This window comes from Geobacter sp. (assembly GCF_030834625.1).
GTDB lineage: Bacteria > Desulfobacterota > Desulfuromonadia > Geobacterales > Geobacteraceae > Geobacter.
In genome coordinates, this window is the sequence record NZ_JAUQXO010000036.1 from 1 (window position 1) to 56,539 (window position 56,539).

A 56,539-nucleotide genomic window follows, 5' to 3' on the forward strand; every position below is an offset into this window, starting at 1 on the left:
TGACGCCTCGGATCGCCTCAAGAGCAACTTTCGTCTTGTACTGACTGGTGAAGCTTTTGCGCTTCCGTTCACTCATTGCCTGCTCCTTTTTATCGCAGGCACCATCTTAAACTATTGTCCTGAAATTGGGGTCCACTATACCCCTGGGACCTGACAAGATTCAGCAGGCGGGCGTCCTGCAGCTTTTCCAGGTATTCATACAGGCGAGGGCGGGAAATGTCCGCTGCTTCGGCCAGTCATTTCAAGTCCGGACAGTTTATTTGCTCGTGACAATGGTGTTTTTGATCTTGACAAATATGGCAAGCTATGGCAAAAAGCTACTTCCATTTAAGATCGTTACCTGGTTGGTCACAGACTGGGTTCGATGGGTCACCAAATGCACATAAAACCTTTGACTTAATTAGTTTAGTTGCGAGAATCAATCAAATTATGCTGTGTAGAGCGCGTCTTTACAATGGATTTCACAGACTTCTATTCCGTAGATCAGAGGTTTGAATCCTTTCAGGCGTGCCAAACCCAATTTATGGTGGCTATGGTGAAGGGGTCCAACACACATGACTGTGACTCATGCATTCGTGGGTTCAAATCCCACTAGCCACCCCAATTAAAGTAAAGCCCCGTGATAAACGGGGCTTCTTCGTATGTGGGTTGTACATACAGCTGCGAGAGTGGCGGAACTGGCAGACGCACTGGACTTAGGATCCAGCGGGCAACCGTAGGGGTTCGACTCCCCTCTCTCGCACCATCCCCAGTTCACAACAGAGGATGCCCCCCCGAAGATGTTCAATTCAATGTGCCTTTCAATCAGGTAAGTCTCTGACATTCAATAATCCAGGGAAAAGAGAGGGTAAATGATGACGAGTACTGTTGAATCGCTCAGCAGCGTGAAGAAGAAGATTTCTTTCGAAATTCCAGCCGAACGTGTCTCTACAGAAATCGACAAGGTTTTCGGGCAGATTCAGAAGCGTGCTGCCATCAAGGGTTTCAGGAAGGGAAAGGTTCCTCGTACCCTCGTTGAGCAGAATTATGGATCAATGATGGAAGGTGACGTCCTCAAAAACCTTTTCGACGAAACCTATTTCAAGGCTCTTGCCGACCATAAGATATTTCCGGTTTCTCATCCTCTCATCGAGAGTGATGAGGTGAAGCGTGGCGCGCCATTGAAATATTCAGCAACGGTCGAAGTTCTTCCTGAAATTGAGGTCAAGGATTACGCAGGTCTCCACGTGAAGAAGGAGAAGTTTGTCTCTGACGATGCTCCTGTGGAGGCTCGACTCAACGAGATGCGAGAAGGAATGGCAGTGCTTAAGCCGCTTGAAGAGGGTAAGAGTGCTGAGAACGGACATTTCGTCGTGATTGACTTCGTGGGATCCGTGGATGGCATACCGTTTGAGGGTGGATCTGCCGAAAGCTATCAACTTGAACTTGGTTCTGGCCGTTTCATCCCGGGCTTTGAGAATCAGCTTGTCGGCGTGAAGGCCGGGGAGCAAACGACTGTCGCGGTAACGTTCCCCAAAGAGTACGGGAACGAGGATCTGGCGGGGAAGCAGGCCAGCTTTGCTGTTACGGTCAGGGAAATCAAGGTCAAGGAACTTCCTGAGCTTAACGACGAGTTCGCCATGCAGTTCGGCGAGTTCGAGACCTTTGACCAGCTGAAAGCCAAACTTGTTGAGTTGCACGAGAAGCAGGAAATCGACAGAATCAAGGCAGACCTTCAGGACCGTCTCGTTAAGGCGCTTCTTGAGAAGAACGAAATTGAAGTCCCGTCTACTCTTGTGGAGCGGCAACTTCAAATGATGCTGTCGAATATGAAGAACCGGCTTGCTCAACAGCGCCTCTCCTTGGAGATGATGGGGATGGATGATGAGAAGTTCAAGGTTCAGTACCATGACTCTGCCGAAAATCAGGTAAAGGGGTCGCTCCTTTTGGAGGCTGTGGCCAAGAAGGAAGGGGTCAAGGTTGAGGAAGCCGACATCGAGGCCAAGCTCCGTGCCATGGCCGAGGAGGCTGGACAGGATTTTGAACGGGTAAAAAGCTTCTACGAGCAGAACCATAATGCCAAGGAAAATCTTGTGGCACATCTGAACGAGGATAAGGTCTTGGGGTATCTTCTAGATAAGGCTGTCGTTACGGAAGTGGCCAAGGACGAACTCTAACATCCGGCTTCAGGAGGGAATATGCTCGTACCAATTGTGGTCGAACAAACCGGTAGGGGGGAGCGCTCGTATGACATCTACTCGCGCCTTCTCAAGGACCGGATCATTTTTCTTGGTGGTCCCATTGACGATCACGTGGCCAACTTGGTGATTGCCCAGCTTCTCTTCTTGGAGGCCGAGGACCCTGACAAGGATATTCACCTCTACATCAACTCTCCGGGCGGTGTTGTGACGGCCGGTATGGCAATCTACGATACCATGCAGTACATAAAGGCTCCGGTCTCTACTATTTGCGTCGGGCAGGCTGCGTCAATGGGTGCTCTCCTTCTTTCAGGTGGAGAGAAAGGGAAGCGTTTCAGCCTGACCCACTCTCGAATCATGATTCACCAGCCACTCGGGGGATTCCAGGGTCAGGCGACCGATATTCATATCCATGCCCAGGAAATCCTGAAGATGAAAAAAAGGCTTAACGAGATAATCGCCGAAAATTCTGGACAGGCACTCGACAAGGTGGAAGCGGACACCGAACGTGATTATTTTATGTCTGGTGAAGAAGCGAAGATCTATGGTATTGTTGATGATATTATAGAGAGAAAACCCACCAGCGGAGGTTCTCGGTGAGTAGAAGAAACGACAGCAGCGAAAACCTGACCTGTTCTTTCTGCGGCAAGAGCCAGGACGAGGTAAAGAAACTCATCGCGGGGCCGACCGTGTACATCTGTGATGAATGCATCGAGCTCTGCAATGACATCATCGCTGAAGAGAGCAAACTTGAGGAGGCCATGGGGCCGGACGTGAAAAAACTCCCCAAGCCCCGTGAAATCAAGGATGTTCTGGACGAGTATGTCATTGGTCAAGATCGGGCAAAGAAGATCCTTGCCGTTGCTGTCTACAATCACTACAAGCGCATCGAGTCCATGGGTAAACCCAGCGACGTGGAGATGCATAAGAGCAATATTCTCCTCCTGGGTCCTACCGGATCGGGGAAGACTCTTCTCGCCCAGACTCTGGCACGTATTCTCAGGGTTCCGTTTGCCATGGCTGACGCCACCAATCTTACGGAGGCGGGGTATGTGGGAGAGGATGTTGAGAACATCATCCTCAATTTGCTTCAGGCCGCCGATTACGATGTGGAGCGAGCCCAGAAGGGAATCATCTATATCGACGAGATCGATAAGATCGCCCGCAAGTCCGATTCTCCCTCCATTACCCGTGATGTCTCGGGTGAAGGGGTTCAGCAGGCACTGCTCAAAATAATCGAAGGTACCGTCGCCAGCGTTCCTCCCAAGGGGGGACGCAAACATCCGCAGCAAGAGTTTCTTAAAGTCGACACCTCAAACATTTTGTTCATCTGCGGTGGAGCCTTTGCTGGCCTTGACAACATCATACAGCAGCGCATTGGTGTTAAGACCCTTGGTTTCGGTGCCGACGTAAAGAGCAAGGTCGAGAAGAAAGCGGGAGAACTCCTCACTGAGGTTACTCCCGAAGATCTTCTCAAATTTGGCTTCATCCCCGAGTTCATCGGCCGACTGCCAGTACTCGCCACGCTTCATGAATTGGACGAGGCTGCCATGGTCCAGATTCTTAAAGAGCCAAAGAGTGCTCTTGTCAAACAGTACCAAAAGCTTTTCGAGATGGAGCACGTCAAGCTTAAATTCACCGATGGCTCCCTCGTTGCCATAGCGCGTGAGGCACTAAAGCGCAAAACTGGCGCACGGGGACTCCGGTCTATCCTCGAAAACGCGATGCTTGACATCATGTACGAGATTCCCTCGCAGACCATGGTTAAGGAAGTAGTCATAAGCGACGATGTTATCTACAATCGGGAAAAGCCGATCATAGTTTACGAAAGTGTGGCGGAATCCGCCTGACCAGGGGACCAGATGTTTGACGATCAGAACAGCCAAGCAATTAAAAGAGGGGATCTGGAAAGATTCCCTCTTTTACCTTTAAGAGACATTGTCGTGTTTCCGCATATGGTTGTGCCGCTTTTTGTCGGCAGGGAGAAGTCAATCTCTGCCCTTGAAGCAGCCATGAACGGTAACCGCTTGATATTTCTCGCCGCCCAGAAGAATGCTAAGACAGAGGAGCCGACAAAAGAGGATATCTATACCATTGGTACGGTTTCCCAGGTTATTCAACTCCTCAAGCTCCCCGATGGAACCGTGAAAGTGTTGGTCGAGGGAAAGAGGCGGGGCGTTATTGCATCCTACATTCCTGTCAATGACTATTTTGTCGTCGATGTACAGTCCGTTCCGGAACAATTTGAGACGACTTCTGAGATGGAGGCCCTGGTTCGCAGTGCCCGTTCGACCTTTGAGGGCTACGTGAAGCTGACCAAAGGGATCCCGCAAGAAACCGCCAGTGCGATTCTCGGCATCACTGACCCGGGCAAGCTTGCCGATACCCTTGCTCCCCATCTTAACCTCAAGCTGAGTGATCGGCAGGAACTTCTGGCACTGGCTGACTCCGGTAGTCGTCTGGAGAGACTCCTAGCGTTCATGGAGTCAGAGGTTGAAATTCTGCAGCTTGAGAGCAAGATCCGCAGCCGGGTCAAGAAGCAGATGGAGAAGAACCAGAAGGAGTACTACCTCAATGAACAGATGAGGGCGATCCAGAAGGAGCTTGGGGGTAAGGACGATTACAAGCAGGAGATAGCAGAACTTGAGGAGAAGGCTTCAAAAGGAAAGCTCTCCAAAGAAGCAAAGCACAAGGCGCTGGCTGAACTCAAGAAACTCAAGTTGATGTCTCCGGCCTCTGCCGAGGCGGCGGTTGTGAGAAATTACGTCGACTGGCTCGTTGCGCTGCCGTGGGGCAAGCTGACGAGGGAAAAGCACGACGTTGAAACTGCAGAAACGACTCTCGACGCAGATCACTATGGTCTCGACAAAGTCAAAGAGCGCATCCTCGAATTCCTGTCTGTGCAGACGCTCGTCAAGAAAATTAAAGGCCCGATTCTGTGCCTCGTTGGTCCGCCGGGTGTAGGAAAAACTTCACTTGCCCGTTCCATCGCCGCGGCAACGGGACGAAACTTCGTGAAGATGTCTCTCGGAGGGATGCGTGATGAAGCGGAAATTCGCGGACACCGCCGCACATACGTGGGGGCCATGCCGGGCAAGATAATCCAGAACCTGAAGAAGGCGGGGAGTAATAACCCGGTTTTCCTGCTGGATGAACTCGATAAGATGAGTTCCGATTTCCGTGGTGATCCGGCTTCTGCCATGCTCGAAGTGCTTGATCCCGAGCAAAATGCCCATTTCAGCGACCACTTTCTTGATGTGGAATATGATCTCTCCCGCGTCATGTTTGTTGCCACTGCTAACTCTATCCACGGGATTCCTCGCCCCCTTCTCGACAGGCTTGAGGTGATCAAGCTCGAGGGGTACACTGAGCAGGAAAAACTTGCAATTGCTGAACGCTACCTGGTGAAGAAGCAAATGGAAGCCAACGGGCTCGCTCCGGATAAGGTCAGTATTTCTCCCAAAGCCATCATGGACATCATCAGATTCTACTCGCGCGAGTCTGGGGTGCGAAACCTTGAACGCGAGATCGCATCGGTATGCCGTAAAGCTGCACATCGGGTCGTGAAGGGTGAAAAAAAGAAGATCACGGTTCAAACCAAGAACCTCAAGGATTTTCTCGGTCCCCCGCGGTTTAAGATCGGAACAGCTGAGGAAAAGGATTGCGTTGGTGCCGTCACAGGTCTTGCTTGGACCGAGGTTGGGGGTGATCTTCTTACTATTGAGGTGGCAATTGTTCCTGGTAAGGGGAAGCTTACTATTACCGGAAAACTCGGGGAGGTAATGCAGGAGTCGGCTCAGGCAGCGATGACCTATGTGAGATCACGGGCCCAAATTCTGGGTCTAGAACGTGATTTCTATCAGGCCATCGACATTCACATACATGTTCCGGAGGGAGCTATTCCCAAGGATGGCCCGTCCGCCGGAATCACAATTGCAACGGCAATTACTTCGGCCTTGACTGGAAGAGGGGTACGACGGGATATTGCCATGACCGGTGAAGTTACCTTGAGAGGTAATGTGCTCCCCATCGGCGGCCTCAAGGAAAAGCTCCTTGCCGCCCGTCGAGGGGGCATAAAGGAAGTCTTGATCCCCCGAGATAATCAGAAGGACCTTCATGATATCCCACGGGAGGTATATGAGGGGATGACCATACATGCTGTCTCCCATATGGATGAGGTTCTTTCGCGAGCTCTACTTGAAGTAATATTGCCTTTGGTGACGGCATCGGGAGTATGCATAGCAGAGGGAACGGCCAAGGATTCTGTTACCGCCCACTAACTGATAAAAATATGGTTGACAGTCTGTGTTAAGGTCTGGTATAAATAAAATTCGTTTTATGAGGGGTTTGCTGACGTGTAAATCTTTATTTTGATTAGTTATTTTACTGTTTATCTTTTTTGGGGTCGTAGTTAAGTTGGTTATAACGCCGGCCTGTCACGCCGGAGGCCGCGGGTTCGAGCCCCGTCGACCCCGCCAATTTAGAAGGGCGAATAGCTCAGCTGGGAGAGCGCCAGCCTTACAAGCTGGATGTCGGGGGTTCGATCCCCTCTTCGCCCACCACATAACGACGTTTGGAAAACTCCGTGCGACGTTAACGATGTAAACAGTTGAATAAAGTTTGGGGTCGTAGTTAAGTTGGTTATAACGCCGGCCTGTCACGCCGGAGGCCGCGGGTTCGAGCCCCGTCGACCCCGCCAGCTACGAAAAAAGGCCATGCATTGCATGGCCTTTTTTCGTTGTGTCTTTTTGTCTCCAGGCATGATGGGGGTCGGTACGTTTTTCCCTTCTGCTTGACCAGATGGAGCCTAACAGTCTAAAAAGAATTGGTACTGTCTCCTTTACCAGGGGTGAAAATGAAGGTATTTGTCGTCGTTCCCACCTACAACGAAAGTGATAATATTGTAACTCTTATAGAGAGGGTCCTTGACCAGCGGGATGACATTAATGTTCTGGTGGTGGATGACCATTCTCCTGACGGGACGGGTGAGATCGTGGCGCGGATGGCAGACGAGAACCATCGCGTTCACGTTCTGCATCGGTCCGGCAAGATGGGGCTTGGGTCCGCCTATTGCGCCGGCTTCAGGATGGCTTTGCAGGAGGGTGCCGACTTCATTGTTCAGATGGATGCTGACTTTTCACACGATCCGGCAACTATCCCGACTTTCATTGGCGCCATGGACACCTATGATGTTGTCATCGGTTCGCGGTATCTGAACGGGATTAGCGTCGTTAACTGGCCACTCAGACGGCTTATGCTCAGCTACTTCGCGAATGTTTATACCCGGATCGTAACGGGGCTCACAATACAGGACTGCACCAGTGGCTTCAAGTGCTTCCGACGCCGTGTGATAGAGTCCATTGACCTTGATTCGATACGTTCCGATGGATATTCTTTTCAGATCGAAATGAACTATCGGTGCGTTGAACGGGGGTTCCTCGTCGGAGAAATTCCCATTATTTTCATCGACCGCCATGCGGGAAGTTCTAAAATGTCGAAGAAGATTGTCCGCGAAGCCGTGCTGATGGTCTGGAAGCTCAAGGCAGGCTCAATGGTCAAAAGGTTGACACGCAGGGGAGGCTCCCATGCTTTATGAGGGATGGACTTTCGTCTGTCAGGCGGGATTGTGGGGCTGGATAGCTTCAACCACCGTTTTCATCGTAAAAGCATTCCCGACACGTGGTGCCATGAACGGAGAAACAGCGGGATGGTGGGGCGTGGCGGTAGTCGCCTTTTTCGCCCTCTGGATTATGGGAATGGTGATGGCATGAGGCCTGTTGCTCGTGTTGTATTGTGTCGGATCATTCTTTTCCTTCTTGTTGTTCTCTGTTCTGCCGGGTGTGCCGGCCTCGGTGTTGACCCCCTCCCTCTGCGAGACCCTGCCGTTGATCGTGCCTGGCCTCCTGCGCCCAGTTCGCCGCGGGTTCGTTTTCTCCGTGAAATAACGGGACCCCAGCAGATAGTGCCAAATCAGGGAAAGTTTAGGCAACTTTGGGAGATCGTTACTGGCGAAGAGCAGCTGGCGATACCGTTCTTGACGCCCTATGGCATTGCCAGTGACGGCGCAGGATTGCTGTGTGTGGCGGATACGTCGGCAAGAACGGTTCAGTGCTATGATCTGACTAAACGAGAAGTTCACTATATTCTGCAGGCAGGAGACGAACCGCTAGCGAGCCCCGTGGGGGTTGCTCTGGATGTGGCCAGCAATGTCCTGGTGTCCGATTCGGTCAACGCAAAGGTTTACATCTTCTCACCACAGGGTGAGTTTCTCCGCGAATTGGGCAGTGGGGCGGTCAGGTTCCAGCGGCCCGCAGGGATTGCCGTTGCTGTCAATGGTGACGTGTATGTAGTCGATGTTTTGGCACATAAATTGAAAGTTTTTGAAAAGACTGGACGCTACATAGGCGAGTTTCCCCGGGAGGGAAGTGGTGAGCCGCTGTATCTGCCGTCCAACGTGGCAGTCGATAGGGCTGGGCATGTTTATGTCACCGACTCCATGAACTTTACGGTGAAAAAGTATGACCGTGACGGTAATTACCTCAGAAGTTTCGGTGAAATCGGCGACGCTCCCGGTTCTTTCGCTAGACCACGGGGGGTGGCGGTAGACAGCGATCTCCATGTGTATGTCGTTGATGCTACCTTCGACAATTTTCAGATTTTTGACCAGGAAGGGAAACTTCTCCTTTTCGTTGGTAAGCCCGGCAAGGGGCCGGGCGAGTTCTATCTGCCGAGCGGAATTTTCATCGACAGAAACGACCGGATCTTCGTCTCCGATACGTATAACAAGCGTATCCAGGTATTCGAATATCTGAGACAGGGCACACCATGATAGTTGGAGCAGGAAACGTGCTGTCAGTCTTTATTGTGTTGATTGTGATTTTTTTTGACGCTGGCGTGAGTATTGGCGCTCCTGGTCCCAAGTTCAAAGACGGCGGTAACAAGCATAACCTCTCGTTCAGCAATACTGGCGTGAACTATAAGGCCACAAGCGCTTCAGATCCCAGGGCTAATCAGATATGCATTTTCTGTCATACCCCCCACAACGCCAAACCCCAGACAGTGCTCTGGAACCGTAACGATACTACCCAGACCTTTGGTCACTATTCCTCCGACACATTGGCCATCCACACCGATACGACGGCCCGGACCTCCAGCGACTACAAGACTGAGCCCAACGGTTCCTCCCGCCTTTGCATGAGTTGTCACGACGGGGTGACCGCACTGGGGGCTGTTCTGAACGGCAGTGCCATCGAGGTGAACAGCAGCATCTACACGGCAATGGCGGGGGCTAAGGTCTTTGATCGGACCAGGATTACCAATTCACATCATCCGGTTTCCTTTGTGTATAATGCTGCGGTTCGTGATCGGCTCAATACCCTGGAGGGAGCGGGGACGTACAAGCTTCCTGCCAACGCCAAGGTTCGGCTGGACAGGGAAAAAAGGATGCAATGTATAACCTGTCACGATCCCCATCAGACGCAGTTTGACGACCCTTCCACTCCCTTTTGGGTGCTCGGCGGAACGGACGCAACTGACGCCCATGACTCGGTCTGTACCGACTGTCATACGTTTGTCGGCAACCCTTGAGAGATTCCTCCATGATTCTGAAGTACTTACTTGTCATTACAACTTTCCTGGTGGCGGTACCGACTATGCTCTTTGCGGTGTCATACCCCAAGGATGCCGTGCATCTCGACAGGAATAAAGTGCCTGCGGGGTGCTCTACTTGTCACTTGAGCTTTAACTTTAAGTCTGGCGGGGGGCCAGAGACCTGTATTATCTGCCATGGCGACCCGAGCAGGCTGACGAAAGAATATAAGAACATGCCGAAGAGGTTTGTCCCGATGGTGAAGAATCTAAAGAACATCGAGGCAGAGTTCGTCAAGACCTATCGCCATCCTACGTTCGACGCCAAGGGGAGTCATCGGAGTAATGAAATCCTTCCCGAGACGGACTCCCGCATGCCCCGCCATGCTGAGTGCGTCGATTGCCACAACCCCCATTATGTGACCAGGGAGAACAAGTTTGCGGGGATTCGGGGGAAACGGGTTGGCAACGTGGTTTCATCCGTAAGCAAAGAATATGAGCTCTGCTACAAGTGTCATGCTGAGAGCGCCAATCTGCCTGGACGATTCACCAACAAACGGAGGGAGTTCGCACTGACCAATCCCTCCTTCCATCCGGTGGAAGGCGAGGGGAAGAACACCGCAGCCATTAGTCTTCTGAAGCCGTATAAAGAAAAAAAAGTAAATGCCGGAGATATTTCTACCATCTCATGCGGTGACTGCCACGGCAGCGAAAACTCCGACTCACCGCGGGGCCCACATGGGTCGCTCTACGAGCATATCCTTGTGGATCATTACTCGAAAAGCGACAATCTGGCGGAAACACCCTTTGCCTATGCCCTCTGCTACCGTTGCCACGACCGATCGAGCATCCTCGGCAACGAGAGTTTCCGGTTCCATGCCCTGCACATCCAGGGAAGGGGAGGGAGCACCGGCGCCACGGGGACTTCCTGCTACACTTGCCACAACTCCCACGGGAGTCCCGACAACAAGTATCTGATTATGTTCAATAAATCGGTTGTTTCACCAAACTCCCAGGGACAGCTCAAATTCGTGGAAAAGGGGGTTTCGACATTCCGGGGCGAGTGCTACCTTTCCTGTCATGGTGTCGATCACAATCCAAAGGTTTACTAAGAGGCGCCACGGTGATGTCATTCATGAAGCATAGTATTACAGCCGGAGTGCTCGTTTCGGGGCTCGTTTTTTCTGGCACGGGGAGTGCTGCTCCAGAGACGGTCAATACCGAGGTTAATCCCCATGAAAACCAGGAGAGTTGTGAGGTCTGCCATCTGCTTCCCACTGAGAAGCTGGGGGGCTTCTTCACGTCAAAAACCTCGAAGAGGCAACTTAGCGCCGATCACGTGAATCTCTGCAGACAGTGTCATGGCATGGGGTTCGGTCACGGTGTCGGCAAGAAACCTGACATGAACCGCGAGGGGCTCCCCCTAGCTGATGACGGGACCATAACCTGTGCCACTACCTGTCATGCCATGCACGTAAATAACCCTGCCGACCACGAGCAGGGGCATTATCACCTCCGTCTCCCCGTGTTAAAACTCTGTTTTTCCTGTCACGAAAAATGATCAGCGGTGGTGGCTGCTTCGGAATGCTCCGGACAGCCACAAGACAACATCGTGTGGTTTTTCATTCTAATTTTAGCGGTTTTGTGGTAAGAGACACCCATGGCCCTCTATACCTGTAAGCTCGGCTCCACAGAAGGCAGAATCATCGTCAAGGAGTTTGAATCAGTCAATCCTGAGATCCTTCGTGTCAGTCTGGAGGAGCAGGGTTTTTTTGTCTTCGAGGTAAAAAAAAAGCCGTTCCAGTTTTTGTGGGAAAAGGGAGGGGGGCGCCGGAAGGTAGACAACAAAACGCTTCTGACCTTCAATCAGGAACTGCTGGTACTCATCAAGGCAGGCCTTCCGATTATCCAAGCCCTGGATACCATTCTGGAACGCTTCGACCGGGGGCAGCTCGCGGAAATTCTTGTGGAAGTCCGCGAGAACGTTAAGGGAGGTATGGCCCTTTCCGACGCCCTGGAGAAGTATCCGAAAGCGTTTCCCCATCTGTACGTGGCTTCAGTGAGAGCGGGTGAGCGTACCGGCGACCTTCCCTTGACCATCAGGCGGTACATCGCTTTTTTGAAGCGCGTGGAGGAGGTACGGAAGAGGTTTGTTTCCGCCCTCGTCTATCCTTCGATCCTTATAATCGTTGCAACTTTGGCGATTACTTTTCTCCTGGTGTACGTGGTTCCGACCTTTAGCCAAGTCTACGCCGATGCCGGCTCCCAATTACCGCTCCCCACACGGATTCTGATTGCTTTTTCCTCGACTCTCAAGCACTACATTCTCTTCATTGTTGGGTTGATCGTCTTCGGGGTTATGGCCTTTAGGCGCTGGGCCGCCACCGAACGGGGTCGATACTGGGTGGATAACCTCACGATCAGGCTTCCCTTTATTGGCGAGGTTTTCTCGAAGTTTGCCGTTGCTTCTTTTACGAGGACCCTTGCAACAGTCATCGGAAGCGGGATTCCTATCGTCGAATCGCTGAAAATGTCGGTTGGTACCCTCAATAATGTGGTTTTGGAGCGGAGGCTTCTCCAGGCGGTCGTCAAGGTGGAAGAGGGAATGAGCCTGTCGAACGCAATCGAATCTGTAAAGTTTATGCCTCCGCTGGCGCTCCGCATGCTCGGCGTGGGGGAAACCACCGGTTCACTGGAGGAGATGTTGAGCGATGTGTCTGATTATTTTGAAGGAGATATTGATGCCCGGCTCCACCTCCTCACCACTGCCATTGAGCCGGCCATCATGATTGTCATGGGGCTGGTGGTCGGCATCATCATCGTCACCATGTACCTTCCGGTGTTCAAGATAGCGGGAACGGTGGGATAACCAAGCCGGGCGACGTTTCACGGGTGGGACGTCCTGATCGGATACATACAGGCCATGATGAAACACGTCTTCAAGCGGAAAAATATCGGTGAAATTCTCGTGGAACGCGGTGTCCTCAGCCCTGATGACCTGCCGTACGTCATCGAGAAGCTGAAGGTTACCTCCAAGCGATTCGGTGAGATCTGCGTCGAAGAAGGCTTCATTACCGAGGAGGCTCTCGCCCTTGCCCTGTCGGAGCAATTCGGCATCGAGTATGTGGATGCCCGGGGTGTGCGCCCCAACGAGGCGATCCTCAACAAGCTTCCCCCCGATGCTATCTATCGCTACCGCTTTGTTCCCCTTGAGGAGCAGGGAAACAGTCTGGTTATTCTCATCTCCGATCCCACCGACGTCATTAAGCTCGATGAACTTGAGCTTCTTCTCGACCGTCCGGTCATTATCAAGCTGGCCACCGAATCGGCGATTTCGACTATCCTGAAAAAGGGTGAGGCGACAAGCAGAGTCCTCAAGGAGGTGTCCGAGGACTTCATGCTCCAGCTCGTGCGGGAGAACGAAAAGGGTGAGGAAATCCTCTCCATGGAGAAGATCTCCGCCGACACGAGCCCGATCATCAAACTGGTGAACTCCACCGTCATGGACGCCCTGACGAGAAGGGCGAGCGATATCCATATCGAAACGGCCCTTGAAGGAGTCATCATCAAATACCGGATCGATGGGGTCCTCTACCGGGCCACTGAGCCCCTCGACAGCCACTTCCAGGCACCGATCATCTCCCGCCTCAAGGTCATGAGCGAGCTGGACATTTCCGAGCGACGCGTACCCCAGGACGGTCGCTTCAAGGTCAGGATCGCCGACAAGGCCATCGACTTCCGCGTATCCATAATGCCGAGCGCCTTCGGCGAGGACGCGGTTATCCGTATTCTCGACAAGGAGAGCATTGCCTCGGATCTCAAGGGGTTGACCCTCGAAACCCTTGGCATGAACCCGCGGGAGATGAAGCGGCTGCGGAAAAAGATCCGCGAGCCCTATGGGATGGTGCTGGTAACCGGTCCGACCGGTTCGGGCAAAACCACGACCCTTTACGCGGCCCTGACCGAGATTCACACCGGTGAGGAGAAGATCATCACCATCGAGGACCCGGTGGAGTATGTCCTGCGCGGAATTGTCCAGATCCCGGTGAACGAGAAAAAGGGGCTCACCTTTGCCCGCGGGCTGCGCTCCGTGCTGCGGCACGACCCTGACAAAATCATGGTGGGGGAGATCCGCGACCCGGAAACTGCCCAGATCGCCGTTCAGTCTGCTCTCACGGGGCACTTGGTATTCACCACTGTCCATGCGAACAATGTTTTCGACGTGCTCGGCCGCTTTATCCATATGGGTATCGATCCGTACAACTTCGTTTCCTGCCTCAATTGCGTCATGGCACAGCGTTTGGTACGCAAACTCTGCCCCCACTGCAAGTCCCCGACCGTCCATCCCGATTCAGTCCTCATTGAATCAGGGCTTGACCCGGAGCAGTGTCGGAGCGTAACCTTCTTCGATGCCCATGGCTGTGACGACTGTAACGGCACCGGCTATCGGGGGCGTTCAGCCATTGTGGAACTGCTCGATTTGAATGACCATATCCGTGAACTGATCATGTCGAAGACGCCCGCTGCCCAACTCAAGGTGGCCGCCCGGGAAGCCGGGACGGTCTTTCTCCGCGAGTCGGCCATTGAGAAGGTCCTGGCTGGCGAGACGTCACTGCGGGAAATCAACCGTGTCACTTTTGTTGATTAGTTCGTTGAACACATTTCAGGATGGAAGGCTTGCATGTTTTTCTCCCGTAACGCGGTAGGGATGGAAATAACCCAGCATGGGGTCAAGATGGCCCTGGTCGGTGGCAATAAGAGCCGGCCGAAACTGTTGGCCAAGGAAATCGCCGAATTCCCTGCCGGGACCATCAGGCTTGTTCACCGGGAGCCCAATGTGGTCGAGCCAGCTTTCTTTGTCAGGCAGATAAAGGAAGCGTACCTGAAGCTGCTTCACCGCACGAATCTCGTATCCGTGTCGCTGCCTGATTCCTGTGGCCGGGTGACGCTTCTTGACCTGGAAACGCGCTTCAAGAGCCGCGACGAGGGGCGTGACGTCATTCGCTGGAAGCTCAAGAAAAGCCTTCCGTTCGATGTAAGTGACATCCATCTCGACTACCAGATCCTGAGAGAGAAGGAGAACGGTGAGATTTCAGTCCTGGTGGCGATCATTGCGCGACAGGTGGTTACCCAGTACGAAGATTTGCTTATTGAGGCCGGAATACAGCCAAATCGCATTGACTTCACCACCTTCAACCTCTACCGGCTCTTTTCACCGCGGATCGACATGGGCGAAAGCTCTCTTTTTGTTACCTATCACGAGGGAGTGCTGAGCATTCTTGCTTTCCATCAGGGGGTCCTTGAGTTCTATCGGGCAAAGGAACTGGCTGACCACGATCCCGATATGAATCGTGTCTTCATGGAAACCAGCAGCTCGCTCCTCTTCTATCGGGACAAGAATCCGGGGCGTGAGTTCCGTGAGGCGTTCTGTTTGGCACCCAACGGGAACGGAGAATTGTTCAGGACCGTCATTGCCGAGGCGTGCGGCGTTGAGCCCTTCATGCTCTTGCCGGATACGTTTATCGATAACCCGGGTGGCGGGGCGGTCTTGACCCCCTTGGCGGCGGCCCTTGGTGCTGCAACGAGGAACCTCTGATGGAGCTGAAACTCAACCTCGCAACCCGCTATTTTTACGATACGCGAACGCTGAACACTGTCTTGGCGGCGGTGATCGCCGCACTGATCATTATTACGTTCTTCGGCGTGAAGGGGTTCGCCACGGATGCCGGCCATGAAAAGCATCTTGAGGGTGAACTGACAAAGCTTCAGGCACGCTTTGCGACTTCGGCGAAGGGAGTATCGGAAAAGGAGTACCAGGATCTTCTCAAGAAAATCTCCGCCGCCAACGGTATCCTCAAGAAGAGAGGGCTCAACTGGCTGCTCCTGCTCGACCGGCTTGAGGCCGTGGTGCCCGAGGGCGTCGCGCTTTCCTCCATCGAACCGAAGTTCAAGGAGGGGACCCTGACGCTTTCGGGAACCGCGAAGGAATTCCGCAATCTGAGGGCATTTGTGGAGAACCTTGAAGGGGAGCCGCGCATAACCGATGTTTTCCTCCAGAGCCAGTCGGAAATCAAGGAAAGTGCTAACCAAAGAGGAGTGGGTTTCACAGTCACCTGCAAGGTGGACTTCTCATGACCAGGCATCAGCTCCTTGATATCCTGAGGGAAAGGCGGGTTGCCCTTGCCGTGATCCTCGTTCTGGTCATGACGAACATCGGACTAGTGGTCTATTCGCGGGCGTACCAGCAGCCGAAACTTGCAAAGCTCCAGGATGAATGGTCGGGAAAACGGAGCCTTGTGGCGGGTGGAGAGGGTGACTTGGCGGCTATTTATCGGCAGGGGTCTGCCGATTTGGCGGTGTTTCAGGAACGCATTCCATGGAAGCGGGACTTTACCCGGGAGATGATGGAGGTTTTCGAAATAGCCGCCAACAATGGCCTGAAGGTGAAGGGTATTTCCTACAAGCCCGAGGCGCTCAAGGATTCGAATCTGGTTGTCTATGGCGTATCCATGACTCTCGACGGTAAGTATGCCGGCATAAAGAGTTTCATCTCCGACCTCCAGTGCCATGGGGGACTGTTGACGATCGATGCGATTTCCCTCTCAAGCGGCAGCATGACCGAGGAGGCGGTTTCCCTCAAGATGCAGCTCTCCGCCTACCTGCGTCCGGAGGAGAAATGAATCGCAAGAAGCTGATTCTGTCCGTTCTCCTCGTGGTATTTATTGTCGCAGCCATCGTGAGCTTTGTCAGGATGCCGCGTCAGCAGAGTGTTTCTCAGTTGAAGTATGTACCAGGGAAGGTGACCCGTCCTCAGAAACCGTCACCTGCTGCCGTTAGCGACGAAAGGAAGCTCAGACTCGATCTCCTGGAATGCCCCCAGAACCGGTTTGCTGGTTTCCGCCGAAACATCTTCCGTCCCATTTTCCGGGATGAAACGAAGCTGCCGCCGCCGTTGCCCGTATTGCCGAAACCCGTTCCGCCACCACCGCTGCCAATGCCACTGGTTGCGCCTCAGCCGGTTGCTCCCCAGCCACCGCAGGTCGTGCGGGACATGGCTCGATTTACCTTCCTGGGGTTCCTCAAGAAGGACAACCGCAAGACTATTTTCCTTGCCAGGGACAAGGAAATCATCCTTGTCCGGCAGGGTGACAAGATCGCCGGTAATTACGAAGCGACAACCATAACCGACGAGGCGCTTTCGATCCGTTCCGTTGCCGACGGAAGCGAGATGGTTATTCCTCTCGTCGAGAACAGGCCCCTCGCCGGCCAGCTACGATGAACGTCACAATGGTTCAAGGAGCCGCGTACATGCGAATCATTTTCAAGATAGCCGCCCTGTCGTCTCTTCTCGCATCCCTTGCAGGGTGCGGTGCCGGACTTACGGCATTCAATAAGGGAGAGAGGCTGGAGCGGGACGGGAAGCTCGATGAGGCGGTCATCAAGTATTCCGAGGCGGTTGTAGCCAATCCGGAGATAAGCGAATACCGCATGAGGCTCCTCAAGGCCAGCGAGCAGGCGGCTCTTCGACACCTTGAAAAGGGCGATGAGTACCTTGCCCTGAAGAGCTATGATGAGGCACTCGCTGAGTTCCAGTCCGCCATTTCCCTCGACCCGTCGCTTCACCGTGCGAAACAGGCGAGCGACAAGCTCATTCGTGACAGGAATTCGCGGGCCTATTTAAAAGAGGGGCAGGATTTCGAACGGGGGAACAAACCCCGGGAAGCGCTCCAGGCATATCGCAAGGCCCTTGACCTCAATGGGGAAAACAAGGAAGCGCAGGAGGCCCTTGAGCGTCTATTGAGTACAAAGAAGACCCGTCTGGAAGGATATGAGCTCAACCTCAAGTCCACAAAGCCGATCACCCTCAAGTTCAAGGACGCGAAGCTGAAGGACGTCTTCTACATTGTTACCCAGCTATCTGGCATCAACTTCATCTTTGATGAGGGGATTAAGGACCAGAACGTAACGATCTATCTGGAAAATGCAAATTTCCAGCAGGCCCTCGACCTCCTGACCAACATGAACAAGCTTGGCAAAAAGGTGCTGAATGAAAGCACCATTGTCATTTTTCAGAAAACGCCAGAAAAATCGAAGCAATATGAAGATCTGATTGTTAAGACGTTTTTTCTGAACACCCTCGATGCCAAGAAAGCCGTCAATCTTCTCCGGACGATGCTTCAGGTTCGCAAGGTCTACGTGAACGAGGAGCTGAATGCCATCGTCGTGCGCGATACACCTGACCTGGTCGATGTGGCTGGCAAGATTCTGGAGGCCAATGATGTTCCCGATGCCGAAGTGCTTCTGGAGGTTGAAGTCATCGAGGTGTCAAAGCGAAACATAGAGAACTTCGGCCTTGCCTTGAGCAGATATGCGGTGTCGCTTAACACACTGACCCCGGAAGGATCTTTCTTGTCAGACTCCTTCCTTAAGGCGAAGCTTGGTGATACTCAGGAATCTGCCAATACGTCGAACCTTCTTCAGACATTCTCGTGGAACGGCTACAAAGGTTTCATAACGGTTCCAAGTGCCACCTATAGCTTTGGCAAGAGAATTACCAACGCCGAGGTGCTTGCAAACCCGAAAATCAGAGTCAAGAACCGGGAAAAGTCCAAGTTTACGGTCGGTACGAGGGTGCCGATCACCACTACGTCAACAACCGGCACAACCGGTGGCTTCAGCGTGAACGTCCAGTATGTGGATGTCGGTGTCAAGCTCAACGCCGAGCCGACCATTATGCTCAACAACGAGGTGTCGATCAAGCTCGGTCTCGAGGTCAGTTCGATCGTTGACAAGGAAACGGTGGGGGGGACGGATTCGGCAACAACGGTCGTCACCATCGGTACCCGTAACCTGGATACGGTGTTAAACCTCAAGGATGGCGAGACGAGTGTCATCGGAGGACTGATTGAAGATTCCAAGACTAAGGGAAAGCAAAAGATCTTTTTGCTGGGCGACATCCCGTTCATCGGTCCGCTCCTGTCCGACAACACCACCGATAACCAAAAGCGCGAGCTGATTCTTGCAATCACGCCGCGCCTCGTGCGTTCTGTTACCGTACCCGAGCCGGATGTCGCTTCCTTCTGGTCCGGCAAGGAGGACGATCCTTCGGTTGTCAAGCCGTTCGCTTCCTTTGAGCTTGAGCCGGAGTTTACCACTGGCCAGCCGGCCCAATCGAAAGCCGTCAAGACGCCGACAGCAGCATCGCCAAAACCCGCCTCTGTTCCTGCTCAGGCAATCACACCACAGCAGCCCGTGCCTCAGGTTGAGGAAGGGAGCCCTGCTTCCCCAGTTGCCCCGCAGGCAACGACTCCCCAGTCGGCGACACAACAGACGCCGACACCAGGGCAGCAACCTGTTCCGGCCGCCGTTCAACTCCAGGCGGTAGCACCGCTTCCCGTGCCGCTCTCTCAGGCTGCTGCTCCTGCCGCTGCGACACCTGTGCCCCCCGTGCGCGGAAGCCTCAATATATCGGCGCCGGCAGCGGTGGATCTCGGCTCCCAGTTCAAGGTCGAAATCAGGGTTTCCGATGTCAAGGGGCTTGCCAAGGCACCCTTTGTGCTTCTTTATGATCCTATATTCATCGAGTATGTGGGGGCGGTGGAAGGGACATTTCTGAATCGTGACGGCAAGCCGACCACCTTCAACGCCCAGGCCGACAAGGGGACGGGGAGGGTGACGATTACGATGGGGCGCACCGTTACCGAGGGGATCGATGGCGCAGGATCGCTCCTTGCGGTGACCTTTGCCGCCAAGAACAAGGGGCCGGCAAGTCTCGGGCTTCAGAATGTAACCTTTACCGACCAGGCAAACAGGCCGCTTGATATCATCCCTTACAATACGGTTGTCGAAGTGAAGTGAGCGTGAAAGCTTTTTCCCCGTCAATTGGAAGGATTGCCCGACAGCAGGGGGGACTCAGCTTCATCGAACTGGTGATGACTGTCGCCATCCTCGGCATCCTTGCCACGGTGGTGGTTCCCTTTACCCAGATGACTGTCAAACGCACCAAGGAGCTTGAGCTGCGCCGATCCCTCAGGGAGATCCGCACGGCCATTGATGAGTACAAGAAGGCCTATGACGAGGCCCACAAGGGGAAGCAAGTCCTCAATGAATCGGGGTATCCTGAAACCCTGGAAGTTCTCGTCGAAGGAACGGATTTCGGTGGCGAGGCGGTTACGACGAAGAAAAAATTCCTCCGCAGGATCCCCGTCGATCCCTTTAACCGTCCCGTGCCGGGTGAAAAGCCCGAATGGGGAATGCGTTCTTACAAGGACGAGCCCGACAGCACCACCTGGGACAATTCCGATGTGTATGACGTCTACTCCCTGAGTGAGGGTACAGCTATCGACGGGACACTCTATAAGGACTGGTAACGCGCCGATGTTCAGACGACTGCTCAATAACCGCAGGGGGTTCACGCTCGTAGAGCTGATGATCGTCGTGACCATCATTGGCATTCTTGCCACGATAGCGGTGCCGAGCTACAAGTGGAGCCTCATCAAGGCGAGAGAGGCGGTATTGAGGGAGAACCTCTACAGCTTTCGCAGTGGCATAGACCAGTTCTACGCCGACCAGGGAAAGTATCCCGATACTCTTCAAGAGCTCGTTGACAAGAAATATCTTCGCGATCTCCCCCGGGATCCCTTTACGGCGAAAACTGACTCATGGGTTACGGTGCCGCCCCCGGAACCGACCGATGAGGCGGCGTCCGGGAAAAAGGAAACAGGCAACGTCTATGATGTACATAGCGGTTCCCCCTTGGTGGGAACCGACGGTAAACCGTACAACGAATGGTAGCGTGCTGCGGGAAAACCCCGCCACGGAGGTTTTAAAGGGAAAAGAGGAGATGATGATTCAGTTTCACAACGTTTTCATGTCCTATCAGCGCGACGCGGCAGCACTGAACGATGTTACCCTCAAGGTCCCCAAAGGGGACTTTGTTTTTGTTACCGGCCCTTCCGGGGCAGGAAAGTCGACCCTGCTCAGGCTTGTCTATGCTGCGCTCACCCCTACCCGGGGGCAGGTGATCGTTGACGGGCAGAACATCACCCGACTCACGCGAACCCAGATTCCGCACCTTCGCCGCACCATCGGAGTTGTTTTCCAGGACTTCAAGCTACTGCCCAACAGAACCGTGTTGGAAAACGTAGCCATCACCCTAGAGGTGCTCGGATGGGGCAAGCGTGACATAGGCAAAAAGGTCTACCACATCCTGAAACAGTTGGGGATCGAGCACAAGATCAACGCCACCCCGCTGCGGCTCTCCGGTGGAGAGCAGCAGCGGGTTGCCCTGGCACGGGCGCTGGTGAACGAGCCGAAGATCCTCCTTGCCGACGAACCGACTGGTAACCTGGATGACGAGAACAAGGAGCAGATCCTTTCCATCTTCCGGGATGCGAACATCCGGGGGACCACGGTAGTGGTGGCGACCCACGACCGCCGGGTGATCGAGAATAGCCACAAGCGGGTAATTGTGTTGGACAAGGGCCGCGTTGCGGAGGATACCGATGTCCCGAAATAAGCCGTCGATTCGTCCCACCCTGTCCGGGGATGGCGTAGGGGGAAGGTTCCGATACTTCATTGCCAGGGCACTCCTCAATATCCGTCAGAACATTCTGGTGAACGTCCTCACCATCGGCACCATAACCCTGGCGCTTCTGATCGTCTCTCTCTTCCTTCTCGTTTTCGTGAATCTGGAGTCCACGGCGGACGAATGGAGCGGAAAGATCCAGGTGACTGCTTATTTCGACAAGGAACACACCCCCCAGGAACTTTCCTCCATCATGGCCAGGGTCAAGGCCATCGAAGGGACTGACAAGGTGGGGTACGTCGGCAAAGAGGAAGCCATGAAGCGCTTCCGCGCCCGTCTGAAGGGGCAGGAGACCCTTCTCGACGGCGTTCCGGCCGATGTGCTTCCCTCTTCCATCGAGATAACACTCAAGCGGAAGAGCCGTGAGGATGCTGCCATGGAGGCCTATGTTGCCCAACTCAAGAAGGTTCCTGGCATAGCGGAGGTCCAGTACGGCGAAGAATGGGTCAGGCGCTTTAATACGTTCATGAACTTTCTCCGCTTCGTAGGGGCGCTCCTTGGAGGATTTCTCCTTATGGCGGTGCTCTTCATTGTGTCAAATACCATCAAACTGACCATCTATGCCAGAAAAGAGGAGCTTGAGGTCATGGAGCTTGTGGGGGCCACCCGCTTTTTCATCAAGGCACCCTTCCTCATTGAAGGAATCATACAAGGAGCAGCCGGTGCCGTCCTGGCGCTTCTCATTCTCGTGGCAGCCTATTTCGGCTTTCTCCACAGCGCGACGAATTTCGTCAACTTTTCCTCTTCGGTAACGGGTCTCTCCTTCCTGCCTCCGGTATATATCGCCGGAATTTTAGCGGGAGGAGTAATCCTTGGCTTCCTCGGAAGTCTCACGTCCCTGAAGCGGTTCATCAACAGCCAGCAATGAAGCGGTTACTGTCAATATCTGTTCTTTTGCTGGTGCTCCTCGCGTCGGGAGCATCCGGTGCCGACGTGCGTGAGGAACTCCGAGGTGTCAAGAAGGAGATAAAGGAAAAGAAGCAACTTCTCAAAAAGACGGCCAAGGTGGAGCAAAAAGTCTCGGGAGAACTTCTTGTCATCGACAGGAGCCTCAAGGAAAAGGAGGCGCAGTTTGCCACTCTTGCCAGGGAGTTGCAGGGGGTGGAGCGCACCATCTCAAAGACCGAGAAGGAGATCGGTACGGTAAAGAATGAGGTTGAGCAGAAGAAGCACGAGATCGAGCGGCGCCTCGTTTCCGTCTACAAAGCCGGAGAGATCGGTAATCTGAGGGTTTTCTACTCTTCTGAGTCGTTTCCCCAGATGGTGGAGAACCTCCGGTACATGAGGTCGGTCATTGAGAACGACAGGAAACTCTTCGCCGACTACAACACAAAGATAGCCGAGCTTTCAAAGCTCAAGGCAACGCTTGAAAACGATGCCACGCGCAAGGAACGGCTTAAGGTTGGAATAGAGCAAAAGAAGCAGGAAATCGCAGGAGAAAAGAGCAAAAAAGCCGCTTATCTCGTCAAAGTACGGCAGGACAAGCAGGCCCACCTGGCATCGTTGCGTGAACTCCAGGCCAATGCCGGTAGGCTCCAGGCCATGGTACGAAAGCTTGAAGCCATGAGCAGAAAGAGCTATACTTCAACGAATAAAAAGACCCCGTCAAAGGGGATGCCGCCCGGGCTTCCGTCCGTTCCCAATACGGGTTTCGGCGCCCAGCGGGGAAGGCTGTCACTACCTGTCAGCGGTCAGGTTGTTAGTGGTTTCGGTCGCCACAAGCATCCGGAGTTCAATTCCTACACCGTCAGCAACGGCATTTCCATCGCTGCTCCGGCCGGCGCCGATATCAAGGCCGTCTACGAGGGGAAGGTCATTTTCGCAAACTACTTCAAAGGCTACGGCAACATGGTGATCGTTGACCATGGCGGCGGGTTCTTCAGTCTCTACGCCCACGCCTCTCGTATTACCAAGCGGGTTGGAGCTCAAGTGGCGCGAAATGAGTCTATCGCCAGTGTTGGAGACGTGGATTCACCACGGGGTGACATGCTCTACTTCGAAATCCGTTACCAGGGAAGGCCGGTTGATCCGGCATCGTGGTTCAGATAGGCTGCATTTAATCATCACGGGAGGCATGATGTTCGGAACCAGGAAAGGTAAAAAAATTGCGCTGTTCGCGGTGGCACTCTTCGTGGTGTCTGCCGTAGGTGGTCTGGTTGTTCAGAAGCGGTGCGCAGCAGAGGGTGGAAACGACTATGAATCCATCGAATTGTTTACCGATGTCCTCGCCATCGTGAAAAAGAGCTACGTTGAAGAGGTGGACACCAAGAAGCTCATTTATGGTGCCATCAACGGCATGCTGTCATCCCTTGACCCCCACAGTTCCTTCATGCCCCCTGACACATACAAGGAGATGAAGATCGACACCAAGGGTTCCTTTGGTGGGCTTGGTATTGAGATAACCATAAAAGACGGCATTCTTACGGTTATCTCGCCCATTGAGGATACCCCGGCATTCCGTGTCGGTATAAAGGCAGGTGACCAGATACTCAAGATCGACGACCGCTTCACCAAGGACATGAGCATCATGGATGCCGTCAAGCGGATGCGCGGCCCCAAGGGGAGCAAAGTCACCCTGACAATCGTGCGTGAGGGATTCGACAAGCCGAAGGACTTTACCCTTGAGCGAGCTATCATCCAGGTTAAGAGTGTCCGTTCGAAGACCCTCGATAATGGTTACGGTTATGTCAGAATTGCCCAGTTCCAGGAAAAAACCGATGACGACTTGGTAAAGGCTCTCAAGGCGCTGAAGGAAGAAAATGGTGGATCCTTGAAAGGGCTTGTCCTTGACCTCCGTAATGATCCCGGCGGACTTCTCGACCAGGCAGTCAAGGTCGCCGATCATTTCGTCGAAGAGGGGCTCATCGTCTACACCGAGGGTCGTGAAAAGGATTCCCGCATGCAGTTCAGCGCCCGGAAGGGGGGAACTGAGCCGAACTATCCGGTGGTCGTGCTCATCAACGGTGGCAGCGCGAGCGCATCCGAGATCGTGGCCGGTGCCCTTCAGGATCACAAGCGGGCGGTCGTCATGGGAACCCAAAGTTTTGGCAAGGGGTCCGTACAGACTATTATCCCCCTCTCGGACGACTCGGGGCTGCGTCTCACCACGGCACGCTACTATACACCGAACGGACGGTCGATCCAGGCCAAGGGAATCACGCCTGATATCGTTGTGGAACGTGCTGAAATCCAGCCTACCGAGAAGAAGGAAGGTCACATCAGAGAAAAGGATCTGGAAAACCACTTCGAGACCAGCGGGAAGGTAGAGGAAGACGATAAGAAGATCGAGAAAGAGAAGGCTCCACCCGTCAAGAGCGATGAGCAGTTGAAAGGGGATTACCAGGTTCTGCGGGCCCTTGATCTCCTCAAGGGTTGGGAGATCCTGAAGACAATTAATAAAACACAATAATAAGCGATACAGCACAAAAAAAGAGGGGAGTCGTTCTCCTCTTTTTTTGTGCATGTTGGTTCGTCTCTTGACTCCTTTTCTCTTTTGTAGTAAATAACGTGCGAATGTTCAAAAGCTAAATTTTGGTTAATAAAAATGCATACACACCCTACGGGAGCAATGGCTGACCAACGCTGTGGGAATTCCGAGCAAATCGGGATAAAGACCTTCGGCGGCCTTGCGTTTTTTTATAACAATTCCCCCCTAACTATCATGTGGGAAAGCCAGAAGGCGAGAATCCTTTTCTGCTACCTCCTCATTTCTTATGACCAGTGGCTCCATCGGGACAAACTTATTGAGATGTTGTGGCCCGGTTGCGACCCGATTTCTGGCGCCAAGAACTTCAAAACCACCTTGAGCAGACTTCGCAAATCGTTTACAGGCCCCCGGAGTATCAACCCCATCATAACCCTCGGGGAGGCAATTCGGCTCGATTTCAGCATTTTCTCCGCAGATTCAAGCCAGTTCAAATATTACGCCCAAACCGGCATAAAGATGCTGGCTCGCGGGGACATTTCGGCAGCCAGGAAATATCTTGAAGCTGCTCAGGATTTGTCCGCGGGGGTGTTTCTTCCTGAGGAGCCGTTTGATCACCTCATCTGCGCCGAGCGCACGGAGCTTGAGAGGCTCCATGGTTCGGTCCTCATATCCCTTGAAAAGGTTTACCATCTCGAAGGCAATAAGGACGCTGTAGAAGCCATTTCCCTCCTCAAGGCAGTTCACGCAACTAATCACGCCAGTTAAACAGGTAGAGACCTCCTGTCCTCCTTCAAGGTTGTGTCATATTTCCGCATGACTGCAGTTGCTCCTTTTGTCTGTCAGGGATGGAGGTTTTTTGGCATCGTACGTGCTTTCTTGTAGTAAGATTTTCTTCATTCACAAGGGTCAAGCCAGGCAGAAAGGTTGTGCCCTGCATGGCATTCTGAACTGCATCATTACTTGTTGCGTCAAAAAACGTTGTTCATCTAAGGATTTGTCCTATTTTCGGCACTGGTGGCGCCGTGGGACAAGATTCATAACCCATAGTTGTGTTTTTGTCGCGTTACTGCTGCTTGACGATGCCTTGCCCGGTTAGTTATCCTGGGTCCTTCCTGCTGAATGGAACTGTAGAACGGAGGCATGCCTAATGAGATTGAAAAGACTTTCCTTTCTCCTTTCAGGGGCACTGATGTTCATTTCTCCCCTTGTTTCCGATGTAGCCGCAGCCTGCCTTGGGCTGAACCTGGAGGATGTGGGCAGCGGAGGGTACAGGGTTGTTGCCCATGGCCTCATCAATGTTGGGGCAATTGACTTCACCCTTACCTATGACAAGGCTTCATTGTCTAATCCAAAGGTTGACAGGGGGGGGCTGGCTGACTGGCAGATCTTCCTGCCAAACATAATGGAGGCGTCCGGCAAGGTGCGGGTGGCAATGGTCAATGAGCCACCTGTTTCCGGGTCAGGCACCGTGGCAATCGTCACATTTACACCCACTGGCAAGTTGTGGGGGAGGCCAGTACTCACCTGTGAGTTGACCGGTCTCGACAGTTCGAATCAACCGAGCGACAGCCCGTTGACGAGCGCAACCGGTCAAGAGACGGACACAACCCCGCCGCCTGACACGACTCCGCCGTCTGACACGACTCCGGCGCCGAACACGACTCCGGCGCCGAACACGACTCTGCCGCCGAACACGACTCTGCCGCCTGACACGACCCCGCTGACGAGCACGACCGGTCAACAACCTGACACGACTCAGCAACCGGGCACAACCCAGCAATCACAACAGCCAATAGTGACAACTACTGTGCCTGGGACGATCAATCTGGGTGCTGTAGGATCGTTTGAGGTAACCGAGACGCCGGAACAGGCTATGCCCGTTGGCCAAGAGCCTGCCGCATCCCCCATGGGCGAGCAACCGATGGAGTGGCAACCGCCTCCTGGAACTGAAGAACCAGATGCTGACAAAGACGAGCCTTCACCGGGGCACGCGTCGCCAGCAACGGTGCTGCCGAGTACCGGCTCGATACAGGAACAAAAATACGTTGTCTATAAGGGAATCCTTCAACGATTCAAGGAGTATAGGGGTATCAGGACATCAAAGGCTCTTGTGGCTTTGTTCGACCAACCCGTTGCCGCTTCGATCAAACAGGAACCTCCCATTTGCATCACTGATGGCAAAAATACCGTGAAAGTCCTGATTGATCTGCCCGGAGACGGAAATCATGCGCCAAACTTTGCCTTGAGGGGGGCCAGTCTCAAGTCTCTGAAGAAACAGGGTGATAATCGCTGGGTGATAGAGGCCGTACCAGTGGTCGGAATAGTTGAGGCGACACTCACTATCGTCGAAGGAGAGAGGATGATTGACTCTCCTATTACCAGTGCCCCCCCAGCCGACATTGACGTCGATAAGAATGGAGTGGTGGATGATACTGATTTTTTCGTTTTCCTCTCCAAGCCTGGAACTGAAAAGGCTCCCGCCTTCGACCTCAATCGTGATGGTCGGCGGGATTATGTGGATGACTACATATATACCGCCAACTATCTGGTGTCTGGCGGGGCCAAGAAGGAAATGAAGAAGTAAAGCAGTTTTCCCAATTCTCTGTGCCACAAGAAAGCCCGCCCGCTCACGGCGGGCTTTCTTTTTTGGTTTTGAATGTCCGTTGCCCATCGCAACGGCGGTGTGCTATACAAACGGAGTTGGTATATCACTTCAAGGATTATCCGTGGCACGACATCGAAATGGCAAAATCAGGGTAAACAGAAAAAAGACAGGGCGGAACATGCGTCCGATTCTTGTTCTCATGGCTCTCGTAGCTTTTGTTGTTTTTTCGGTCCTCTTCATCGACGGTCTTCTGAAGGAGAAGCGGACCGAGAGAAGACCGGATTTGCCGAAAGTCACGGAACGGCATAAACTTCCGCTCCGGGAGTATAAGGAGAAGGAACAGGTTGTTCATGAAGACTATACAGCGACTGTTGTGCCATCACCGGTGGAGAGGCTTGCCCGTCCACGTCCCACAGGCCCCGGAAGTCTCGCCATCATCATTGACGACATGGGTAAGGGAATGCAGGAGGCCCGTTCGATTATCGACATCGGCGTCCCCGTGACATTTGCCATTATCCCGGGCCTTCCGAAGGTGCGCCAAGTAGCCCAGGAGGCCCAGCGTCGAGGGGTCGAAACGATCATCCATCTTCCAATGGAACCGAAGGGGTATCCGGAGCGCCGTCTTGAGGAGAACGGTCTTATTCTCGCCCAGAGCAACGAGGAGATCATTGCACGGGTGAACGGCTATCTCAGAGAGATTCCTCAGGCGGTGGGAGCAAACAACCATATGGGGTCCGCATTCACCGAAAGCAGGGATAAGATGGCGGTGGTACTGGGGGAGCTCAAGGAGAGGGGACTGTTTTTTGTCGACAGTAAGACTTCGGCGATATCAGTGGGAGAGTCGATGGCGCGTGAACTGGGTGTGAGGACTGCGTCAAGAGCCGTCTTTCTCGACAATATCCAAGATGTTGGATATATCTCGAAGCAGATCAGACAGGCAGCGGCCATTGCCCGCAAGCGGGGAAGCGCCATTGCCATCTGCCATCCCCATCCTGCCACTATCCAGGCCCTTGCAGCAGAACTGCCAAAACTGCGGGAAGAGGGTATTACGTTCGTTCCGGCGTCATCTCTGGTGCGCTAATGGAAGTTGGTTCGTAGTAGGTCAGGTCGGGCGGAGGACCTGCTGGGTAATCCTCTGCTTGAGGCGTGTGAGTCCCCGGTAATTTTCCTCCTGCAGGATCGCCTCGGGCTTTTCCTGGTGGACCGGGTGGACGAGCAGAAAGCTGTCGGGTGTTCCGTCCAGTCGACTGCCGAAAGTTTCAGCCATCAACGAGAACAACCTGCTTCTTTCCCGCCGCAGCATCCCCCCCTCGAATTCCCGCAGAGGATAGGTTTTTTTCAGATGGTGCACGCCGTCGAGGTCAAAACGGTGAAATTCGACCGTTGTGCCGCTGCCGTTGGACACCGGACGGAAGACGAACGTCGATTCCCGGGCCGCATCACGCATGATCAGGAGCGTGGGGTCGTCATCCGCCATATTCGTGTCCAGGTTGTACACGTTTGTCATAAGAAGTCGGAAGAAGCACTCTTCATCGAAAAAGCCGGCGGCACTGCCGTCTGAAACCTCGAAGTAAAAGGAGACTCTGTCCCCACCCTGGCCGGAGGCGGGCCGGCCGCAGAGAAGGCACTCCGACTTGAGCCCCGAGAGACGGGCGAAGAAGGACTCCTTCTTCCGCTCTTCCTCGGCCTGGAGCCACTGGTGGAAGAGGAGGGCGCGTGGTTCGGCGGTGCCGCGGTACTCTCCGATGATCGTTTGGGCAAGCTGGGCAAACTGGCCGTGGACCTCCGTCAACTTGGCATGGGTCAGAATCGGGTAGATCTTCCCGTCTGGGTTGGTGTTGAGGCTCTCCACCTTGGGGCTCTTGGAGATGTAGGTTTCGAAGCAGCGATAGCCCCGGTTGATGGCGTAGGCCTTCAGCAGCGTCTTCTGGTCGGCGAAGGGGCCGTCGAACTTGATCCGCTCATCGACGAGACAGGGGATGAGGGCAAGACTCTTGCGGTCGAGTCCCCGTTGGTCGAAGAGGGCGAAGATGTTGCGGCAGTTCTCAAGACTCGGCATGTCCTTCACCGGTATGATGGCCCGGTCGGCGGCAAAGAGGGCGTTCTGGGTCAGGATGTCCAGGTCGGGCCGGGTATCGATGACGACGATTCCCGGGATATGGGACAGGGCCAGGAGTCGCGCCAGCATCATCGGTGTTTTGACGATGTCTTTAAGGTCCGAAAGGTTAGATGATGAAGGGATATAGCCGATACCGTACTGGCCAGTGTGGATCAGGTCCCTCCCCGGAGTCTCCAGGAGAAGGTCGGCGACGGTGCCGGTCGTGCGCTGTCCCCTGATTTCGAACATCCGGTCGACGGTGAAGTGGTTGTCGAAGGAAAGGATGGAAACCGGCAGGTTTTCATCGAGCGCTTTCAGGTAGATGGCCAGGTTGGTTGCGAGGGTGGTCTTGCCGACGCCTCCCTTTTCCGAGGAGACGGTGATGACGTATGGGTAACTCTGCATGCCGACCATACTACACTGAGCACACGGGGACGGTCAACCGGTTTGACACGTCATCACCCCTGTGCTAGAACCACTGGAACCAACGGTATTTACGAGGAGTTTTCGTGGATCTTTTTCCGGAAAAACGGATTCTGACGGTTTCCCAGCTTACCTCGCTCGTGAGAGGTGTACTCGAAGAGAATTTCGAACACGTCTGGGTTGATGGTGAGGTTTCAAACCTGGCGATGCCTGCTTCAGGACATCTTTACTTCACGCTCAAGGATGCCGGCGCTCAACTTCGCTGCGTCATGTTTCGCGCGTCGGCCCGAGTCCTGAAATTCCACCCCCGTGATGGCATGGGGATGATCGTCCGGGGACGGATTACGGTCTATGAGCAGCGCGGAGATTACCAGCTTCTCGTCGAATACCTGGAACCGCGGGGAATCGGGGCACTGCAGCTCGCCTTCATCCAACTCAAGGAAAAATTGGCCAAGGAAGGGCTTTTCGCCGAGGAGCACAAGCGGTCGATCCCGTCCCTGCCGCAACGGATCGGGGTGGTGACGTCAGCCACCGGTGCGGCAATCCACGACATCCTCAATGTGCTCAACCGCCGCTTTGCCAACGTAGAGGTTCTGCTCAGACCGGTGAAGGTTCAGGGTGAAGGTGCGGCCGATGAGATTGCCGAAGCCATCAATGACTTCAACCGCTACGGCGCCGTTGACGTCATGATTGTCGGAAGGGGAGGGGGATCGCTGGAGGACCTGTGGGCCTTCAACGAGGAGAAGGTGGCCCGTGCAATCCACCGTTCACGTATTCCGGTCATTTCCGCGGTTGGGCACGAAGTTGATTTCACCATTACGGACTTCGTTGCCGACCTGCGGGCGCCGACTCCTTCGGCGGCGGCTGAACTGGTCGTGAAGAGCAAGGAGGAGTTGGCATCGCGGGTTGATTTCCTCAGTCATCGGTTTGTGCAGGGGATGCGGGGCATGCTGGCCGAGGCTGGTGGCGAGCTTGACGCTCTCAGCCGCGCTCTTCGCGAACCGACCATGCTCATTGGGCATCTGGCCCAGCGGGTGGATGATCTCTCGGCACGACTCGAACGTGCGTTTGCGGGAGTCGTGAAAGACCGTGTGGGAGCAGTGGAAGCGCTCAAGAATCACCTGAGACTCATGACCCCTGCCCTCAATGTGGAGCGAGCGCGGGAAAGGGTTATTACCTTGAGCGGCAGAGGTGAGATTGCCCTGCAGCGTCACCTGGACCGGTCACGGGAGTCCGCGGCTGTGCAGACGGCCCGGCTCGAAACCCTATCCCCCCTCGGCACTCTGGCACGGGGATACAGCGTGGCCTTCAAGCTTCCGGAACAGCAAGTGATCAGGTCGTCCCGCCAACTCAGCCCCGGAGACCGTATTTCGCTTCGCCTTCACCGCGGGAGCGCATGCTGCCGGGTAGAGTCATGTGAGGAGGAATCGTACTGAATCCCTCATTGGAGAATGTCCGGTGGTGCAGAGAATTTTTGGCAAGTCTGCTATACTTATTAAAAGAAAACTGATCTTTTCTGGGAGGTGTATTCTAATGAAGAACATATGGAAGGAGCGGGAGAAGGCCCTTGAGAATCAGTTCATCTACGAGCAGGAAAAGGAAAAAATCGGGAAAATGCGTACGGCGGAGCGAGAGCGCCAGATTCGGGAGCTCTGCCGGAACCGTTGCCCCAAGTGCGGCGAGGAGATTGAAGCGGTGACCTTTCGCGGCGTTCCCCTTGACCGGTGCCCCGGCTGTGGAGGTGTCTGGCTTGGCCCCAATGACCTCAAGATCCTCGCCATGAAGGACCACCGGAGCTGGTTCGAAAAGTGGTTCAAGGCAGAGAACGAATCTTCAGAGAGCGCAGCGTAAGGTTTGCGCGGTCTGGAACGAAAAAAGCCGATCCCCAAGAGGGTCGGCTTTTTTCGTTAAGCGTCATGCGATATTTCTGTTATTTTCTGTGACACAGACCGCACCGTGTCGGGCCCCTTCCCCTGACTTCATGGCATCCCTTGCAGGTCTTGTGAGCGTAATCCTTGCCAAAATTGGCTATTTTACCTGGGGTTTTGTCATGGCAGTTCTTGCAATCCTTGAGGAAGTCGGTGTGGCCTTTGTGATTGAACGTTACATTTCCGTTTTTTGACGGGAATATCATTGTGTCGGCTGCCATGGCAATCGGCGCACTGACCATGGTGGCAATCAGCAGGGGAATGATCCTTTTCATGACGAGGTTCCTTTTGGCGGTTATCATGAAGTCCTGCCTTGAGACGAACCCTGCGGAAGCACGGACAAGGGGTTCCTTGCATGTCTTGCCGATGGGGCTCAGGCTGTCGGCGCGATGACAACCCTTCTGCCGTCGACGGCAAGGCGTCCTGCGGCAAAGAGACTGACCGCTTCGGGATAGATACGGTGCTCTTCTTTCTGGATGCGGGCTGAAAGGGTTTCCTCGGTATCGTCGTCAAGAACCGGCACCACTGCCTGAATGATGATCGGTCCCGTATCGGTTCCCTCGTCGACAAAATGCACCGTGCACCCTGAGACTTTCACCCCGTACTGCAATGCTTGTTGTTGGGCATGGAGACCGGGAAAGGCAGGGAGAAGCGCCGGATGGATGTTCATGACCGCATGGGGGAACGCCCCGAGAAGGATCGGTGTGACAATCCGCATGAAGCCGGCCAGCACCACGAGGCCCACCCCGCGGGAACGGAGCAGTTCCACCAGGGCGGTGTCGTATGCCTCGCGGCCGGCGTGGGCACGGTGGTCAAGGACCTGGGTGGGTATGCCGTGACGTTTTGCCCGTTCGAGGGCGAAGACATCGGCCTTGTTGCTGATGATGCAGACTATCTGCGCCGGGAGGGCGCCCGCCTCGATCCGGTCGATGATGGCTTGGAGGTTTGATCCGTTTCCCGAGACGAGAACGCCAATTTTGAGTAGATCAGTCATGGTTGTCAGCCGATTCAGAGAAGTTCCACCGCTTCGGCGCCGGCCTCGCATTTAGCCACTTCACCGATGACGAAGGCCTTTTCCTGGAGTCCCGAGAGGCGAATGAGGATCTCGTCCACGTCCTTCTCGGGCACCGCCAGGACCATGCCGATGCCGCAGTTGAAGGTGCGATACATCTCTGTCCACTCCATGCTCCCCCCGCTCTGAAGGATGTGGAAGATCTCGGGCATGGTCCAGCTGTTACGCCTGATGACCGCTTTGCATCCCTTGGGGAGGACGCGGGGGACGTTTTCCAGGAGCCCGCCGCCAGTGATGTGGGCGATGCCGTTTACCCGGAAGTCGCGGAGAAGGTTAAGGACCGTCTTGACATAGATTCGGGTCGGGGTGAGCAGTTCATCGGCAACGCTCCGGTCGAGGCCGGGAAGCATGTCGTTGATGCCGAGTCCCAGGGTGTCGAAGATGATCTTGCGGGCCAGGGAGTAGCCGTTGCTGTGGAGGCCGCTGGAGGCGATGCCGATGAGGGTGTTGCCGACAGTGATGGACGAGCCGTCGATGATCTTGTCCCGGTCCACGACACCGACGGTGAATCCTGCCAGGTCGTACTCGCCGTCCTGATAAAAGCCGGGCATCTCGGCAGTCTCGCCGCCGATGAGAGCGCACCCAGCCTGGATACATCCTTCGGAGATTCCTTTGACGACGGCCGCTCCCCGTTCCGGGGAGAGGCTGCCGGTGGCAAAGTAGTCGAGGAAGAAGAGGGGTTCGGCTCCTTGGACGATGATATCGTTGACGCACATGGCAACAAGGTCGATTCCGACCGTGTCGTGGCGATCGGCCATCATGGCGATCTTGAGTTTCGTGCCAACTCCGTCGGTGCCGGAAACCAGGACAGGATTCTTGTACTTGTTGGTGTTCAACGAAAAGAGCCCGCCGAAGCCGCCTATATCGGAGATGACCTCCGGGCGCGACGTGGCCCTTACGAACGGTTTTATCATTTTTACAAATGTATTGCCGGCATCGATGTCAACGCCGGCATCTTTATAGGTAATTCCCTTAGTGCTCAAGACTTATCCTCCCGTGAAATGACGAAAAAATTTACCCCATGAACCGATAAAAGTCAAACCCTATCTGGCGGCCGTCAAGGCCCAAAAAATCATGTTTACAAGGGTGGTAACCTTCGCATAAGATGCGGTCGAAAATGGGCGTTCCGGATGCACTTACAATCCATCAGATGACCTCCGGCGACCTCGATGAGGTGACGGCGATTGAATCGACGTCGTTCCCGCGTCCCTGGACCAGAGAACATTTCATCGCCGAGCTAAAATCCCCCCGTTCATATCCCCTTGTGGCACGTACCGGTGATGGTTCCATGGCGGGCTACATATGCCCCACGCTCGTTCTCGACGAGGGGGAAATTCTGGACGTGGCGGTGCAACATGGTTGCCGCAGCAAGGGGGTCGGCGGAGTGCTTGTCCGCCGCGCCATCAGCGAGCTTGAGGCGCGAGGTGCCCGGGTTGTCTGTCTCGAAGTGCGTGTTTCGAATCTTCCCGCGTTGACCCTCTATCAGCGGTTGGGCTTCAGGGAAACCGGAAGACGCAAGAGATACTACGAGAACGGCGAAGATGCCATTCTGATGGAATACACGATCGACAACAGCGAGGACCGTGCCGATGCAGTTTAGAGCGACTATCATTTCCAACCAGGAAGTTTCTCCGGGCTACTTCCGGATGCGGATAACCGCTCCGCCCAAGTTGGCGGGAGCACAGCCGGGGCAGTTCGTCATGGTCCGGGTGCGTGATGCCATTGATCCGCTTCTGCGACGCCCCTTCGGCATCTTCGACGTGGGCACGGTGTTGTCCGAGTATCCCGGCTGCAGCTCCGCCACTTACCTTGAGTTGCTCTACAAGGTGGTGGGGAAGGGGACCGAAGCTCTTTCCACCTACCATCACGGTGACCACGTCGACATCATCGCACCCCTGGGCACTGGCTTCGACCTGGGCGCTCCGGAGGAGGAGAAGATCCTCGTGGGGGGCGGAATCGGGATCGCACCCCTTTATTATTTGGCCAAGTCCCTTGTGGAGCGCTCCCGGGTGCGGTTCTTTCTTGGCGGAAGAACCAGGGACGACATCCTCTGCGTGACCGAGTTCGAGCGGCTCGGAGTAGAAACTTACGTGGCCACGGACGATGGGACCCTCGGTGACCGGGGACTTGTGACCGAGGTCATGGAGCGGCATATCCGCGAAGACGGCCGGAAGAAGACCATTTACGCCTGCGGTCCCATGCCGATGCTGAAAGCAGTTGCTGAGATTGCCCGACAGACGGGTACCCACTGCCAGGTGTCGCTGGAGGCCTACATGGCCTGCGGCATGGGGGCGTGCCTCGGCTGCGTGGTGAAGGGGAAGGACCATGCGGACGAGACACCGGATTACCGGTGCGTCTGCAAGGACGGCCCGGTTTTCGCTTTTGATCAACTGATGTGGGTATAGTGGAGCACCAATGAACAGACCAGACCTGTCCGTAGAAATAGCGGGGATCAAGCTCAGAAACCCGGTCATGACCGCCTCGGGGACCTTCGGCTACGGCGAGGAATTCGCCGAATACGTGGATCTTGAGCAGATCGGCGCCATTATCACCAAAGGGCTCTCTCTGAAGCCCAAGGCTGGCAACCGTACACCCCGCATCCAGGAAACCACCGGCGGTATGCTGAATGCCATCGGTCTCCAGAATGTGGGGATCGACGCCTTCCTCGAGAAGAAGGTGCCGTTTCTCCGCACCGTAAGCACGCCGACCATCGTCAACTTCTTCGGCAACACCGTCGAGGAGTATGCCGAGCTGGCTGAGCGCCTGGACAAAATCCCCGAGGTGGCGGGAATGGAGATCAACATCTCCTGCCCCAACGTAAAGCACGGCGGCATCGTCTTCGGCACCGAGCCCAAGGCTGCCTACTCGGTGGTGAAAGCGGTTCGGGAGGCCACAATCAAGCCGGTGATCGTGAAGCTCTCCCCCAACGTCACCGACATCGTTGAAATGGCCTGGGCCTGCGCCGACGCCGAAGCGGACGCCCTGTCCCTCATCAATACCCTGACCGGCATGGCCATCGACCTGAAGACACGGCGGCCGATCCTGGCCAACGTGACCGGCGGCCTCTCGGGACCGGCCGTGAAGCCGGTGGCGCTCCGGATGGTCTGGCAGGTGGCGAAGGCGGTGAAGATTCCGGTGATCGGCATCGGCGGCATCATGACTGGCACCGACGCCCTGGAATTCATGCTCGCCGGCGCCACGGCCGTGCAGGTGGGAACCGCAAACTTTCTCGACCCGGCCGCGTCCGAGCGGATTGCCCGGGAGATGGAGCACTATCTTGTTGAGAGCGGGATCAGTGACGTCAAGGAGTTCATCGGCGCCCTTCAGGTGTGAGAACAGGCAGAGGTTGCAGTGATGCGAAGGCGGGGTTTTCCCCGCCTTTGTCCGTTTGTGGAAGGAGAGCAGGAAGATGGAAACATGGCGTCGGGTCATCGCCGACAGTATAACCACCCCCGAGGAGCTCGCGGAATGTCTGGACATTGGTCCGGGGCCGCTGGCTCCGCTGGTGCGGCGTTACCCCCTCCGGATCACCCGCCGCTACCTGGGGCTCATCGAGAAGCCGGGTGATCCGATCTGGCGCCAGTGCGTCCCTGATCCCCTTGAACTCCTGGACGACCAGTTTCCCGACCCCCTTGATGAGGAACGGCTCTCGCCGGTTCCCGGACTCATTCACCGCTACCCCGACCGGGCCGTCTGGCTCGTATCCAATGAGTGTGCCGTCTACTGCCGTTTCTGTATGCGAAAGCGTCGGGTGGGGTGTCCGCTGGCGGGGGGGGGCGAAGGTTTCTGGGACGATGTGCTCCGCTACATAAAAGAGACCTCGGCCATCCGGGACGTGATCCTGTCGGGGGGAGACCCGCTGCTGCTGGGTGACGAGCATTTAGAGTCAATTCTTGCAGGGCTTCGGGCCATTCCCCACGTGGAGATTATCCGGATCGGCACCCGTACCCCGGTGACCCTTCCGGAGCGGATCACGGCACGGCTCTGCCGGATGCTCAAGCGTTACCATCCCCTCTACGTCAACACCCATTTCAATCATCCGCGGGAGATTACCCCCGAAGCGATCAAGGCCTGTGCCCGGCTGGCAGATGCCGGCATTCCCCTTGGCAACCAGACGGTGCTCCTTGCCGGCGTAAACGACGATCCGGCGGTTATGACGCACCTCATGCAGCAGCTCCTCGCCATCCGGGTGAGGCCCTACTACATCCACCAGATGGATCTGGTGCAGGGGACGGGGCATTTCCGGACTAACGTGGAGACTGGGCTGGAGATCATTGGGGCGTTGCGGGGGCATACCTCGGGGATGGCTACGCCCTACTACGTGATCGACGCGCCCGGGGGGAAGGGAAAGATTCCGCTTCTTCCCGATGCCGTTGAGAAGTGGGGTGACACATGGCTCCTGCGGAGCTTCCGGGGGGAGATTGTCGAATACCGGGACCGGTGATGGGGTAGGGGAGGGGTAAGAAGGTTACAGTTCCTCCGGCGTGAACGCCACCACCTCGTCGATGGAGGCCGCATCAAGCAGTACCATCACAAGTCGGTCAACGCCGAGGGCGATGCCGGCCGAGGGGGGCATTTCGGCGAGTTCGGCAAGGAAATTCTCGGGGAGGGGGATGGTGATCTGCCCCCGGAAGGCGCGGAATGCGGCTTCGCTTTCGAAACGGGTGCGTTGCTCCACCGGGTCGGTCAGTTCCGAAAAGGCATTGGCCAATTCAACGCCGCCGATATAGAGTTCGAACCGTTCGGCAACCGTCGGATCGTCCGGCTTCAACCGTGCCAGGGCACCGCGGCAGGCCGGGTAGTCATGGATGAACGTGGGGCGACCGTTGCCGAGACGGGGCTCGATCCGCTCGACCATGACCTCGTCGAAAACATCCCGTTCCAGCGCCTCTTCCATGGTCATTCCACCGTGCTTCACAAATGCGTCCCGCACCGTGGTCCGCTCCCATGGGGCGGCACTATCAATAGTCCCTCCCCGAAACGCAAGCTTTCCACCAAATCCCATCCCTTCTACCACCGATCGGACGAGTCGCTCGCACTCGTCCATGAGCCCAGCGTAGTCGGTTCCTGCCCGGTACCACTCCAGCATGGTGAATTCGGGGATATGCATCCTTCCCCGCTCGCCGGCGCGCCAACAATGGCAGATCTGGAAGAGCCGGCCATAGCCCGCCGCCAGCATGCGCTTCATGCAGATCTCGGGTGAGGTCTGGAGAAACCAGCCGTCCGCCGGAACCGGGTCGATGTGGGATTCTGGCGCAGGAGCGGGAATGCGAAGGGGGGTCTCCACTTCGAGATACCCCCCTTCGATAAAAAAGCGCCTGATTTCCTGGATGATGCGGGCCCGTGCCCCGAGCGCCTCACGGCGACGGGCAAGGCCCCAGTTGACTGTCATCGGCTCTAGCCCCTGACCCTCGTGGAGTAATCGCCGGTTCGGGTGTCGACCACGATCATTTCTCCTTCCTCGATGAAGGGGGGGACACGGAGCACGTAACCGGTTTCGAGGGTAGCGGGCTTGGAGTCGCTGCCGGAGGTGTCACCCTTGACCCACGGATCGGTCTGCACAACGCGAAGGTTGACGAAGTTGGGGAGGGTTACGCCGATGGCCTTCTCGCCGAAAATCAGTACGTCGACGGGCAGGTTGTCGATCATGAAGTTCTTTGAGTCACCAACGGCCTCTTCGCTCATCTGCACCTGCTCGAAGGTCTGGTTGTCCATGAAGGTGTAGTGGTTGTCCTCTTTGTAGAGGTACTGCATCTGCCGCTCTTCCAGCGCTGCCGGTTCGAAGGTCTCGCCGGAGCGGTAGGTGCGGTCGAGGATGCCCCCGGTGATCATGTTCCGCATCTTGGTGCGGTAGAGGGCCTGCCCCTTGCCCGGTTTGGAGAACTCGAAAGCGATGACCAAATAGGGATCACCGTCGAGGGTAATCTTCAGCCCTTTCTTTAAGTCAGCAACAGAGTACATACGTGATCCCCTTTTTCCTTGGTGGTGATAAGTTGTAAAAACGTTATTTTTTACACCATAATTCATCGTTTGTTAAGCAAAAAATGGTATGGCAGCCGTATATCGGTCGAGACGACCCACACTGGACAGTTCGGCCGATTACCGTAGACTTTGTTCTGATGGAGATGAATTCTCCCAATGGAGGGGGCATGGAACGTCAGGGATGGTTATTACGGGGTGCCGCGGGGGCACTGCTCTTCGTCCTGCTCCTGGCATGGACGCCGGTGTCGGCGGAGAGGATCCCGCTGGAGGACATCAAACTTCCGCCAGGCTTCAGAATATCTGTTTACGCGGACAATATTGCCGGTGCCCGCTCCCTGGCCCTGGGCGCGAAAGGGACACTCTTCGTGGGGACCCGCGACAAAGGTGTGGTTTACGCGGTGGTGGACCGCACGGGTGACGGTCGTTCCGACGAAGTGATTACCATCGCCCGAGGCCTCAATATGCCCAACGGCGTGGCGTTCCGCAACGGTTCGCTCTACGTGGCCGAGGTCAACCGGGTGCTCCGCTTCGACCGGATTGAAGAGCAACTCCGGAATCCACCAAGGCCAGTGGTGGTGAACGACTCGTTTCCAAAGGATAAGCACCATGGCTGGAAGTTCATCCGCTTCGGCCCCGACGGGCTTCTTTATGTTCCCGTTGGTGCACCGTGCAATGTCTGTGAGGAGAAGGATCCTCGCTACGCGACTATCATGCGGATGCGTCCCGATGGCACAGGACTCGAGATCTTCGCCGCAGGAGTGCGTAATACGGTTGGTTTTGACTGGCATCCGGAGACGCGGGAACTCTGGTTCACCGACAACGGACGGGACTGGATGGGGGATGACCGTCCCCCCGACGAATTGAACCATGCACCCCGTGCGGGCCTTCACTTTGGATTTCCCTTCCGTCACGGAGCGAATATCATCGATCCGGGCTTCGGGAAGAAGGGGAAAGGAAAGACTTTTGTGCCGCCGGAGATAGAGCTTGGCCCCCATGTGGCGTCCCTCGGGATGAGGTTCTACACGGGAAGCATGTTCCCGGCCGAGTATCGGGGGCAGATCTTCATCGCCGAGCACGGTTCCTGGAACCGGAGTGAGCCCCTTGGTTACCGCTTGACGCTCGTACGCCTTCGTGGAGGTAAGGCGGTTTCCTATGAAGTGTTCGCCGAGGGCTGGATCAGGGACGGGAGAGCATGGGGGCGTCCCGTGGACGTTCTGGTGATGCCTGACGGCGCACTCCTTGTCTCCGACGACAAGGCGGGAGCCATCTACCGGATAAGTTACGGCAGGAAATGAGAGGGGTGACTCCGCGGGGGAGATGTTGGCACTCCCCTGCAGGAGACGGAGATGGGGTTACTTGGCGCGGTAGGTGATGCGGCCCCGGCTGAGATCGTAGGGGGAAAGTTCCACGGTGACTTTGTCTCCAGGAAGAATCTTGATGAAGTACTTACGCATCTTGCCGGAGATGTGGGCGAGCACCACATGACCGTTTTCCAGTTCTACCCTGAACATGGCGTTGGGGAGGGGTTCGATGACCGTACCTTCAACTTCTATGGCTTCTTCTTTACTCATGGGTTATTCAGCGCTCCTTGGTACAGGTGATGGATTATCATAAAACTCAGTTAACTTACTCGCTATCCGGGGAAAATGCAAGCCGTTTTCCGTGCGTTTCCCGGCCCCATTCCTTCGATGTTGCGGCATCACGGCAATATCGAGGGAATAAATGGCCGGCAGGATTGTCCTGCCTGGGTCACCGATGGTGACGAGATGGTGGCTGGATAGGTGACAAACGCCTTTACTTCGGAACGAAAAGCGTAGTATGTAACGTTTTTTACCACTATCGACTCCAAAGAAGGTTTGACGCGGAATGATAAGTATCATCAGGGAGATGACCCTCGAAAACGGTCTGGTTGTCCGTTTTTTTGACCACACCCGCCAGTATTACGGCGACTTCTACCTCGTGAAGATCGAAATTTCATGCGAAGTTCCCCTCTGCCCCGATAGCTTCGACGAACCGGGCGACCTGGAAGACGCCCGTCGTCTCGTGGGAGATCCGGCGGTCTACAGCCGAACCGTGGAGCAGATGGGGGTCCCCTCCACCGCCATCGGCACCGTAGCTGAACGTCTCATGGGCAATTTCATCACTCACTCGCTTCCTTACTTCTCGGCCCCCAGTTTTCCCGGCCGTTTCCTGCGGACTGAACTCGCCCGGGCTCGGAAGAAACAACTCCATTCTTGCCGGGTAATGGCATACCATCATGACTGAGACCGTCGTCCGGATCGAATCCCTGGCCTTCGGGGGCGCCGGTTTCGGTCGCGTCGAGGGGAAGGCCTGCTTCGTGCCGTTCACGGCGCCGGGGGACGTGGCTCGAATCCGGGTCACCCTGGCAAAGCCTTCCTACCTGGAAGGGGAGCTCAGGGAGCTCATTGAGGCATCTCCACGCCGGGTAGCGCCGCCATGTCCGGTCTTTGGCACGTGCGGCGGCTGCACGTGGCAGCATCTTTCCTATGCTGATCAGCTTGAGGCGAAGGAGCGGATTGTTGCCGACACCCTGTGGCGTTTCGGCCGGGTTGAGCCGGAGAAGGTCGGCAGGGCCGTTGCCGCCGCCGAACCCTACGGCTACCGTTCCCGGGTCCAGTTCAAGGTGCGATGGATCGCCGGGAAGCTCCAGATGGGGTTCTACCGCCGGGGTTCCCACTACGTTGTGGATATCCCGGGTGGTTGTGCCATCTGTCACCCGGCCCTCAACCGGGTACTGGCGGAAATTCGCCATGTTGTCGGTCATTTTGCCGAGCCGGATCGCATCCCTCAGGTTGATGCAGCCGTGGGAGACGGCGGGGCGACAGTGGCCGTTGTGCATTACATCGGCGATGACCGGGAGGGTGCGCGTGCCTACTTCGCAGGGTGTCGCAGTGACCTTTCCGCGGTGGAGGGCCTCCATCTCCAGTTCGGCCGCAAGGAGAGCATCGAACCGGTATGGGGTGTCGATGGGCTCACCTATGGTTTTCCCGCTGGTTTTCTGCCGGACCTTCCCGAAATGTCCCTTGGCTTCAGCAGGGGCGGGTTTTCCCAGGTCAATTACCACCAGAACCGGGAACTCTTGAGGACGGTTTACCGGATGGCAGCCTTGACGGGCGCTGAGCGACTTCTGGATCTGTTCTGCGGCAATGGCAATTTCTCCATACCCTTGGCCAGGTATGCCGCGGGGGTCGTGGGGGTTGAGGAGTACGCCCCCTCCCTTGAGGACGCACGACGCAACGTACTGACCAACGGTGCCGGAGAAATTGAGTTCATCCGTGCCGATGCAGCCACGGGGGGGCGGCATCTCGCTTCCCGGGGTGACGGTTTTCCGGTTGTCATCCTCGACCCGCCGCGCACCGGTGCCAAGGAAGCGGTTGCAGAGATAGCCTCCCTCAGGCCGGAGCGGATCGTCTATGTATCCTGCGATCCGGCAACCCTTGGCAGGGATCTCGGAATCTTCCGCAAGGACGGTTACACCGTTCGCGAATGTATCCCCATCGACATGTTTCCCCAGACCTTCCATATCGAAAGCGTCACGTTGCTGCAAAAAGTCTGATTGTATTTGGCATTATCATTCAAATCCCCCCGGAATTTCACACTTCATCGGATACAGAGGAGGTTAACCATGTTTTTCACGAAACTGTTCCGCAAGGATGCCGCAACCTGTCTGGAAAAAGGTGAGAAGTTCCTTGCTGCCGGCCGTTTTGCCGAGGCGAGGAGCACCCTTGAGGATGCACTGGAACGACTTGATGCCAACGTTCCCGAGAATGCGGCAACGGTTGCCGCCATCAAAGAGAAAATGGTGCTGGCAGGAAATCGACTCGCCGAGATGAACCTGGTGGAGGCCGGCCATTGCCTGAAGATGGGTGAAACTGCCAAGGCCAGTGAGCATCTGAATTTGTCCCTGGAACTGGCAGAAGACGTAACTATCCGGGAAAAGACGGAAAAACTTCTGGCTTCCCTGGACAGTGAAACTGAACCCGTGCATCACCATGACAAAGGGGGGCACTGCGGCGGCTGCGGAGGCTCAGCGTCTCAACATTCCGAAATGATTTACCTTGACGATGATGGACTGAGTGATGCGGACCGGTTCGAGCTTCTCATTCGCCCGTTGCCGGGAGATTTGCCCGAGAGGTACGCCGGGTTGGGAGAGGAATTTGCACAGGGTTATTTAGCGGCCCATGAAGGTGACCAGGCAACTGCCGGTACGATATACGAGCGACTGCTGGCTGCCGGGGAGAGTGACATCCTCCTCTATGAATTGGCCCTTTTTGCGCACCATGGTGGAGACGGCCGCCGCTGTGAGACCCTGTTGCGGCGGGCACTTGCTTTGAACGACGCCAATCCCCTCTGCAATCTCAGCCTTGTGCAGCTGCTGACTGAAAACGGTCGCTTTGACGAGGCTGTACCGCTTCTGGAGCGGATGGTGGTGCACGGCATTCTGCCCGACCAAGCCGGGATGTTCCTGGGTGAAATCCATCGGGTGCGGGGAGAGAACGAGAAGGCCATCGACCAGTTTTCACAGCTGCTCTCCACGCCGGTCAAGCGGGAGGCGGCCGAGAGGCTGGTGGCACTTCTTGAGTCAAGCGGGCGGTCCCAAGAGGCGGCTTTTGTCGCCAAGCAGTATCTCAAGGGATGCTGCTAAAGATTCTTGGCGAATTTACTAAAGTTTTCGAGCCTGCCAGCCGATTAGTTTTCATGAGAGACTCGCGTCTCTGCAATTCTTTCTCGATACCTAACTGGGAGGAGGTTGTAATGAACAAGTCGGAACTGATTGAGACACTGGCGGCAGAGAAGGGGCTCACCTACAAGAAGGCGGAGGAGATTGTCACCATCGTCTTCGATGCCATGACCGACGCCATGGTGCGGAGCGAGCGGATCGAGATCCGCGGGTTTGGCAGCTTTGTTGTCAAGGACTACAAAGCCTACACGGGCAGAAATCCCAAAACGGGCGAACCAATCGAGGTGAAGCCGAAGAAGCTTCCGTTTTTCAAGGTTGGCAAGGAGCTCAAGGAGCGGGTCGATAACGGTGAATAACGGAAGGGGCGCCTGCCCCCTTACCCCGTAGTATCACGTACTGTCGGAAAGCCAGCACCCAGTGACAAAAATTTGTCTCTGATCCGGAACTCGATGCCATCGCCGGTCTCCCTTGGCAAGTCAGGCGCTAACACTTCATGCTAAGACTCGGTGTATTTCTCATAACCTCTGTCGTTTTCGCTGCAACGGCCTTTGCCAATCCGGCCATGAACGGCGCAACGGGGCTCATCACGGTGCCTTCGGCAGACACGCTCGATGCGGGGAATATCTGCGTGGGAGCCTGGGGAATCAGTGCCGCGAAGGATGGGGACAACGCCCTGACCATTCCCGTTGCACTCACCCTCGGCATTGGTACGTTCTGGGAACTCTACGGGTCCTACCCGAATCTCCTCTTCAACGGCGACGAAGAGAAGACGGGGAAGGGATACGCTGAAATGGGTTCGAAGTTGAGGATCATCGGCAAGCGGAGTTCACCCTTCAAAGTGGCAGCTGACCTCTTTGTCCAGCGCCAGATAGCCGAGGACACGGATGTTGACGGAACCACCAGCAGCGGGGGGCGCATCATCGCATCCTACGCGACGGACCGGTTCGGGGTTCATGCCTATTCCGGATATCTGCTGGCGGGGTCGCCCAAGGGGAAAGACTTCGACAACGAGATACTCTACGGTTTGGGAGGCGAGTATTCCCCCGCACTCCGCATGAGAGTCACCGGCGAACTCACCGGGAACACGAGTCGCGATCCATCTCTTGGTGACTCTCTCGAAGGGCTGATCGGTTTCCAGTACTACCTCTCCCCCCATCTTACCCTCAACCTGGCCGGCGGCGTCGGCCTTGCCGACGGCAGTCCCGACTGGCGGGGGATTGTTGGCCTCACGGCATGCCAGGGAGTCGGCAGCTACGTCAAACCGGTGCCGCGTCTCGGGCAGGGGCTGGACCCCCTTGAGGAGCAGAAAAAGAAAGAGCCGGTCAAGATCCGCAAGATCATCCCGATTTCCCCCCTTCTTGTAAGTTCCCTGGCTCCCCAGGCGCCGGTCAGCAAGCTCGAGGTCTCGGTGGAGCCAGACAAGGAAGAGATCACCATCAAGCCCTACGGCCAGGTGACCATTGCGGCCCAACCCGCCGCCGCCAAGGTTGTCTCTCCCACAACCCATGAAGAGGTCTCCCTGACCCAGAGCGGCGAAGAGGTGCGGCTCGCCTCCCGGGTGTCCGGAGCACTGGAAAACTCGGCCCTTGAATATACCCTCAGCCGCATCGACGGAGTCACCCCCCTTTACAGCGTCGATGTGAAGGGGCAAAGCATCAAGATTGCATCGGCCAGCGACGAGGATATCCCCGAGAGCATGAAGGTCTATCGCAAGTTCCGCTTTCCGGACGTCACCTTCGACTTCGACCAGTGGAGCCTGTCGGCGGAAGGGAGGAAGTCCATCTCCGAAGTGGCCGAGCTGATCCGCAAGGACACGAAGTGGGTCTATCTCCGGGTCGACGGCCATACCGACAATGTCGGCTCCGCCAGCTACAACATGGATCTTTCCCTCAAACGGGCCATCTCGGTGGCCAGTTACCTCATCGCCCGCGAGGGGATCGACCCGGCCAAGGTCTTCATCAAGGGGCTCGGCAAGTCGAAGGCGCTGGCTGACAATGTCACTGCCGACGGAAGAAAACTGAACCGCCGGTGCGAGATTCTTTTCCTCGTCTCAAAGGAAAGCTGATGAAAACGGCATCCATCTTCCTGGTGCTCGCATCGCTGATCGTTACTCCCCAGGGTGGACTTGCGCAGGGTTCACCGTCGGCAGGTGAAGAGATTGGCGCGGTGCGCCTGCGGGGCACTGCCTCCTGTCTCGACACAACGGTTAGGCGCGCGCTCGACTCTCTCGTGCCCAGGCTGGCGGCTCTTGAGTCCGGGCGCATCGTAAAGGTCGAGGCGTGCGCCAGCTTGGGAGAAGGCCGGGAGGAGCGGGTCAGAAATTCGTTGTTGCTGGCCCTTGAGGCCCAGCGGTATCTCCGGACAAAACTGAACCCCAGGCTCAACCTGTTCATTGCCGCCGTCCCCGGTGGCGAGGCGGAGGAGGGGGCCTTAATCCGTGTGGTCACGTTTCCTGATTCCTTCGCTGCGGTTCATGTCTCAACGGTGGGAGAGCGGCAGCAATAACCGGGAGATTCCTGGGTAGGAAGGCCGATATACCTGTTCTTTCTTCGCCCCAACGGTTTTGGCTCCTGACAGCGCGGCAGGTACGTGCTACACTGTTTTTCAGGTTTCGTGCGGGTTTTCAGCCGGACCGATTTCCTGCAGGGGGTATATGCAATGAGAACTCTGGTGCTTTCTTTCCTCTGTGCCACGCTTTTCCTGACTGGGTGCTCTCTCAAGGTTGTTCCGCAGCAGGTTCCCCAGGGGGTAATAAACTCCGTCGACAACTCCCAGACCATCACGAAGGACGGCATCGCCGTCAAGGTGGCAAACTCCGATCGGGAGATGGTTTCCTACAACCTTGACGGCACGGTCACCGCTTTCGATGTCTCCATCCATAACCAGACTGACCGTGAGGTGGGGTTCAGCACCGATTCGTTTCTCCTCCTCGACGACCAGAACCGCCAGCATTTCCCCCTCACCCCCGAGCGGGTAAAGGAGATTGTCTCCCGGGACTCCTACTACCTGATTCCCTATCCCTATGTGGGGTTCTATTATCTGGAAGACTACGAGAGGACCTCTGCCTACACCGATACCGGCTCCCAGCTCCCCTATTACTACGAGGTCTACCCTCAGGACATCTACACCCGTGCCCTCAACGCAGAAACCGTCATCCCCGGCGCAAAGGCGGAGGGACTTGTATATTTCAGGGTCGACCTGGCGGGGACGAAAGAGGTTAAGCTCCTCGTCTTCCGGAAGGGTGCGTCCAAGTCATCTCCGCCTGACTTCACCTTCCCCTTTGCCGTCTCGAAATAACGCGCAAGGACACGGACGTCCATGACCATCCTCTACGTCCTAGAGGCCCTCGGGGGGCTCGGCCTGTTTATCCTCGGCATGAAGACCATGACCGAGGGGCTCCAGAAGCTTGCCGGCGACCGGTTCCGCCGGGCGCTGGAACGGGTTGCCGGTAACCGTCTTGCCGCGGCCCTTCTCGGCAGTTCGCTTTCGTCGCTCCTTCAGTCGTCGAGCGCCGCCTGCATCATCACCATCGGTTTCGTCAACGCAGGGCTCATCTCCCTCTACCAGGCCCTGGGGATACTTCTCGGTACCGGCATCGGCACGACCCTGGCGGTCCAGTTCATCGCCTTCAAGATTACCTCGTTCGCACTTCCCGCGGTTTTTATAGGGGTCGGGCTCAGGTTCTTCGTGCGGCGACGTCGCTGGGTCAACGCCGGCGAGCTGATCCTTGGCGCAGGGCTTCTCTTTCTTGGGCTCCGCGTGATGGAGGCCAACCTCCTGCCGCTTCAGCAGAACGCCATCATCCTCGGTCACGAGACGTTTCTCATCTCCAAACATGTGACGGCCGTTCTCTTCGGGGCATTGCTCACCGTCCTGGTGCAGTCGGGAAGCACTGCCATCGCCATCGTCATGGCCCTGGCAGGGAGCGGGCTCGTCTCGTTCGAGACCGGCGCTGCCATGGTCATCGGTGAACTCGTCGGCACCTCGGTCATTACCGCTATCGCATCCATCGGCGGAACTCTCGAAGCAAAGCGGGCGGTCTTTTTCTTCTTTATCATCAACACCTTTGCCGTTACCGTCGTCATGCTCTTTTTCCCCTCATTCATCGGGTTCGTGGCCGCCGTGTCGCCGGCCGACCTTACCTCGTCGGCGACCGTTTCGCGGGTTCTCGCCAATACCCACACTGCTTTCAGTATCCTCAGCGCATTTATCTTTCTGCCGCTCATCGGTTTTTTTGCCCGCTCGGCCCCCCACATCATTCCCGGCAGTGAACGGGCCGCGAGCGTTGAGGCCCGCACGGTCTTCATCGACAACCGCGTCATCAACACCCCTACCATCGCACTCCTCCAGGCCCGGAATGAACTCCGCAGAATGGCCGGGATCACCCGCACCATGTACGGTGAGATGGTTGAGCAGTTCTTCCGCTACGACGCAAAAAAGTCGGCTGCCATCGCCCAGAAGGAAAACACCGTCGACATCCTTCAGCGGGATCTGTCAGATTTCCTCGTGGCCCTGTCCCGTCAGCCGCTGCCGCCGGAGGAGTCCATGGACATCCCGATCATGCTCCAGCTCATCAGCGAACTAGAGCATGTGGCGGACCAGTCCGAGGCGGTCCTCGACTACCTGCGGAAGAAAAAGGAGGAGAAGCTCCTCTTCTCCCCCACGGCAATGACCGAAATCCGGCAGCTGGCCCGCAAGGCACAGGAACTGGTCGCCCTGGCGGTTGAGACCATCGAAGTCCCTGCAGCGGGGGCCGCGGAGATCGGCAGGGGACTTCGGGACGAGGTGGTGATGATGCGGGAAGCGATGCTGAACGGCCACATCAAGCGTCTCTCCACCGGCAAGTGCACCGTCCGGGCGGGGATCATCTACGCGGACATGATCTCGGCCTTCGCGAAGATCGCCGATTCATGCCTCACCATCATTGAAACCAGGAGGGAGTTCACCTGATGCAGCGTCCGTACGCCTCAATCGATCTCGGCACAAACACGGCCCGTCTCCTCATCGGTCGGGTGGAGGGGGGCATCATTGCCCCGGTGCTCGTGAAGCGCCACATAACCCGTCTTGGCGGGGGATTTACCCGGGAGACCGGGATTTCTCCGGAGGCGTGGCAGCGCTCCCTCGATGCGCTGGTTGATTTTGCCGAAGAGATGAAAAGGGTTGGCGTGATGCGGCTGAGGGCCGTTGCCACGAGCGCGGTTCGGGATGCGGCCAACGGTGCCGCGTTCTGTGACGAGGTAGCAGAGCGGACCGGCATCCGGCTGGAGGTGATTGAAGGAACGGAAGAGGGGCTCCTGACGCTGGTGGGGGTCCTTTCCGGACTCAACCGGAAGGAGGGGGACTTCTTCGTCTTCGATGTGGGAGGAGGGAGCACCGAGTACACTCTTGCCGAGTCCAGCACACCGCTTTTCACCGAAAGCCTTCCTCTCGGCGTGGTTCGGCTCACCGAGGGAAAACCCGACGTCCCGGCCATGGAGGAGAAGATAGGCCGGGAATTGGCAGGACTGGGGGAGCGGCTTGCCGGACGAGGGTTTTGTGGCCGTCTTGACGGCGCGACGCTCGTCGGCACCGCCGGCACGGCAACGACCCTGGCGGCCATCAGTCTCGGAATGACCGATTACGACTACCGTCGCGTGAATAACCATATCCTGACGCGGGAGGATATCCGGCGGATCTTTGGGATGCTCCTGCCCCTGTCTTCCGCAGAGCGCCTCACGGTGCCCGGGCTCGAAAAGGGGCGGGAGGACCTGATCATCGCCGGCATTCTCATCACCCTCAGCACCATGGATTCCTTCGGCTTCGACCGGATGACCGTGAGCGATTTCGGTCTTCTTGAAGGAGTATTGCTCGGCCTCGAGGTTTGATACAATCAAACCTCCCTTAAGTCCTAAAAACCCGTTCTACAAAGGAGTTGACTTGCAATCCGCTTATTTTGTATAGTCCTTCCACCGTTAAGGGGGGCTTTCCCCTTATTTTATTTTCCAGGGATTATACACACCATGAAGGAAATTCTTTCAGGCAACGAAGCCATCGCCCGCGGCGCCTTTGAGGCAGGGGTGAAGGTTGCCAGCGCCTACCCCGGCACACCGTCCACCGAAATCCTCGAAAATATCGTCAACTACAAAGAAATAGACTCCTCATGGGCTCCCAACGAGAAGGTTGCCCTTGAGGTTGCCATCGGCGCCTCTTTCGGCGGCGGGCGTTCCATCGCCTGCATGAAGCACGTGGGGGTCAACGTGGCGGCCGATCCGCTCTTCACCTTCTCCTATACCGGCGTCGGGGGAGGATTCGTTCTGGTGGTCGCCGACGACCCGGAGATGCACTCGTCCCAGAATGAGCAGGACAGCCGCAACTATGCCCGGTTCGCCAAGGTGCCGATGCTGGAGCCTGCCGATTCCCAGGAGTGCAAGGATTTTACCCGGCTCGCCTTCGAGCTTTCCGAACAGTTCGACACTCCGGTGATGCTCCGCAGCTGTACCCGTATTTCCCATGGCAAGTCCATCGTCGCGTTGGCGGAGCCCGTGACCGGCCTTCCGACTCCGAAACTTGTCAAGAATCCCACCAAGCTCGTCATGCTTCCGGGCAACGCCAAGATTCGTCACCCCTTCGTGGAGGAGCGGCTCGTGAAGCTCGCCGAGCATGGCACCACGGCCTCCTTCAACCGGATGGAGATGTGCGACACCGAGGTCGGCATCATCACAGCCGGCGTTTCGTACCAGTACGTGCGCGAGGTTCTCCCCACCGCTTCGGTCCTCAAGCTCGGGATGGTCTATCCGCTTCCCATGGCGCTCATCAGGGAGTTCGCTGCCAAGGTAAAGACGCTCTATGTGGTTGAGGAGCTTGACCCCTTCATCGAAGAACAGGTGAAAGCCGCCGGCATTGCCGTAATCGGCAAGGAGATCATCTCCCGTTGCGGAGAGCTCACCCCTGGCCGGCTCCGCAAAGCCTTCGGTCTCCCCGACGGTACCCAGACCACTGTCGAAAAGCTGCCGGGGCGTCCACCCAACATGTGTCCCGGCTGCCCCCACCGGGGGGTCTTCTATAGTCTCAATCAGCTCAAGGCCTACGTCACCGGCGACATTGGCTGCTACACCCTCGGCTTCATGCCGCCCCTCAACGCCATGGACACCTGCGTCTGCATGGGGGCGAGCATCAGTACCGCCAGCGGCATCGTCCGTGTTCTCGACCCGGAGGAGAAGAAAAAGGTTGTGGCGGTCATCGGTGATTCCACCTTTCTCCACACCGGCGTCAACAGTCTCATGGAGATGGCCTACAATCAGTCCCCGGCCACGGTCGTCATCCTCGATAACCGGATCACCGCCATGACCGGCCGCCAGGACAACCCCGCCTCCGGCTGGACCCTGTCGGACGGTCAGACCAATGCCGTCGATCTCGTCCAGCTCTGCACGGCCCTCGGCATACGCCACATCCAGGTTGTGGATCCCCTGGATCTGGACCAGACCCGCAAGGCGCTACAGGAGGAAATGAACCGACCCGAGCCGTCGGTTATCATCACCAACCGCCCCTGTGTGCTGGTTAAGCGGGAAGGGGTTTTCCAGAAGGGGCTCGTCCTTTCGGTGGATCAGGACCACTGCACAGGCTGCAAGGCCTGCCTGAAGCTTGGCTGCCCGGCCATCGAGTGGCAACCAGCTCCCGACGGGAAGAAGGGAAAGGCTTTCATTGATCCGCTCCTCTGCACCGGTTGTGACGTCTGCCGCCAGCTCTGCAAATTCAATGCGATCGGGAGGGCCCAATGAGCGACACCATAACCAATATCCTCCTTGTCGGCGTCGGCGGGCAGGGGATCCTGCTCGCCTCGGAGATCCTCTCGGAAGCCTTCATGCAGGCCGGGTTCGACGTGAAAAAGAGTGAGATCCACGGCATGTCCCAGCGGGGTGGCAGTGTCGTCTCCCACGTTCGTTTCGGCCGGGAAGTACACTCACCCATCGTGCCCGAGGGTGAAGGGGATATTCTCTTTGGCTTCGAGATTCTGGAAACCTACCGCTCGCTCCCCCTCCTGAAGAAAGGGGGGACAGTGGTGGCCAATGACCTGTGTATTCAGCCGCCGTCGGTGCTCCTGGGTCAGGAAGCCTATCCCGACAATCTCGCCGGGAAAATCGCGGCCCTGTTTCCCGATTTCCTTCTGGTTGACGGGCAGAAGATGGCCGCCGAGGCGGGAAATGTCCGCGCTGCCAATACGGTGTTGCTGGGGGCAGTGTCCAAGCGCCTCGACATCGCCGATGAGTGCTGGATGAAGGCTCTGGAGAAAATGGTCCCCCCCAGGGCCCTCCAGGTGAACCTCGCGGCGTTCCACCGGGGCCGAAGCCTTTGATCGGGTGAGGAGTCGACGATGAGCTACTACAACGAAGAGTTCGAGACACTTCCCCGTCAGGCCCTGGAGGCCCTGCAACTCAAGCGGCTCCAGACTACCGTCGCGCGGGTCTACGCCTCCGTCCCCTTCTACCGGCAGAGTTTCGACCGGGCCGGGATCACCCCCGACAGTGTCAAGTCCCTAACCGATCTGCAACGGCTTCCCTTCACCCTCAAGCAGGACATGCGCGACAGCTACCCCTACGGCCTCTTTGCGGCGCCGATGGAGGAGATTGTCCGCATCCACGCTTCCTCCGGCACCACCGGCAAGCCGACCGTGGTCGGCTACACCCGCAAGGATATCGACACATGGTCCGAACTCATGGCCCGTTCCTTCGCGGCGGCCGGCGTCCACCGGGGTGACATCATCCACAACTCCTACGGTTACGGCCTCTTCACCGGTGGCCTCGGTGCCCACTATGGTGCAGAGAAGCTTGGCGCCTCGGTCATCCCCATGTCGGGGGGGAACACCAAAAAGCAGATCATGATCATGAAGGATTTTGGCTCCACGGTCCTCACCTGCACTCCGTCATATTCGCTCTTCATGGCCGAGGCGGCACGGGAGGAGGGGATCGACTTCCAGGGGCTGAAGCTCCGTGTCGGCATCTTCGGGGCCGAGCCGTGGTCAGAGGCGATGAGGGGCGAGATCGAGGAGAAACTGAACCTCTGTGCCATCGACATCTACGGCCTCTCTGAGATCATGGGGCCGGGTGTGGCCATTGAGTGTCGCGAGGCGAAGAAAGGGCTCCACATCTGGGAGGACCACTTCATCCCCGAGATCATCGATCCCGACACTGGTGAGATTTTGCCTGAAGGGGAGCGGGGCGAACTGGTCATCACCACCATCACCAAAGAGGGGATTCCTCTCATCCGCTACCGGACCCGCGACATCACGAGCCTCACCTACGAGCCGTGCGTTTGCGGCCGGAGCCACGCCCGTCTCACCCGTATGACCGGCAGAAGCGACGACATGCTCATCGTTCGTGGGGTCAACGTATTCCCGTCGCAGATCGAGTCGATCCTCATGGGAATCGAGGGGGTAGAGCCCCACTATGTTCTCATCGTCGACCGCAAGGAAAACCTGGATTCCCTTGAGGTTCAGGTGGAGGTGGACGAACGGCTCTTCTCCGACGAGGTCAAGGTGCTCCAGTCGTTGTCTCACCGGATCGAGAAGGAGATAAAGGATATTCTCGGCGTTTCCTGCCGGGTTCGTCTCGTGGAACCCCAGACCATTACCCGGAGTGAAGGGAAGGCGAAGCGGGTCATCGACAACCGGATAAACAGCTGATACCACAGGGTGCATTGGTACCGCGTCCGAAATATGGGGAGGCAGTGGCCTGACCCTGCAAGGAGGGTGGAATGAACGTTGAGCAGATTTCCATTTTTATAGAAAACAAGTCGGGCCGTCTGGCTGAAATCACCAAGGTACTTGGCGACGCGGGAGTCAACATCCGCGCCCTCTCCCTGGCAGACACCTCTGACTTCGGCATTCTGCGCCTCATCGTCAATGACCGTGAGAAGGCGAAACTTGTCCTGCAGGAGAAGGGATTCACCGTCAGCAAGACCGAGGTGGTGGCCGTAGAGGTTCCAGATCGCCCCGGCGGGCTTTCCCAGATACTTCAGGCCCTGGACCGCGATCAGATCAACGTGGAATACATGTATGCCTTCGTGGAGCGGTGCGGTGAGAATGCCGTCATTATCTTCCGTTTTGACGAAACCGGGAAGGCGATCAAAACGCTTAGTGAAAATGGCTTTACTGTTCTTGAAGGTGCGCGACTGTACGCGATGTGACCATGCTGCGGGGGCCGTTAGGCTGCCCGCTGAACGGCTCCCCGCGCGCCATCGCGCGGCGGACGGATGAAGGAGAGGGAACATGAGGAAAATAGTAGTGCTTGTCTTCAGCCTCGTTACGCTGCTCGCCGCCACCATTGCCATGGCTGCCGAACCGGTCCGCATCGGCGCCCTCTTTGCCGTGACCGGCCCGGCTTCGTTCCTTGGCGAGCCCGAAAAAAACACCCTCGAAATGCTTGTTAAGGAGACCAATGCCAAAGGAGGGGTTGAAGGCCGCAAGGTGGAACTCGTGGTCTATGATACCCAGGGAGATGTTACCAAAGCGGTGCAGCTCGCCAACAAGCTCATCAAGAACGACAAGGTGAGTGTCATCGTCGGCCCGAGCACTACGGGTGAAACCATGGCGGTCATCCCGGTGACAGAGAAAGAGAAGGTTCCCCTCATTTCTTGCGCAGCGGGGGTAAAGATCACTGAGCCGGTGAAAAAGTGGGTATTCAAGACCCCGGCCAATGACCATGTGGCCGCCGAGAAGATTCTGATTCATGCCGCGAAACTCAAGCAGAAGAACCTAGCCATCATTACGGTTTCCGACGGGTTCGGTTCCTCCGGCCGCGAGCAGCTCAAGGCCCTTGCCGGCAAGAAGGGATTCAGGATCGTTGCCGACGAAGTTTACGGCCCCAAGGATACCGACATGACTGCCCAGCTGACCAAGATCAAGGCGGGCAAGCCCGATGCAATCATCTGCTGGGGAACCAACCCGGGTCCGGCCATCATCGCCCGGAACGTGAGGCAACTCGGGATGAAAATTCCCCTCTATATGAGTCACGGGGTCGCATCCAAGAAGTTCATCGAGCTGGCCGGAGCTGACGCCGCCGAAGGGATCATCCTTCCGGCCGGCAAGCTCACGGTATTCGACAAGCTCCAGAAAAACGATCCTCAGGCAAAGCTTCTCCGCGACTATGACCAGGCCTACAGAAAGGGATACGGAGTCGAGGCTTCCACCTTCGGCGGCTATGCCTATGACGCCTTCCTCCTCATTTCCAACGCGCTTAAGAGGGGAGCAACCCCCGTGCAGCTGAGGGACGGCATCGAGCAGGCTAAGAGGCTGGTGAGCGTTTCCGGCATCTTCACCATGTCGCCGGCGGATCATAACGGACTTAATCTTTCCGCCTTTGAGATGGTCAGGATCACCAAAGGGGACTGGGAACTGGTAAAGTAATCAACAGGGGAGGTTGACTATGCTGAAGAGGGCTACGTTCATACTGACGTTCGTCGTGTCCCTGGCCATTTTGGCGGGAAGCGCCCTTGCCGCTCCTCCGGTCAAGATTGGCGGCCTTTTTGCCGTGACCGGCCCGGCTTCTTTCCTGGGTGAGCCTGAACGCAATACTGCCCAGATGGTGGTAAGTGAGATCAACGCCTCCGGCGGCATAAAGGGGCGAAAGCTCGAACTCATCGTTTACGATACCCAGGGTGATGCCACCAAGGCGGTGCAGGCCGCCAATCGTCTCATCAAGGATGACAAGGTTTCGGCCATCATCGGCCCCAGCACCACGGGAGACACCATGGCCGTCATCCCGGTTGCGGAAAAGGCACAAATTCCGCTCATCTCTTGCGCTGCGGGGAGCAAGATCACCGATCCGGTTAAAAAGTGGGTTTTCAAGACTGCCCAGAACGACGGCCTAGCGGTTGCTAAGATCTATGAGAACCTGAAGCGGAAGAAAATTGCGAAAGTAGCTATCCTGACTGTTTCTGATGGATTCGGTTCTTCGGGTCGGGAGCAGCTCAAGGCCCAGGCAGCCGCCCACGGTATGCAGATCGTGTCCGACGACACTTATGGCCCGAAGGATACCGATATGACCGCCCAACTCACCAAGATTCGCGGGAGCGGTGCCCAGGCCGTCATCTGCTGGGGAACCAATCCGGGGCCAGCCGTCATTGCCCGCAATGCCAAACAGTTGGGGCTGAAGCTTCCCCTCTATATGAGCCACGGGGTATCCTCCAAGAAGTTCATCGAGCTGGCCGGTGATGCGTCTGAAGGGATTGTGCTTCCATCGGGGCGCGTCATTGTGGCCGATCTCCTCCCGAACTCGGACCGGCAGAAAAAATCTCTCATTGCCTTCGTCAAGGACTACCAGAAGCATTACAATGCCGAGGGTGACCACTTCGGTGGCCACGCCTGGGACGCATTAATGCTTCTCAAGGGAGCCATCGAGCGGGGCAGCGACAATCCGGCCGCTATCCGGAATCAGCTTGAACGGACGAGGAATTTCGCCGGAATCGGTGGTGTATTCACCTACTCTCCAAACGACCACGCCGGTCTCGCCAAAGACGCTTTCGTCCTTGTGGAGATCAGAAAAAGGGACTTCGCCCTCGTCAAGTAGCAGATAGTAAAACCTACGGACCATTCCAGCCAATAAAGGGAGCGCAGGCTTTACCGGTCTGCGCTCCCTCATTGTGAGCCAAACGTCTACTCTATGCACATTGGTGATCAGATATCGCAGTACCTTCTCTCAGGCCTTTCGACGGGGGCCATCTATGCCCTCATCGGTGTCGGCTTTGCCATCATTCACAACTCCACCGGAATCATCAACTTCGCCCAGGGCGAGTTCGTGATGCTGGGCGGCATGCTCACACTGTTTTTTCTTACCGCACTCAAACTGCCGCTCCTCGTATCGATAATCCTGGCCATCGCCGTGGCAACCCTGGTTGGCATCGCCTTTGAGCGGCTCGCCATCCGGCCCATGAAGAACGCCTCACCCATAAGTCTGGTGATTATCACCATTGGCGGGA

Annotated in this window: 56 protein-coding genes and 5 tRNA genes (1 of these 61 cut by a window edge); 54 read left to right on the forward strand and 7 right to left on the reverse strand. The window is 56.3% G+C overall.

Annotated features, from left to right (window positions below; all coding sequences use genetic code 11):
- Positions 1 to 526 precede the first annotated feature (526 nt).
- The 31 genes from RCH91_RS09715 to RCH91_RS09865 all read left to right on the forward strand — a co-directional run bounded on the left by RCH91_RS09715 (position 527) and on the right by RCH91_RS09865 (position 28,464).
- Positions 527 to 603 (forward strand) — tRNA-His (locus RCH91_RS09715).
- Between the two features lie 59 nt (positions 604 to 662).
- Positions 663 to 745 (forward strand) — tRNA-Leu (locus tag RCH91_RS09720).
- 109 nt (positions 746 to 854) lie between these two features.
- Entirely contained in the window at positions 855 to 2,156 is a 1,302-nt protein-coding gene (gene tig / locus RCH91_RS09725) for a trigger factor (RefSeq protein ID WP_306534690.1), read from the forward strand.
- Positions 2,157 to 2,177: 21 nt separating this feature from the next.
- Positions 2,178 to 2,777: an ATP-dependent Clp endopeptidase proteolytic subunit ClpP gene (gene clpP, locus RCH91_RS09730; RefSeq protein ID WP_306534576.1), complete on the forward strand. Its 600-nt coding sequence runs from the start codon at positions 2,178 to 2,180 to the stop codon at positions 2,775 to 2,777.
- Positions 2,774 to 4,027, forward strand: a complete 1,254-nt coding sequence (clpX, locus tag RCH91_RS09735) for an ATP-dependent Clp protease ATP-binding subunit ClpX (RefSeq protein ID WP_306534578.1) — start codon at positions 2,774 to 2,776, stop codon at positions 4,025 to 4,027. The genes clpP and clpX overlap by 4 nt, the downstream gene beginning before the upstream one ends.
- Positions 4,028 to 4,039: 12 nt before the next feature.
- Entirely contained in the window at positions 4,040 to 6,457 is a 2,418-nt protein-coding gene (lon, locus tag RCH91_RS09740) for an endopeptidase La (protein WP_306534580.1), read from the forward strand.
- A 121-nt stretch (positions 6,458 to 6,578) separates the two neighbouring features.
- A tRNA-Asp gene (locus tag RCH91_RS09745) sits at positions 6,579 to 6,655 on the forward strand.
- Between the two features lie 8 nt (positions 6,656 to 6,663).
- Positions 6,664 to 6,739: transfer RNA gene (locus RCH91_RS09750), tRNA-Val, on the forward strand.
- 60 nt (positions 6,740 to 6,799) lie between these two features.
- A tRNA-Asp gene (locus RCH91_RS09755) sits at positions 6,800 to 6,876 on the forward strand.
- 156 nt (positions 6,877 to 7,032) lie between these two features.
- Complete coding sequence (locus RCH91_RS09760; protein ID WP_306534582.1) at positions 7,033 to 7,773, forward strand: polyprenol monophosphomannose synthase; 741 nt, start codon at positions 7,033 to 7,035, stop codon at positions 7,771 to 7,773.
- Positions 7,763 to 7,948 (forward strand): hypothetical protein, encoded by a 186-nt coding sequence (locus tag RCH91_RS09765; protein WP_306534584.1) that lies wholly within the window; start codon positions 7,763 to 7,765, stop codon positions 7,946 to 7,948. The genes RCH91_RS09760 and RCH91_RS09765 overlap by 11 nt, the downstream gene beginning before the upstream one ends.
- A 191-nt stretch (positions 7,949 to 8,139) precedes the next feature.
- Positions 8,140 to 9,006, forward strand: coding sequence for a 6-bladed beta-propeller (locus RCH91_RS09770; RefSeq protein ID WP_306534586.1), 867 nt, complete (start codon positions 8,140 to 8,142; stop codon positions 9,004 to 9,006).
- Between the two features lie 140 nt (positions 9,007 to 9,146).
- Positions 9,147 to 9,764: a cytochrome C gene (locus tag RCH91_RS09775; protein WP_306534588.1), complete on the forward strand. Its 618-nt coding sequence runs from the start codon at positions 9,147 to 9,149 to the stop codon at positions 9,762 to 9,764.
- A 65-nt stretch (positions 9,765 to 9,829) separates the two neighbouring features.
- A complete protein-coding gene (locus RCH91_RS09780) occupies positions 9,830 to 10,876 on the forward strand; it encodes a cytochrome c3 family protein (protein ID WP_373694379.1) in 1,047 nt (348 codons plus the stop codon).
- 23 nt (positions 10,877 to 10,899) lie between these two features.
- Entirely contained in the window at positions 10,900 to 11,325 is a 426-nt protein-coding gene (locus RCH91_RS09785; protein ID WP_306534592.1) for a cytochrome C, read from the forward strand.
- Between the two features lie 99 nt (positions 11,326 to 11,424).
- Positions 11,425 to 12,633 carry a type II secretion system F family protein gene (locus tag RCH91_RS09790; protein WP_306534594.1) on the forward strand — a complete coding sequence of 403 codons (1,209 nt, stop codon included), beginning with the start codon at positions 11,425 to 11,427 and terminating at the stop codon, positions 12,631 to 12,633.
- Between the two features lie 57 nt (positions 12,634 to 12,690).
- Positions 12,691 to 14,412 carry a GspE/PulE family protein gene (locus RCH91_RS09795; protein WP_306534692.1) on the forward strand — a complete coding sequence of 574 codons (1,722 nt, stop codon included), beginning with the start codon at positions 12,691 to 12,693 and terminating at the stop codon, positions 14,410 to 14,412.
- A gap of 33 nt (positions 14,413 to 14,445) precedes the next feature.
- Entirely contained in the window at positions 14,446 to 15,360 is a 915-nt protein-coding gene (gene pilM / locus RCH91_RS09800) for a type IV pilus biogenesis protein PilM (protein ID WP_306534596.1), read from the forward strand.
- Positions 15,360 to 15,899, forward strand: a complete 540-nt coding sequence (locus RCH91_RS09805; protein WP_306534598.1) for a PilN domain-containing protein — start codon at positions 15,360 to 15,362, stop codon at positions 15,897 to 15,899. Before pilM ends, RCH91_RS09805 begins: the two co-directional genes overlap by 1 nt.
- The gene (pilO, locus tag RCH91_RS09810) at positions 15,896 to 16,444 is read left to right on the forward strand and encodes a type 4a pilus biogenesis protein PilO (protein WP_306534600.1); all 549 of its coding nucleotides are present in this window, start codon (positions 15,896 to 15,898) and stop codon (positions 16,442 to 16,444) included. Before RCH91_RS09805 ends, pilO begins: the two co-directional genes overlap by 4 nt.
- Entirely contained in the window at positions 16,441 to 17,043 is a 603-nt protein-coding gene (locus tag RCH91_RS09815; protein WP_306534602.1) for a type II secretion system protein PulP, read from the forward strand. The genes pilO and RCH91_RS09815 overlap by 4 nt, the downstream gene beginning before the upstream one ends.
- 29 nt (positions 17,044 to 17,072) lie before the next feature.
- Complete coding sequence (locus RCH91_RS09820; protein WP_306534604.1) at positions 17,073 to 19,622, forward strand: cohesin domain-containing protein; 2,550 nt, start codon at positions 17,073 to 17,075, stop codon at positions 19,620 to 19,622.
- A 74-nt stretch (positions 19,623 to 19,696) separates the two neighbouring features.
- Positions 19,697 to 20,134 (forward strand): type II secretion system protein, encoded by a 438-nt coding sequence (locus RCH91_RS09825; protein WP_306534693.1) that lies wholly within the window; start codon positions 19,697 to 19,699, stop codon positions 20,132 to 20,134.
- A gap of 7 nt (positions 20,135 to 20,141) precedes the next feature.
- The gene (locus tag RCH91_RS09830) at positions 20,142 to 20,558 is read left to right on the forward strand and encodes a type IV pilin protein (RefSeq protein ID WP_306534606.1); all 417 of its coding nucleotides are present in this window, start codon (positions 20,142 to 20,144) and stop codon (positions 20,556 to 20,558) included.
- Positions 20,559 to 20,610: 52 nt separating this feature from the next.
- On the forward strand, positions 20,611 to 21,282 hold the full coding sequence (ftsE, locus tag RCH91_RS09835; RefSeq protein WP_306534608.1) for a cell division ATP-binding protein FtsE: 672 nt from the start codon (positions 20,611 to 20,613) through the stop codon (positions 21,280 to 21,282).
- A complete protein-coding gene (gene ftsX / locus RCH91_RS09840) occupies positions 21,269 to 22,219 on the forward strand; it encodes a permease-like cell division protein FtsX (protein ID WP_306534610.1) in 951 nt (316 codons plus the stop codon). The genes ftsE and ftsX overlap by 14 nt, the downstream gene beginning before the upstream one ends.
- Positions 22,216 to 23,400 (forward strand): murein hydrolase activator EnvC, encoded by a 1,185-nt coding sequence (locus RCH91_RS09845; protein WP_306534612.1) that lies wholly within the window; start codon positions 22,216 to 22,218, stop codon positions 23,398 to 23,400. Before ftsX ends, RCH91_RS09845 begins: the two co-directional genes overlap by 4 nt.
- A gap of 28 nt (positions 23,401 to 23,428) precedes the next feature.
- A complete protein-coding gene (locus tag RCH91_RS09850) occupies positions 23,429 to 24,760 on the forward strand; it encodes a S41 family peptidase (RefSeq protein WP_306534614.1) in 1,332 nt (443 codons plus the stop codon).
- A gap of 159 nt (positions 24,761 to 24,919) precedes the next feature.
- Positions 24,920 to 25,543 (forward strand): DNA-binding protein, encoded by a 624-nt coding sequence (locus tag RCH91_RS09855; protein ID WP_306534616.1) that lies wholly within the window; start codon positions 24,920 to 24,922, stop codon positions 25,541 to 25,543.
- Positions 25,544 to 25,925: 382 nt separating this feature from the next.
- Positions 25,926 to 27,362: a hypothetical protein gene (locus RCH91_RS09860; protein ID WP_306534618.1), complete on the forward strand. Its 1,437-nt coding sequence runs from the start codon at positions 25,926 to 25,928 to the stop codon at positions 27,360 to 27,362.
- A 199-nt stretch (positions 27,363 to 27,561) separates the two neighbouring features.
- Positions 27,562 to 28,464, forward strand: coding sequence for a divergent polysaccharide deacetylase family protein (locus tag RCH91_RS09865; RefSeq protein WP_306534620.1), 903 nt, complete (start codon positions 27,562 to 27,564; stop codon positions 28,462 to 28,464).
- Between the two features lie 21 nt (positions 28,465 to 28,485).
- Here the strand turns inward: RCH91_RS09865 and RCH91_RS09870 are convergent, their stop codons facing one another.
- Positions 28,486 to 29,895, reverse strand: a complete 1,410-nt coding sequence (locus RCH91_RS09870; protein WP_306534622.1) for a ParA family protein — start codon at positions 29,893 to 29,895, stop codon at positions 28,486 to 28,488.
- A 95-nt stretch (positions 29,896 to 29,990) separates the two neighbouring features.
- Between RCH91_RS09870 and xseA the strand changes: the two genes are divergently transcribed.
- Together xseA and RCH91_RS09880 are read left to right on the forward strand one after the other, a co-directional pair.
- Positions 29,991 to 31,340 (forward strand): exodeoxyribonuclease VII large subunit, encoded by a 1,350-nt coding sequence (gene xseA, locus RCH91_RS09875; RefSeq protein ID WP_306534624.1) that lies wholly within the window; start codon positions 29,991 to 29,993, stop codon positions 31,338 to 31,340.
- A gap of 97 nt (positions 31,341 to 31,437) precedes the next feature.
- Complete coding sequence (locus RCH91_RS09880; RefSeq protein WP_306534626.1) at positions 31,438 to 31,755, forward strand: zf-TFIIB domain-containing protein; 318 nt, start codon at positions 31,438 to 31,440, stop codon at positions 31,753 to 31,755.
- Between the two features lie 79 nt (positions 31,756 to 31,834).
- Here the strand turns inward: RCH91_RS09880 and RCH91_RS09885 are convergent, their stop codons facing one another.
- The 3 genes from RCH91_RS09885 to purM form a co-directional block, all read right to left on the reverse strand.
- Complete coding sequence (locus tag RCH91_RS09885) at positions 31,835 to 32,107, reverse strand: cytochrome c7 (RefSeq protein WP_306534628.1); 273 nt, start codon at positions 32,105 to 32,107, stop codon at positions 31,835 to 31,837.
- A 98-nt stretch (positions 32,108 to 32,205) separates the two neighbouring features.
- On the reverse strand, positions 32,206 to 32,826 hold the full coding sequence (gene purN, locus RCH91_RS09890) for a phosphoribosylglycinamide formyltransferase (RefSeq protein WP_306534630.1): 621 nt from the start codon (positions 32,824 to 32,826) through the stop codon (positions 32,206 to 32,208).
- A 14-nt stretch (positions 32,827 to 32,840) separates the two neighbouring features.
- The gene (gene purM / locus RCH91_RS09895; RefSeq protein ID WP_306534632.1) at positions 32,841 to 33,887 is read right to left on the reverse strand and encodes a phosphoribosylformylglycinamidine cyclo-ligase; all 1,047 of its coding nucleotides are present in this window, start codon (positions 33,885 to 33,887) and stop codon (positions 32,841 to 32,843) included.
- A gap of 134 nt (positions 33,888 to 34,021) precedes the next feature.
- Between purM and rimI the strand changes: the two genes are divergently transcribed.
- The 4 genes from rimI to RCH91_RS09915 all read left to right on the forward strand — a co-directional run bounded on the left by rimI (position 34,022) and on the right by RCH91_RS09915 (position 37,348).
- Positions 34,022 to 34,504, forward strand: a complete 483-nt coding sequence (rimI, locus tag RCH91_RS09900) for a ribosomal protein S18-alanine N-acetyltransferase (RefSeq protein WP_306534634.1) — start codon at positions 34,022 to 34,024, stop codon at positions 34,502 to 34,504.
- Entirely contained in the window at positions 34,494 to 35,309 is an 816-nt protein-coding gene (locus RCH91_RS09905) for a dihydroorotate dehydrogenase electron transfer subunit (protein WP_306534636.1), read from the forward strand. The genes rimI and RCH91_RS09905 overlap by 11 nt, the downstream gene beginning before the upstream one ends.
- A gap of 10 nt (positions 35,310 to 35,319) precedes the next feature.
- Positions 35,320 to 36,237 carry a dihydroorotate dehydrogenase gene (locus tag RCH91_RS09910; protein ID WP_306534638.1) on the forward strand — a complete coding sequence of 306 codons (918 nt, stop codon included), beginning with the start codon at positions 35,320 to 35,322 and terminating at the stop codon, positions 36,235 to 36,237.
- 76 nt (positions 36,238 to 36,313) lie between these two features.
- Positions 36,314 to 37,348: a KamA family radical SAM protein gene (locus RCH91_RS09915; RefSeq protein ID WP_306534640.1), complete on the forward strand. Its 1,035-nt coding sequence runs from the start codon at positions 36,314 to 36,316 to the stop codon at positions 37,346 to 37,348.
- A 24-nt stretch (positions 37,349 to 37,372) separates the two neighbouring features.
- Here the strand turns inward: RCH91_RS09915 and epmA are convergent, their stop codons facing one another.
- Both epmA and efp read right to left on the reverse strand, forming a co-directional pair.
- On the reverse strand, positions 37,373 to 38,296 hold the full coding sequence (gene epmA, locus RCH91_RS09920; RefSeq protein ID WP_306534642.1) for an EF-P lysine aminoacylase EpmA: 924 nt from the start codon (positions 38,294 to 38,296) through the stop codon (positions 37,373 to 37,375).
- 5 nt (positions 38,297 to 38,301) lie between these two features.
- A complete protein-coding gene (gene efp / locus RCH91_RS09925) occupies positions 38,302 to 38,865 on the reverse strand; it encodes an elongation factor P (RefSeq protein WP_306534644.1) in 564 nt (187 codons plus the stop codon).
- Positions 38,866 to 39,053: 188 nt separating this feature from the next.
- Between efp and RCH91_RS09930 the strand changes: the two genes are divergently transcribed.
- On the forward strand, positions 39,054 to 40,181 hold the full coding sequence (locus RCH91_RS09930; RefSeq protein ID WP_306534646.1) for a sorbosone dehydrogenase family protein: 1,128 nt from the start codon (positions 39,054 to 39,056) through the stop codon (positions 40,179 to 40,181).
- A 57-nt stretch (positions 40,182 to 40,238) separates the two neighbouring features.
- Here RCH91_RS09930 and infA read toward each other — a convergent pair whose 3' ends face one another.
- On the reverse strand, positions 40,239 to 40,457 hold the full coding sequence (gene infA, locus RCH91_RS09935; RefSeq protein ID WP_004512009.1) for a translation initiation factor IF-1: 219 nt from the start codon (positions 40,455 to 40,457) through the stop codon (positions 40,239 to 40,241).
- A 295-nt stretch (positions 40,458 to 40,752) separates the two neighbouring features.
- On the opposite strand from infA, the gene RCH91_RS09940 reads away from it, so the two are divergent.
- From RCH91_RS09940 to RCH91_RS10015, 16 genes are all read left to right on the forward strand, one after another.
- On the forward strand, positions 40,753 to 41,151 hold the full coding sequence (locus RCH91_RS09940) for a hypothetical protein (RefSeq protein ID WP_306534649.1): 399 nt from the start codon (positions 40,753 to 40,755) through the stop codon (positions 41,149 to 41,151).
- Positions 41,144 to 42,463, forward strand: coding sequence for a class I SAM-dependent RNA methyltransferase (locus RCH91_RS09945; RefSeq protein WP_306534651.1), 1,320 nt, complete (start codon positions 41,144 to 41,146; stop codon positions 42,461 to 42,463). Before RCH91_RS09940 ends, RCH91_RS09945 begins: the two co-directional genes overlap by 8 nt.
- Before the next feature lie 69 nt (positions 42,464 to 42,532).
- Positions 42,533 to 43,552 carry a tetratricopeptide repeat protein gene (locus RCH91_RS09950; protein WP_306534653.1) on the forward strand — a complete coding sequence of 340 codons (1,020 nt, stop codon included), beginning with the start codon at positions 42,533 to 42,535 and terminating at the stop codon, positions 43,550 to 43,552.
- Positions 43,553 to 43,662: 110 nt separating this feature from the next.
- Complete coding sequence (locus RCH91_RS09955; protein ID WP_306534655.1) at positions 43,663 to 43,944, forward strand: HU family DNA-binding protein; 282 nt, start codon at positions 43,663 to 43,665, stop codon at positions 43,942 to 43,944.
- Positions 43,945 to 44,081: 137 nt separating this feature from the next.
- Entirely contained in the window at positions 44,082 to 45,653 is a 1,572-nt protein-coding gene (locus RCH91_RS09960) for an OmpA family protein (protein WP_306534657.1), read from the forward strand.
- Positions 45,653 to 46,093: a hypothetical protein gene (locus RCH91_RS09965; protein ID WP_306534659.1), complete on the forward strand. Its 441-nt coding sequence runs from the start codon at positions 45,653 to 45,655 to the stop codon at positions 46,091 to 46,093. The genes RCH91_RS09960 and RCH91_RS09965 overlap by 1 nt, the downstream gene beginning before the upstream one ends.
- A gap of 153 nt (positions 46,094 to 46,246) precedes the next feature.
- On the forward strand, positions 46,247 to 46,885 hold the full coding sequence (locus tag RCH91_RS09970) for a hypothetical protein (protein WP_306534661.1): 639 nt from the start codon (positions 46,247 to 46,249) through the stop codon (positions 46,883 to 46,885).
- Between the two features lie 21 nt (positions 46,886 to 46,906).
- Positions 46,907 to 48,538: a Na/Pi cotransporter family protein gene (locus tag RCH91_RS09975; protein ID WP_306534662.1), complete on the forward strand. Its 1,632-nt coding sequence runs from the start codon at positions 46,907 to 46,909 to the stop codon at positions 48,536 to 48,538.
- A complete protein-coding gene (locus RCH91_RS09980) occupies positions 48,538 to 49,452 on the forward strand; it encodes an exopolyphosphatase (protein WP_306534663.1) in 915 nt (304 codons plus the stop codon). The genes RCH91_RS09975 and RCH91_RS09980 overlap by 1 nt, the downstream gene beginning before the upstream one ends.
- Before the next feature lie 135 nt (positions 49,453 to 49,587).
- Positions 49,588 to 51,345 carry an indolepyruvate ferredoxin oxidoreductase subunit alpha gene (iorA, locus tag RCH91_RS09985; RefSeq protein WP_306534666.1) on the forward strand — a complete coding sequence of 586 codons (1,758 nt, stop codon included), beginning with the start codon at positions 49,588 to 49,590 and terminating at the stop codon, positions 51,343 to 51,345.
- Entirely contained in the window at positions 51,342 to 51,920 is a 579-nt protein-coding gene (locus RCH91_RS09990; protein WP_306534668.1) for an indolepyruvate oxidoreductase subunit beta, read from the forward strand. The genes iorA and RCH91_RS09990 overlap by 4 nt, the downstream gene beginning before the upstream one ends.
- 18 nt (positions 51,921 to 51,938) lie before the next feature.
- Positions 51,939 to 53,246, forward strand: coding sequence for a phenylacetate--CoA ligase family protein (locus RCH91_RS09995; RefSeq protein WP_306534670.1), 1,308 nt, complete (start codon positions 51,939 to 51,941; stop codon positions 53,244 to 53,246).
- A 71-nt stretch (positions 53,247 to 53,317) separates the two neighbouring features.
- The gene (locus RCH91_RS10000; protein ID WP_306534672.1) at positions 53,318 to 53,749 is read left to right on the forward strand and encodes an ACT domain-containing protein; all 432 of its coding nucleotides are present in this window, start codon (positions 53,318 to 53,320) and stop codon (positions 53,747 to 53,749) included.
- Positions 53,750 to 53,831: 82 nt separating this feature from the next.
- Positions 53,832 to 54,968 (forward strand): ABC transporter substrate-binding protein, encoded by a 1,137-nt coding sequence (locus RCH91_RS10005; protein ID WP_306534674.1) that lies wholly within the window; start codon positions 53,832 to 53,834, stop codon positions 54,966 to 54,968.
- A 19-nt stretch (positions 54,969 to 54,987) separates the two neighbouring features.
- Positions 54,988 to 56,130 (forward strand): ABC transporter substrate-binding protein, encoded by a 1,143-nt coding sequence (locus RCH91_RS10010; protein WP_306534676.1) that lies wholly within the window; start codon positions 54,988 to 54,990, stop codon positions 56,128 to 56,130.
- Between the two features lie 93 nt (positions 56,131 to 56,223).
- On the forward strand, positions 56,224 to 56,539 hold the 5' portion of the coding sequence (locus RCH91_RS10015; RefSeq protein WP_306534678.1) for a branched-chain amino acid ABC transporter permease. Its footprint extends 569 nt past the window's final position; the window shows 316 of its 885 coding nt (coding positions 1-316); it begins with the start codon at positions 56,224 to 56,226; its stop codon lies beyond the right edge, outside the window.

Bases quoted from the DNA above. Each gene is read 5' to 3' on its own strand.
- tig (WP_306534690.1), top strand. From the start codon at position 855: ATGACGAGTACTGTTGAATCGCTCAGCAGCGTGAAGAAGAAGATTTCT.
- clpP (WP_306534576.1), top strand. From the start codon at position 2,178: ATGCTCGTACCAATTGTGGTCGAACAAACCGGTAGGGGGGAGCGCTCG.
- lon (WP_306534580.1), top strand. From the start codon at position 4,040: ATGTTTGACGATCAGAACAGCCAAGCAATTAAAAGAGGGGATCTGGAA.
- RCH91_RS09760 (WP_306534582.1), top strand. From the start codon at position 7,033: ATGAAGGTATTTGTCGTCGTTCCCACCTACAACGAAAGTGATAATATT.
- RCH91_RS09765 (WP_306534584.1), top strand. From the start codon at position 7,763: ATGCTTTATGAGGGATGGACTTTCGTCTGTCAGGCGGGATTGTGGGGC.
- RCH91_RS09780 (WP_373694379.1), top strand. From the start codon at position 9,830: ATGCTCTTTGCGGTGTCATACCCCAAGGATGCCGTGCATCTCGACAGG.
- RCH91_RS09785 (WP_306534592.1), top strand. From the start codon at position 10,900: ATGAAGCATAGTATTACAGCCGGAGTGCTCGTTTCGGGGCTCGTTTTT.
- RCH91_RS09790 (WP_306534594.1), top strand. From the start codon at position 11,425: ATGGCCCTCTATACCTGTAAGCTCGGCTCCACAGAAGGCAGAATCATC.
- RCH91_RS09795 (WP_306534692.1), top strand. From the start codon at position 12,691: ATGAAACACGTCTTCAAGCGGAAAAATATCGGTGAAATTCTCGTGGAA.
- pilM (WP_306534596.1), top strand. From the start codon at position 14,446: ATGTTTTTCTCCCGTAACGCGGTAGGGATGGAAATAACCCAGCATGGG.
- RCH91_RS09805 (WP_306534598.1), top strand. From the start codon at position 15,360: ATGGAGCTGAAACTCAACCTCGCAACCCGCTATTTTTACGATACGCGA.
- pilO (WP_306534600.1), top strand. From the start codon at position 15,896: ATGACCAGGCATCAGCTCCTTGATATCCTGAGGGAAAGGCGGGTTGCC.
- RCH91_RS09815 (WP_306534602.1), top strand. From the start codon at position 16,441: ATGAATCGCAAGAAGCTGATTCTGTCCGTTCTCCTCGTGGTATTTATT.
- RCH91_RS09820 (WP_306534604.1), top strand. From the start codon at position 17,073: ATGCGAATCATTTTCAAGATAGCCGCCCTGTCGTCTCTTCTCGCATCC.
- RCH91_RS09825 (WP_306534693.1), top strand. From the start codon at position 19,697: ATGACTGTCGCCATCCTCGGCATCCTTGCCACGGTGGTGGTTCCCTTT.
- RCH91_RS09830 (WP_306534606.1), top strand. From the start codon at position 20,142: ATGTTCAGACGACTGCTCAATAACCGCAGGGGGTTCACGCTCGTAGAG.
- ftsE (WP_306534608.1), top strand. From the start codon at position 20,611: ATGATTCAGTTTCACAACGTTTTCATGTCCTATCAGCGCGACGCGGCA.
- ftsX (WP_306534610.1), top strand. From the start codon at position 21,269: ATGTCCCGAAATAAGCCGTCGATTCGTCCCACCCTGTCCGGGGATGGC.
- RCH91_RS09845 (WP_306534612.1), top strand. From the start codon at position 22,216: ATGAAGCGGTTACTGTCAATATCTGTTCTTTTGCTGGTGCTCCTCGCG.
- RCH91_RS09850 (WP_306534614.1), top strand. From the start codon at position 23,429: ATGTTCGGAACCAGGAAAGGTAAAAAAATTGCGCTGTTCGCGGTGGCA.
- RCH91_RS09855 (WP_306534616.1), top strand. From the start codon at position 24,920: ATGGCTGACCAACGCTGTGGGAATTCCGAGCAAATCGGGATAAAGACC.
- RCH91_RS09860 (WP_306534618.1), top strand. From the start codon at position 25,926: ATGAGATTGAAAAGACTTTCCTTTCTCCTTTCAGGGGCACTGATGTTC.
- RCH91_RS09865 (WP_306534620.1), top strand. From the start codon at position 27,562: ATGCGTCCGATTCTTGTTCTCATGGCTCTCGTAGCTTTTGTTGTTTTT.
- RCH91_RS09870 (WP_306534622.1), bottom strand. From the start codon at position 29,895: ATGGTCGGCATGCAGAGTTACCCATACGTCATCACCGTCTCCTCGGAA.
- RCH91_RS09880 (WP_306534626.1), top strand. From the start codon at position 31,438: ATGAAGAACATATGGAAGGAGCGGGAGAAGGCCCTTGAGAATCAGTTC.
- RCH91_RS09885 (WP_306534628.1), bottom strand. From the start codon at position 32,107: ATGAAAAGGATCATTCCCCTGCTGATTGCCACCATGGTCAGTGCGCCG.
- purN (WP_306534630.1), bottom strand. From the start codon at position 32,826: ATGACTGATCTACTCAAAATTGGCGTTCTCGTCTCGGGAAACGGATCA.
- rimI (WP_306534634.1), top strand. From the start codon at position 34,022: ATGGGCGTTCCGGATGCACTTACAATCCATCAGATGACCTCCGGCGAC.
- RCH91_RS09905 (WP_306534636.1), top strand. From the start codon at position 34,494: ATGCAGTTTAGAGCGACTATCATTTCCAACCAGGAAGTTTCTCCGGGC.
- RCH91_RS09910 (WP_306534638.1), top strand. From the start codon at position 35,320: ATGAACAGACCAGACCTGTCCGTAGAAATAGCGGGGATCAAGCTCAGA.
- RCH91_RS09915 (WP_306534640.1), top strand. From the start codon at position 36,314: ATGGAAACATGGCGTCGGGTCATCGCCGACAGTATAACCACCCCCGAG.
- epmA (WP_306534642.1), bottom strand. From the start codon at position 38,296: ATGACAGTCAACTGGGGCCTTGCCCGTCGCCGTGAGGCGCTCGGGGCA.
- efp (WP_306534644.1), bottom strand. From the start codon at position 38,865: ATGTACTCTGTTGCTGACTTAAAGAAAGGGCTGAAGATTACCCTCGAC.
- RCH91_RS09930 (WP_306534646.1), top strand. From the start codon at position 39,054: ATGGAACGTCAGGGATGGTTATTACGGGGTGCCGCGGGGGCACTGCTC.
- infA (WP_004512009.1), bottom strand. From the start codon at position 40,457: ATGAGTAAAGAAGAAGCCATAGAAGTTGAAGGTACGGTCATCGAACCC.
- RCH91_RS09940 (WP_306534649.1), top strand. From the start codon at position 40,753: ATGATAAGTATCATCAGGGAGATGACCCTCGAAAACGGTCTGGTTGTC.
- RCH91_RS09945 (WP_306534651.1), top strand. From the start codon at position 41,144: ATGACTGAGACCGTCGTCCGGATCGAATCCCTGGCCTTCGGGGGCGCC.
- RCH91_RS09950 (WP_306534653.1), top strand. From the start codon at position 42,533: ATGTTTTTCACGAAACTGTTCCGCAAGGATGCCGCAACCTGTCTGGAA.
- RCH91_RS09955 (WP_306534655.1), top strand. From the start codon at position 43,663: ATGAACAAGTCGGAACTGATTGAGACACTGGCGGCAGAGAAGGGGCTC.
- RCH91_RS09960 (WP_306534657.1), top strand. From the start codon at position 44,082: ATGCTAAGACTCGGTGTATTTCTCATAACCTCTGTCGTTTTCGCTGCA.
- RCH91_RS09965 (WP_306534659.1), top strand. From the start codon at position 45,653: ATGAAAACGGCATCCATCTTCCTGGTGCTCGCATCGCTGATCGTTACT.
- RCH91_RS09970 (WP_306534661.1), top strand. From the start codon at position 46,247: ATGAGAACTCTGGTGCTTTCTTTCCTCTGTGCCACGCTTTTCCTGACT.
- RCH91_RS09975 (WP_306534662.1), top strand. From the start codon at position 46,907: ATGACCATCCTCTACGTCCTAGAGGCCCTCGGGGGGCTCGGCCTGTTT.
- RCH91_RS09980 (WP_306534663.1), top strand. From the start codon at position 48,538: ATGCAGCGTCCGTACGCCTCAATCGATCTCGGCACAAACACGGCCCGT.
- iorA (WP_306534666.1), top strand. From the start codon at position 49,588: ATGAAGGAAATTCTTTCAGGCAACGAAGCCATCGCCCGCGGCGCCTTT.
- RCH91_RS09990 (WP_306534668.1), top strand. From the start codon at position 51,342: ATGAGCGACACCATAACCAATATCCTCCTTGTCGGCGTCGGCGGGCAG.
- RCH91_RS09995 (WP_306534670.1), top strand. From the start codon at position 51,939: ATGAGCTACTACAACGAAGAGTTCGAGACACTTCCCCGTCAGGCCCTG.
- RCH91_RS10000 (WP_306534672.1), top strand. From the start codon at position 53,318: ATGAACGTTGAGCAGATTTCCATTTTTATAGAAAACAAGTCGGGCCGT.
- RCH91_RS10005 (WP_306534674.1), top strand. From the start codon at position 53,832: ATGAGGAAAATAGTAGTGCTTGTCTTCAGCCTCGTTACGCTGCTCGCC.
- RCH91_RS10010 (WP_306534676.1), top strand. From the start codon at position 54,988: ATGCTGAAGAGGGCTACGTTCATACTGACGTTCGTCGTGTCCCTGGCC.